The 43,406-nt window shown below is 72.5% G+C and carries 41 protein-coding genes (1 of these 41 cut by a window edge); 9 read left to right on the top strand and 32 right to left on the bottom strand.

Annotation, left to right across the window (positions count from 1 at the left end):
* From ACYQ0U_RS15870 to aat, 3 genes are all read right to left on the bottom strand, one after another.
* Positions 1-451, bottom strand: a 451-nt coding sequence (locus ACYQ0U_RS15870) for a hypothetical protein (protein WP_459974610.1), incomplete at its 3' end; no start/stop codon positions are given.
* A complete protein-coding gene (locus tag ACYQ0U_RS15865; protein ID WP_459974608.1) occupies positions 448-873 on the bottom strand; it encodes a hypothetical protein in 426 nt (141 codons plus the stop codon). The genes ACYQ0U_RS15870 and ACYQ0U_RS15865, both read right to left, overlap by 4 nt.
* A gap of 28 nt (positions 874-901) precedes the next feature.
* On the bottom strand, positions 902-1,582 hold the full coding sequence (gene aat / locus ACYQ0U_RS15860) for a leucyl/phenylalanyl-tRNA--protein transferase (protein ID WP_459974606.1): 681 nt from the start codon (positions 1,580-1,582) through the stop codon (positions 902-904).
* A 31-nt stretch (positions 1,583-1,613) separates the two neighbouring features.
* On the opposite strand from aat, the gene ACYQ0U_RS15855 reads away from it, so the two are divergent.
* The gene (locus ACYQ0U_RS15855) at positions 1,614-2,276 is read left to right on the top strand and encodes an EcsC family protein (RefSeq protein WP_459974604.1); all 663 of its coding nucleotides are present in this window, start codon (positions 1,614-1,616) and stop codon (positions 2,274-2,276) included.
* Here ACYQ0U_RS15855 and ACYQ0U_RS15850 read toward each other — a convergent pair.
* Genes ACYQ0U_RS15850 through ACYQ0U_RS15825 form a run of 6 tightly spaced genes read right to left on the bottom strand, consistent with a single transcriptional unit; the run spans position 2,237 to position 9,808 of the window.
* Complete coding sequence (locus ACYQ0U_RS15850; RefSeq protein ID WP_459974602.1) at positions 2,237-3,451, bottom strand: hypothetical protein; 1,215 nt, start codon at positions 3,449-3,451, stop codon at positions 2,237-2,239. The two genes, ACYQ0U_RS15855 and ACYQ0U_RS15850, sit on opposite strands and share 40 nt — an antisense overlap.
* On the bottom strand, positions 3,448-4,530 hold the full coding sequence (locus tag ACYQ0U_RS15845; protein WP_459974600.1) for a hypothetical protein: 1,083 nt from the start codon (positions 4,528-4,530) through the stop codon (positions 3,448-3,450). Before ACYQ0U_RS15845 ends, ACYQ0U_RS15850 begins: the two co-directional genes overlap by 4 nt.
* The gene (locus ACYQ0U_RS15840; RefSeq protein ID WP_459974598.1) at positions 4,527-5,627 is read right to left on the bottom strand and encodes a hypothetical protein; all 1,101 of its coding nucleotides are present in this window, start codon (positions 5,625-5,627) and stop codon (positions 4,527-4,529) included. The genes ACYQ0U_RS15845 and ACYQ0U_RS15840 overlap by 4 nt, the downstream gene beginning before the upstream one ends.
* The gene (locus ACYQ0U_RS15835; protein WP_459974596.1) at positions 5,624-6,559 is read right to left on the bottom strand and encodes a hydroxymethylglutaryl-CoA lyase; all 936 of its coding nucleotides are present in this window, start codon (positions 6,557-6,559) and stop codon (positions 5,624-5,626) included. The genes ACYQ0U_RS15840 and ACYQ0U_RS15835 overlap by 4 nt, the downstream gene beginning before the upstream one ends.
* Positions 6,552-8,273: an acetyl/propionyl/methylcrotonyl-CoA carboxylase subunit alpha gene (locus ACYQ0U_RS15830; protein ID WP_459974594.1), complete on the bottom strand. Its 1,722-nt coding sequence runs from the start codon at positions 8,271-8,273 to the stop codon at positions 6,552-6,554. The genes ACYQ0U_RS15835 and ACYQ0U_RS15830 overlap by 8 nt, the downstream gene beginning before the upstream one ends.
* 5 nt (positions 8,274-8,278) lie before the next feature.
* Positions 8,279-9,808: an acyl-CoA carboxylase subunit beta gene (locus tag ACYQ0U_RS15825; protein ID WP_459974616.1), complete on the bottom strand. Its 1,530-nt coding sequence runs from the start codon at positions 9,806-9,808 to the stop codon at positions 8,279-8,281.
* 104 nt (positions 9,809-9,912) lie between these two features.
* Here ACYQ0U_RS15825 and trxA point away from each other — a divergent pair, with 104 nt between their 5' ends.
* Both trxA and ACYQ0U_RS15815 read left to right on the top strand, forming a co-directional pair.
* Positions 9,913-10,293 (top strand): thioredoxin, encoded by a 381-nt coding sequence (trxA, locus tag ACYQ0U_RS15820; protein ID WP_459974593.1) that lies wholly within the window; start codon positions 9,913-9,915, stop codon positions 10,291-10,293.
* Positions 10,294-10,365: 72 nt separating this feature from the next.
* Complete coding sequence (locus tag ACYQ0U_RS15815) at positions 10,366-10,911, top strand: SACE_7040 family transcriptional regulator (RefSeq protein ID WP_459974591.1); 546 nt, start codon at positions 10,366-10,368, stop codon at positions 10,909-10,911.
* Here ACYQ0U_RS15815 and ACYQ0U_RS15810 read toward each other — a convergent pair.
* From ACYQ0U_RS15810 to ACYQ0U_RS15800, 3 genes are read right to left on the bottom strand one after another with little or no spacing between them, the layout of a single operon-like run.
* On the bottom strand, positions 10,877-12,169 hold the full coding sequence (locus ACYQ0U_RS15810) for an FUSC family protein (RefSeq protein WP_459974589.1): 1,293 nt from the start codon (positions 12,167-12,169) through the stop codon (positions 10,877-10,879). The two genes, ACYQ0U_RS15815 and ACYQ0U_RS15810, sit on opposite strands and share 35 nt — an antisense overlap.
* Before the next feature lie 28 nt (positions 12,170-12,197).
* Positions 12,198-12,851 carry an SWIM zinc finger family protein gene (locus ACYQ0U_RS15805; RefSeq protein WP_459974587.1) on the bottom strand — a complete coding sequence of 218 codons (654 nt, stop codon included), beginning with the start codon at positions 12,849-12,851 and terminating at the stop codon, positions 12,198-12,200.
* Positions 12,851-15,517, bottom strand: coding sequence for a DEAD/DEAH box helicase (locus ACYQ0U_RS15800; protein ID WP_459974585.1), 2,667 nt, complete (start codon positions 15,515-15,517; stop codon positions 12,851-12,853). The genes ACYQ0U_RS15805 and ACYQ0U_RS15800 overlap by 1 nt, the downstream gene beginning before the upstream one ends.
* A 99-nt stretch (positions 15,518-15,616) precedes the next feature.
* Between ACYQ0U_RS15800 and ACYQ0U_RS15795 the strand changes: the two genes are divergently transcribed.
* Both ACYQ0U_RS15795 and ACYQ0U_RS15790 read left to right on the top strand, forming a co-directional pair.
* The gene (locus ACYQ0U_RS15795; RefSeq protein ID WP_459974583.1) at positions 15,617-15,970 is read left to right on the top strand and encodes a hypothetical protein; all 354 of its coding nucleotides are present in this window, start codon (positions 15,617-15,619) and stop codon (positions 15,968-15,970) included.
* Positions 15,971-15,993: 23 nt separating this feature from the next.
* Entirely contained in the window at positions 15,994-16,482 is a 489-nt protein-coding gene (locus ACYQ0U_RS15790) for a glutathione peroxidase (protein ID WP_459974581.1), read from the top strand.
* A 176-nt stretch (positions 16,483-16,658) separates the two neighbouring features.
* Here the strand turns inward: ACYQ0U_RS15790 and ACYQ0U_RS15785 are convergent, their stop codons facing one another.
* The 16 genes from ACYQ0U_RS15785 to ACYQ0U_RS15710 form a co-directional block, all read right to left on the bottom strand.
* Positions 16,659-17,783: a CDP-glycerol glycerophosphotransferase family protein gene (locus tag ACYQ0U_RS15785; protein ID WP_459974579.1), complete on the bottom strand. Its 1,125-nt coding sequence runs from the start codon at positions 17,781-17,783 to the stop codon at positions 16,659-16,661.
* 9 nt (positions 17,784-17,792) lie between these two features.
* Positions 17,793-18,605 (bottom strand): hypothetical protein, encoded by an 813-nt coding sequence (locus ACYQ0U_RS15780; RefSeq protein ID WP_459974578.1) that lies wholly within the window; start codon positions 18,603-18,605, stop codon positions 17,793-17,795.
* A gap of 110 nt (positions 18,606-18,715) precedes the next feature.
* A complete protein-coding gene (locus tag ACYQ0U_RS15775) occupies positions 18,716-20,797 on the bottom strand; it encodes a RecQ family ATP-dependent DNA helicase (protein ID WP_459974576.1) in 2,082 nt (693 codons plus the stop codon).
* 107 nt (positions 20,798-20,904) lie between these two features.
* Entirely contained in the window at positions 20,905-21,600 is a 696-nt protein-coding gene (locus ACYQ0U_RS15770; RefSeq protein ID WP_459974574.1) for a 2-phosphosulfolactate phosphatase, read from the bottom strand.
* A gap of 10 nt (positions 21,601-21,610) precedes the next feature.
* The gene (locus ACYQ0U_RS15765) at positions 21,611-23,530 is read right to left on the bottom strand and encodes a M13 family metallopeptidase (RefSeq protein ID WP_459974614.1); all 1,920 of its coding nucleotides are present in this window, start codon (positions 23,528-23,530) and stop codon (positions 21,611-21,613) included.
* 100 nt (positions 23,531-23,630) lie between these two features.
* The gene (locus ACYQ0U_RS15760; protein WP_459974572.1) at positions 23,631-24,596 is read right to left on the bottom strand and encodes an NADPH:quinone oxidoreductase family protein; all 966 of its coding nucleotides are present in this window, start codon (positions 24,594-24,596) and stop codon (positions 23,631-23,633) included.
* Positions 24,597-24,619: 23 nt separating this feature from the next.
* Complete coding sequence (locus tag ACYQ0U_RS15755; protein WP_459974570.1) at positions 24,620-25,837, bottom strand: M15 family metallopeptidase; 1,218 nt, start codon at positions 25,835-25,837, stop codon at positions 24,620-24,622.
* A gap of 169 nt (positions 25,838-26,006) precedes the next feature.
* Positions 26,007-26,990, bottom strand: a complete 984-nt coding sequence (locus tag ACYQ0U_RS15750) for an electron transfer flavoprotein subunit alpha/FixB family protein (protein ID WP_459974568.1) — start codon at positions 26,988-26,990, stop codon at positions 26,007-26,009.
* Positions 26,987-27,727 (bottom strand): electron transfer flavoprotein subunit beta/FixA family protein, encoded by a 741-nt coding sequence (locus ACYQ0U_RS15745; protein WP_459974566.1) that lies wholly within the window; start codon positions 27,725-27,727, stop codon positions 26,987-26,989. The genes ACYQ0U_RS15750 and ACYQ0U_RS15745 overlap by 4 nt, the downstream gene beginning before the upstream one ends.
* Positions 27,727-30,231: a GcvT family protein gene (locus ACYQ0U_RS15740; protein ID WP_459974563.1), complete on the bottom strand. Its 2,505-nt coding sequence runs from the start codon at positions 30,229-30,231 to the stop codon at positions 27,727-27,729. The genes ACYQ0U_RS15745 and ACYQ0U_RS15740 overlap by 1 nt, the downstream gene beginning before the upstream one ends.
* A gap of 139 nt (positions 30,232-30,370) precedes the next feature.
* Positions 30,371-31,351 (bottom strand): ABC transporter substrate-binding protein, encoded by a 981-nt coding sequence (locus ACYQ0U_RS15735; RefSeq protein WP_459974561.1) that lies wholly within the window; start codon positions 31,349-31,351, stop codon positions 30,371-30,373.
* Between the two features lie 57 nt (positions 31,352-31,408).
* Positions 31,409-33,451, bottom strand: a complete 2,043-nt coding sequence (locus ACYQ0U_RS15730) for an ABC transporter permease (protein ID WP_459974559.1) — start codon at positions 33,449-33,451, stop codon at positions 31,409-31,411.
* Entirely contained in the window at positions 33,451-34,485 is a 1,035-nt protein-coding gene (locus ACYQ0U_RS15725; RefSeq protein WP_459974557.1) for a quaternary amine ABC transporter ATP-binding protein, read from the bottom strand. Before ACYQ0U_RS15725 ends, ACYQ0U_RS15730 begins: the two co-directional genes overlap by 1 nt.
* A complete protein-coding gene (betA, locus tag ACYQ0U_RS15720) occupies positions 34,482-36,164 on the bottom strand; it encodes a choline dehydrogenase (protein ID WP_459974555.1) in 1,683 nt (560 codons plus the stop codon). The genes ACYQ0U_RS15725 and betA overlap by 4 nt, the downstream gene beginning before the upstream one ends.
* On the bottom strand, positions 36,161-37,630 hold the full coding sequence (locus tag ACYQ0U_RS15715) for an aldehyde dehydrogenase family protein (protein ID WP_459974553.1): 1,470 nt from the start codon (positions 37,628-37,630) through the stop codon (positions 36,161-36,163). Before ACYQ0U_RS15715 ends, betA begins: the two co-directional genes overlap by 4 nt.
* A gap of 128 nt (positions 37,631-37,758) precedes the next feature.
* Positions 37,759-38,523: an IclR family transcriptional regulator gene (locus ACYQ0U_RS15710; RefSeq protein ID WP_459974551.1), complete on the bottom strand. Its 765-nt coding sequence runs from the start codon at positions 38,521-38,523 to the stop codon at positions 37,759-37,761.
* An 80-nt stretch (positions 38,524-38,603) separates the two neighbouring features.
* Here ACYQ0U_RS15710 and purU point away from each other — a divergent pair, with 80 nt between their 5' ends.
* The gene (gene purU, locus ACYQ0U_RS15705) at positions 38,604-39,482 is read left to right on the top strand and encodes a formyltetrahydrofolate deformylase (protein WP_459974549.1); all 879 of its coding nucleotides are present in this window, start codon (positions 38,604-38,606) and stop codon (positions 39,480-39,482) included.
* Positions 39,483-39,485: 3 nt separating this feature from the next.
* On the opposite strand, the gene ACYQ0U_RS15700 is transcribed toward purU, so the two are convergent.
* The 4 genes from ACYQ0U_RS15700 to ACYQ0U_RS15685 form a co-directional block, all read right to left on the bottom strand.
* Complete coding sequence (locus ACYQ0U_RS15700; protein WP_459974547.1) at positions 39,486-39,647, bottom strand: hypothetical protein; 162 nt, start codon at positions 39,645-39,647, stop codon at positions 39,486-39,488.
* Between the two features lie 80 nt (positions 39,648-39,727).
* The gene (locus tag ACYQ0U_RS15695) at positions 39,728-39,913 is read right to left on the bottom strand and encodes a hypothetical protein (RefSeq protein ID WP_459974545.1); all 186 of its coding nucleotides are present in this window, start codon (positions 39,911-39,913) and stop codon (positions 39,728-39,730) included.
* Positions 39,910-40,074, bottom strand: coding sequence for a hypothetical protein (locus ACYQ0U_RS15690; protein ID WP_459974543.1), 165 nt, complete (start codon positions 40,072-40,074; stop codon positions 39,910-39,912). Before ACYQ0U_RS15690 ends, ACYQ0U_RS15695 begins: the two co-directional genes overlap by 4 nt.
* A 28-nt stretch (positions 40,075-40,102) precedes the next feature.
* Positions 40,103-41,542 carry a trimethylamine methyltransferase family protein gene (locus tag ACYQ0U_RS15685; RefSeq protein ID WP_459974541.1) on the bottom strand — a complete coding sequence of 480 codons (1,440 nt, stop codon included), beginning with the start codon at positions 41,540-41,542 and terminating at the stop codon, positions 40,103-40,105.
* A 66-nt stretch (positions 41,543-41,608) separates the two neighbouring features.
* Here ACYQ0U_RS15685 and ACYQ0U_RS15680 point away from each other — a divergent pair, with 66 nt between their 5' ends.
* The 3 genes in view from ACYQ0U_RS15680 to ACYQ0U_RS15670 are tightly spaced (each overlapping or abutting the next) and all read left to right on the top strand, a layout consistent with a single transcriptional unit that may run on beyond the window.
* Positions 41,609-42,376, top strand: a complete 768-nt coding sequence (locus ACYQ0U_RS15680; protein ID WP_459974539.1) for an IclR family transcriptional regulator — start codon at positions 41,609-41,611, stop codon at positions 42,374-42,376.
* Complete coding sequence (locus ACYQ0U_RS15675) at positions 42,373-43,038, top strand: corrinoid protein (RefSeq protein ID WP_459974537.1); 666 nt, start codon at positions 42,373-42,375, stop codon at positions 43,036-43,038. Before ACYQ0U_RS15680 ends, ACYQ0U_RS15675 begins: the two co-directional genes overlap by 4 nt.
* A protein-coding gene (locus ACYQ0U_RS15670) for a dihydropteroate synthase (RefSeq protein ID WP_459974535.1) crosses the window boundary here: on the top strand, positions 43,035-43,406 show its 5' end (the start). Its footprint extends 495 nt past the window's final position; the window shows 372 of its 867 coding nt (coding positions 1-372); the start codon lies at positions 43,035-43,037; its stop codon lies beyond the right edge, outside the window. The genes ACYQ0U_RS15675 and ACYQ0U_RS15670 overlap by 4 nt, the downstream gene beginning before the upstream one ends.

Raw genomic sequence — 43,406 nt, 5'->3', positions numbered from 1 at the left:
TCTCCGAGCCGGGCAGCGCGGGTACGTCGAGCGGGCAGCTGTCCTGGGCCCAGTCGCTGAACGCGTCGCCGTCGGCCTGGTCGGCCTCACTGAGGTCCTCGCTGAGCTTCTCGAGGTCGGTGAGCGAGGCATCCTCCTCGATCTGCTGCGCCTGCTCGACGAACAGGTCGAAGCCGTGCCGAGCGTCGTCGGGGATGTCGCTCGGGGTGCCGACCTCTTCGAGGTCCTTCGCCCAGTCCTTGAGCGCGCGGACCGACGCCGCCTGGTCGCCGGCGACGTCCTCGGACAGCACCCGCTCGAACAGCCCGTTGAACGTCTCGCAGAACTCGTCCAGCGACGCGTCGTCCGGCGCGGCCGAGCCCCCACCACCCTCGCCGTCGCTGCACGCGCCGAGCGCGGCCACCAGCCCGAGGCACCCGAGCGCGGCGAGGCGGCGGACGCCCAGGCTCATCCGATCTCTCCGCACTCCTCGTCGAGGTAGTCGTCGAACGCGTCGGCCTTCTCCTGCTCGGCCTCGCTGAACTGGTCCTCGATGCCGCTGAGGTCCTCCAGCGAGGAGTCCGGGTCGATCCCGTCGATGGCCTCGAGGGTGACCTCGAGGCCCTCGGCCTGCTCGTCGGTGGCGCTCTCGGGCACACCGGTCGCGCGCATCTCCTCCGAGGCGTCCTGCATCTGCGCGATCGCGTCCGCCGGGTCGCTGTCGGCCGTGAACGCGCCCAGGTCCTTCGCCAGCTGCTCGAAGTTCGCGCAGAAGTCCGCCGAGGAGGCGTCCCGCGGGAGCCCTCCGCTCTCGCTGTCCCCGTCGCCCCCGCCGCAGCCGACGAGGCCGCCCATCGTCAGCACGAGGCCGGCCATCACAAGTCCTGTCTTCATGCGCCCACCCTTCCCCACGCCCACCGGTTCATGCCCCGGCCGGGAAGGACGGCTGCGGAAGCGGAAGGGCCTGGTGCAGCGCGCGGAGGTACGCCGCCCGCGAGACCTCCACCGCGCCGAGCGAGGCGAGGTGCGGCGTCAGCCACTGGACGTCGAGCAGCCGCCGCCCGACGTGCTCGTCCGAGAGCAGGTCGACCAGCGCGACGAGCGCGACCTTGGACGCGTCGCGGACCCGGTGGAACATCGACTCCCCCGCGAACAGCCCGCCGATCGCGACCCCGTAGAGCCCGCCGGCGAGCCGGCCGTCCTGCCACGCCTCGACCGAGTGCGCCCAGCCGAGCTCGTGCAGCCGCTGGTACGCCGCCGCGACCTCGCGGTCGATCCAGCCCGACGGCCGGGACGGGTCCGCGCAGCCGGCCACGACGTCCGCGAAGGCCGTGTCGACGCGGATCTCGAAGTCCCGCAGCGACCGCCGCGTGGACCGGGTGACCCGCAGCCGCTCCAGCGGCAGCACGCCGCGGCGCACCGGACAGAACCAGTACATCGGGTCGCGCGGCGTACCCGAGGGCATCGGGAAGACCCCGCGTCGGTAGGCCGCGAGCAGCGTCCCCGGCTCGAGGTCGGCGCCGATCGCCACCAGGTCGTCGAGCTCGTCGAAGCCGGCCGGGTCGCCGAACGTCCAGCGCGACGCGGGCGGCTCGACGGGCATGGCGTCACCGTAACGTCCGTACGATCGCCCCATGGGCAAGGCATCGGCGACGGGACGGCTGGTGGCCCGGCACGTCGGGCCACGGGTGCCGCACCTCGCGCCCGACCTCACCCACACCTTCGTCCGGGAGGCGCTGCACCGCGCCATCGAGGGCGCCGGACCGCTGGCGCCCGCGGCCCGCGCCGCCGAGAAGACCGACGTCCCGGGCCTGATCGAGGACCACGTGCGGTACGCCGGGGCGCAGGGCCTGCTCACCGGCCTCGGCGGCATCGTCACCGCGACGGTCACGATCCCGGCGAACGTCGCCGGCCTGGCGCTGATCCAGTCGCGGATGGTCGCGGGCATCGCCCACCTGCGCGGCTACGACCTCGAGGACCCGCGGGCCCGCAACGCCATCCTCGCCTGCCTGCTCGGCCGCGAGCTCGTCGACCAGAAGATCAGGGAGCGCAAGCTCCCCGGCCCGCCGATGGCCATCGCCACGGCGCCGGTGCACGACCCCGACCTCGACCGGGTGATCTCCGCCGAGGTCGCCTCCGACCTGATCACCCGGGTCGGCGGGAAGCGGCTGGCCATCGCGATCGCGCGGCGTACGCCGATCGTCGGCGGCGCCTTCGGGATGGGCGCCGATGGCCTCGCGACCTGGCGGGTCGGCCGCTACGCCGCGGGCGAGCTGCGTCCGCGCACCAGCCGGTAGCCCTTCAGCAGGCTGCGGCCGGCCCCGCTCGAGCCCAGCCTGCGGACCACCTTCTCGCGCCAGCGGTAGGTCGGGCGGAGGTAGGAGCGCTCGAGCGCGATCCGGGTGTCCTCGAGCTCGCGGCGCATCTGCTCCTCGGACTGGCGCAGGCGCGCGCTCTCCAGCAGCAGCGCCTTGATCGCGTCGACGCCGGCCCGGGCGACCAGCCGCTCCGGCGGGTGGTCGGGGTCGACGTACGACGTCACCGGCGGTGCGCCCCGGAGGTCCGCGAGGTCGCCGACCACGTCGTACCCGCGCCGCTCGATCTCGGCGATCCACGCGGACGTCATCTCCGACACCCACGGGTGGGCGTCCGGCGGCAGGGCCAGCCGGGGCGAGCGGGTACGCCGCGAGAGGGTCTGGTGCGCGAGCAGCTCGCGGACGAGGGGGCGGTAGTCGGCGGGCGGGAGCTCGTGGTTGGCGGCGCGGTTGATCCGCCGTACCAGCGCGGTCTCGGGGACCCCCAGCGACGGGTTTGACCGCTCGGCCTCGAGGTCGAGGTCCATCCCGTCGAGGCCGAAGGCGAGGCTGAACCGCTTCCAGAGCAGCTGCGACGGCCCGCCGGGCGGCGGCACGGTGACCAGGTGGATCTGCTCGGGGGGGAGCTCGTGTCCCCAGCGGTTGAGGATGTCGGGCAGCTCCTGGACGCCCCAGAACCACGTGGCGATGCGCGACTCGCGCTTCGGGTCCTGGATCTTGGCGAGGAAGGAGCCGTAGCTGACCGAGCTGCGGTGCTTGACGTTCTCCTGCCACTCCGCGGGGATCTGGCGGACCAGGTCGCGCACGGAGAGGATCAGGTGCACCTCGGTGCCGGCGCCGTGGCCCAGCGACGCGAGCGCCTTGCCGGCCTGGGCGCGGGAGGCGGTCGCGAGGATCTCGTGGCTGATGATCGCGGTCCCGCGGTGCTCGCGGACCCGCTCGGCGAGCCGGTCCCACGCGCCGACCGCCTCGGACTCGAGCCCGCCCCACGGCAGGCGCATCAGGTCGAGGGCGGCGAGGAAGTGCCCGTCGAAGCGGTCCGCGGGGTAGAGGATGTCGGCCGCCGCGAGCGTGCGCCGGTTCCGGTACAGCACGTCCTGGAGGTAGGACGTGCCGGTCTTCGGCGTGCCGACGTGCAGCAGGACTCGTCTACTCAACTCTTCTCCAGCATCAGGCGCAGGGCCAGCGCCAGGACCGCGGCGTCCGACGGCTCCGGTGCACCGTCGCGAGCGACCGGCAGCAGGCTGTCCGGGTCACCCTGGACAGCGTATCCAGCGCGGAGCAGCCCGTCGCGCATCCGGACCGCCCGGTCGTGCAGCCAGTCGTGGTGCTCCTCGGGCACCACGAGCGGGGCGCCGCCCCTACCGGCGAGCCGGGGCAGCAGCGTCTGCTGCACGAGGGCGCGCTTGCGGTCCGGGACGGCGAGCAGCCCGAGCACCTGCCCGACCCGGCGGGCGAGGTCCGCGGCGTCGGCCGGGAGCTCGTCGGGCACGGGCAGGCGGCGGGCGCCGACCAGCTTCGGCACCAGGGCCGGGTCGAGCACGACCGTCACCCGCTCCCGGCCCACGTGCTCGGTCCACTCCCGCGCGGTGCGCAGCAGGTCGACGCGGCGCGGCAGCGCGCGACCGCGGGTGTACGGCGTCAGCCACTCCCGCCACGTCGAGCCGCCCTCGGCCAGGCTGCGGGCGGTCCAGGCGTGGGCGACCATCGCCCCGACGTCGGTGCCGACCACCAGCACGAGCGAGCCGCTGCCGCCCGGCGGGCGGCCCTGCGCGATCAGGGCGTCCCGCATCGGGTTGGCGATCATCGGGTCGCCGACGAGTCGGTAGCGGGTGCGCCAGAACCGCGGCGGCGGCACCCGGCCGGCGTCCGGCAGGCCGGCCGCGACCACCTCGTCGGCGATCACGCTGGCCGCGACCCGGAGCAGCTCGTCGTCGGGGAGGTCGGCGGGGTCGACCGGCGGCGGCCCGAACTCCAGCCGCTCGACGGCGCCGGCGAGCTCAAGATCCGGGCGGCCCCGGCCGGGGGCGCTGGCGTCGAGCACCCGGGTCGCCAGGTCGGGCGTGGGGCGACCGGCCTCGTTGAGCCGCCGCAGCAGCTCCAGCTGCTGCGCGCCGGGGAGGACCCGGCCCCGGGGCTCGCCCTCGTCGGTCCAGTCGCGCCACGGCGTCGTACCGCCGTCGCGGAGGTGGGCGACCCAGCCCCAGGCGCGGCGTACGCCGGGGGTGTCGTTCATCGGTCGCGGAGCTTCTGGGCCTGGGCGCGGACCCGCTGGCCCAGCTGGCGCTCGGGGTCGGGCCGGCGGGCCGCCTCGCGGGTCATCGCGGCGAGGGCGTCGAGCGCGGTCTTGAGCTGGCGCTTGGCGCGGACCCGGTCGGGGTCCTTCCACGCCTCGTCCGGGTCGGGCCGGACCGGGCGCAGCTCGGCGACGTCGCCGACGACGTCCACGCCGCTGCCCTCGATCCACTCGATCCAGCGCTCGGCCTGCTCCTCGGCCCACGGGTAGTGGTCGGGCGGGAGCGTGACCGCGGCCGACCGGCGGCCCTTCGCGAGCTCGCCCTGGGCGAGCATGTCGCGGATCAGCTCGTCGAAGCTCGACTCGCGGCGGGCCTGGCGGTCCATCCGGCGGTTGAGCTGCCGCACGACCTGGGTCTCGGCGATGCCGAGCGACTGGTTGGAGCGGTCGCTGTCGAGCGGCGCCCACGCCGGGTCGATGCCGAGCACCTCGCACATCCGCAGCCACAGCGGATCGCCGTGCTGCTGGTCGTTGCGGCCGTGCGGGACCGTGACGACGTGGACCCGCTCCGGCGGCAGCCCGGCGCCCCAGGTGCCGAGGACGCGGGGGACGTCGAAGGCGCGGTGGAACCAGGTCCGGCCCTTCTCGAAGCGCTCGACGAAGCGACCGTAGCTCCAGCGGCGGCCCTGCTTGATGCTCTCCTGCCACGCGGCCGGGATCTGCCGGCCCAGGTCGCGGGCGGTGTAGACGACGTGGATCTCACTGCCGGCGAGGTCGCGCAGCGCCTTGGCCACCTGGCCGGGCGTGGCCGGCGCGAGGATCTCGTGGCTGATCACGATGGTGCCGGTACGCCGCCTGACCCGGCGGGCCAGCGCGTCCCAGGCGCCGTCGGCGTGGCCGGGGGCCCCGCCCCAGTCCTGGCCGAGCAGGTCGAGCGCGCCGCGGAACTGGGCGAGCCCGGGGCTCACCAGCGGGGACGTGGTCGGGAAGTGGACGTCGTTCGCGGCGAGCGACTTCGCGTTCACCCCGAGCCGGTCCTGCAGGTAGGTCGTGCCGGTCTTCGGCGCACCGATGTGCAGGTAGACCCTCCGGCTCATGCCGTGGATTCTGCCAGTGCCCTCACGACGGCGGACGGGCTGGGGCGGCCCAGGTGGCCCGCCATCCAGACGCTGGTCGAGACGACCTGCCCGAGGTCGACGCCGTGCTCGATGCCGAGGCCGGTGAGCATCCAGACGAGGTCCTCGGTGGCGAGGTTGCCGGTGGCGCTGCGGGCGTACGGGCAGCCGCCCAGGCCGCCGGCGCTCGCGTCGAACGTGGTGATGCCGGCGTGCAGGGCGGCGAGGGTGTTCGCGAGCGCCTGGCCGTAGGTGTCGTGGAAGTGCATCGCGAGCTGGTCGACGCCCATCCCGGCGCTCGTGAAGGCGTCGACGAGCGCGGTCACGTGGCCCGCCGTACCGACCCCGATGGTGTCGCCGAGGCTGAGCTGGCTGGCGCCGAGGTCGAAGAGCCGCTTGCCGACGTCGACCACCTGCTTGACGGGTACGCCGCCCTCCCAGGGGTCGCCGAAGCACATGCTCACGTAGGCCCGGACGTCGAGGCCGGCGTCGCGGGCGCGGCGCACGGTCGGCTCGAACATCGCGAACTGCTCGTCGAGGCTGCGGTTGAGGTTCTTCCGGGCGAAGGTCTCGGTGGCGGAGCCGAAGATCGCGATGTGCTTCGCGCCCAGCTCGAGGGCGCGGTCGAGGCCGCGCTCGTTGGGCACGAGGACCGGGCAGTCGCGCCCGGGCTCGCCGAGCAGCGTCATCAGGTCGGCGGCGTCGGCGAGCTGGGGCACCCACCTCGGGTGCACGAAGCTGGTGGCCTCGACGACCGGCAGGCCGGCGGCCAGCAGGCGCTCGACGAACTCGGCCTTCACGCCGGTCGGTACCAGCGCCTTCTCGTTCTGGAGTCCGTCGCGCGGGCCGACCTCGTAGACCGTCACGCGCTCCGGGAGTCCCTCGGGTCGGACGACGGTGGGGAGCTCACTCATCGGGCTGCACCTCCAGCAGCGTGTGGCCGAGCGCGACCTGGGCGCCGGTGCTCGCGGCCAGCCCGGAGACGGTGCCGTCGAACGGCGCCTTGAGCGTGAGCTCCATCTTCATCGCCTCGAGCACGACCAGCACCTGGCCGGTCTCGACCCGGTCGCCGGCGGCGACGCGGACGTCGAGCACGGTGCCGGGCATCGGGGCGGTGATCGAGCCGTCGCCCGCCACAGGTCCGTGGTCGGCCGCGGGGTCGGGCCGCTCGAAGACGAACCGCTGGCCGTGGTGGACGACCTCGACGTGGTCGGTGCCGACCTCGGCGACCGGACGGTGGCGCGGCTCGGGTCCGACGAGCGTCACGGGCTCGTCGAGCTCGATGACGACGGGGGCGGGGTCGCCGGCCAGCCGGAACCCGTCGGAGTGGAACGGGCCGACGTCCTCGCGGCGGGCCAGGAAGACCTCCCACGCGGCGGCCTCGCGGGCCGGCGCGGGGTCGGGCGCCGGGACGGTGTGGCGGTCCAGCCACGCGGTGTCGATGGTGGCGTCGCGGAACTCCTCGCTCGCCACCAGCGCCCGCAGGAAGCCGGTGTTGGTGGTCAGGCCGAGGATCGCCGTACCGTCCAGCGCCGCGACCAGGGCGGCCCGGGCCTCCTCGCGGGTGCGGCCGTGGGCGATCACCTTGCCGAGCATCGGGTCGAAGGACGTGCTCACGACCTGGCCGCTCTCGAGCGCGTGGTCGACGCGCACGTCGCGCGGCCACTGCACGGTGGTCGCCCGGCCGGCCTGCGGGAGGAAGCCGTGGAAGGAGTCCTCGGCGTACACCCGGGCCTCGATCGCGTGGCCGGTGACCGTGACGTCGTCCTGGGTCAGCGGGAGCGGATCGCCGGCGGCGACGAGGAGCTGCAGCTCGACGAGGTCGAGCCCCGTGATCGCCTCGGTGACGGGGTGCTCGACCTGGAGGCGGGTGTTCATTTCCAGGAAGTACGGCTCGCCGGTGCTCTCGTCGAGCAGGAACTCGACCGTGCCCGCGTTGCGGTAGCCGACCTGCCGCGCGAGCGCGACGGCGCTGCTGGTGACCAGCGCGCGGACCGCCTCGCTGATCGTCGGGGCGGGCGCCTCCTCCAGCACCTTCTGGTGCCGGCGCTGCGTGGAGCAGTCGCGCTCCCAGAGGTGGATCGCGTTGCCGTGCGCGTCGGCCATCACCTGCACCTCGATGTGGCGGCCGCGCTCGACGTACTTCTCGACGAGCAGGGTGTCGTCGCCGAAGGCGCTCCGGGCCTCGCGGGCCGCGGCGGCCCGGGCCTCCTCGAGGTCGGCCTCGCCGCGCACGACGCGCATGCCCTTGCCGCCACCGCCGGCGGCCGCCTTCACCAGGACCGGGAAGCCTGCGTCCTCGCCGCGCGGCACGACGGGTACGCCGGCGGCGACCGCGATCTCGCGGGCGTGGTCCTTGCGGGCCATCGCCTCCATCGCCTCGGGCGGTGGGCCGATCCAGGCCAGGCCGGCGTCGGTCACGGCGCGGGCGAAGCCGGGGTTCTCCGAGAGGAAGCCGTACCCGGGGTGGACCGCCTCCGCGCCGGCGGCCAGCGCCTGGGCGACCTGGGCCTCGGGGTCGAGGTAGTCGCCGGCGCTCGTGGTGGCGCGCATGCCGAGGCGGTGGCAGGTGCGGGCGATGCGGGCGGCGATCTCCCCGCGGTTCGCGATGAAGACGTGGGTGAACACCGCGGTCACATCCTGAAGACGCCGTACTGCGGCGCCGGGGTCGGTGCGTTGGCGGCGGCCGCCAGGCCCATGCCGAGGACGCGTCGGGTGTCGGCGGGGTCGATGATGCCGTCGTCCCAGAGCCTTGCTGTCGAGTAGTACGGCGAGCCCTGGGTCTCGTACTGCTCGCGGATCGGCGCCTTGAACTCCTCGTCGTCGGCCTTGCCGGCCACGGACGCGAGCACGGACGCGGCCTGCTCGCCGCCCATGACGGAGATGCGGGCGTTGGGCCACATCCACAGGAAGCGGGGGTCGTAGGCGCGGCCGCACATGCCGTAGTTGCCGGCGCCGAAGGAGCCGCCGATGACGACGGTGAACTTCGGGACGACCGAGCAGGCGACCGCGGTGACGAGCTTGGCGCCGTCCTTGGCGATGCCGCCGTTCTCGTACTCGCGGCCGACCATGAAGCCGGTGATGTTCTGGAGGAAGACCAGCGGGATGCCGCGCTGGTTGCACAGCTCGATGAAGTGCGCCCCCTTGAGCGAGGACTCGCTGAAGAGGATGCCGTTGTTGGCGACGATGCCGACCGGGTGGCCCCAGATGTGCGCGAAGCCGGTCACCAGCGTCTCGCCGTAGAGCTTCTTGAACTCGTGGAAGCGGCTGCCGTCGACGATCCGGCGGATCACCTCGCGCACGTCGTACGGCGTGCGGGTGTCCGCGGGGACGACCTCGTAGAGGCTGCCCGGGTCGTCGTGCGGCTCCTCGACCGGCGCGAGCTCGTACGGCGCGCCGGGGCTGCGTCGCTCGAGGGTGCCGACGATGCTGCGCACGATCGCGAGCGCGTGGGCGTCGTCCTCGGCGAGGTGGTCGACGACGCCGGAGGTCCGGGCATGGACGTCGCCGCCGCCGAGCTCCTCGGCCGTGACCACCTCGCCGGTCGCGGCCTTCACCAGCGGCGGGCCGCCGAGGAAGATCGTGCCCTGGTTGCGCACGATCACGGTCTCGTCCGACATCGCCGGGACGTAGGCGCCGCCGGCGGTGCACGAGCCCATCACGCTGGCGATCTGCGGGATGCCGCGCCCGGAGAGGTTGGCCTGGTTGTAGAAGATCCGGCCGAAGTGCTCGCGGTCGGGGAACACCTCGTCCTGCATCGGCAGGAACGCGCCGCCGGAGTCGACGAGGTAGACGCACGGCAGGTGGTTGTCGCTCGCCACGGTCTGCGCCCGCAGGTGCTTCTTGACCGTCATCGGGTAGTACGTGCCGCCCTTGACCGTCGCGTCGTTGGCCACGACCACGACCTCCCGGCCGCTCACCCGGCCGATGCCGGTGACGACGCCGGCGCTGGGCACACTGTTCGGCTCGTCCGGGGCGCCGTACATGCCGTAGGCGGCCAGCGGGCTCAGCTCGAGGAACGGGCTGCCCGGGTCCAGCAGTCGGTCGACCCGGTCGCGCACCAGCAGCTTGCCCCGGTCGGTGTGCTTGCGTCGCGCGGCCTCGCTGCCGCCCTGCCGGGCGACCGCCAGTCGCTCCCGCAGCTCGTCCACCAGCTCCTTCATGTGGCTCACCGTCTCAGGTTAGCGATCGTTAACCTGTGGAACAACTGCCCGGTCGGTATCGCAGCGACCCGGAACAATCCCCAGGCCCGCCTCGTTGTAGGAACATGACCGCCGTAGCGCTGACCGCCGACACCTTCGAGCAGACCGTCGTGGAGAACGACATCGTGCTCGTGGACTTCTGGGCCGCCTGGTGCGGGCCGTGCCGCCAGTTCGCGCCGGTCTTCGAGGCCGCCGCGGAGAAGCACGACGACGTCGTGTTCGGCAAGGTCGACACCGAGGCCGAGCAGTCGCTCGCCGCGGCCGCGCAGATCACCTCGATCCCGACGCTGATGGCCTTCCGCGACGGCATCCTCGTCTTCGCCCAGCCCGGCGCCCTGCCCGCCCCCGCCCTGGAGCAGGTCATCACGGCGGTGAAGGACCTCGACATGGACGACGTCCGCCGGCAGATCGCCGAGCAGGAGAACGGCGGATCGGGCGAGGAGTGAGGGACGGCCGGCGGATTCTCGCTACTGGCCGCCGAAACCCCGCACGGGGTTAGTGACCGCTAACCTTGCGCCATGAGCCGGCGCGCCCAGATCCTCGCGACCGCGGCCGACCTGTTCGCCGCGCGGGGCTTCCACGGGGTCTCGGTCGCCGACCTCGGCGCGGCCTGCGGCATCTCCGGGCCGGCCCTCTACAAGCACTTCCCGTCCAAGCAGGCGATGCTCGCCGAGATGCTGGTCTCGATCAGCGAGGAGCTCCTCGGCGTCGGCCAGGAGCGGGTCGCTGCCGCCGGCGACCCCGACGGCGCACTCGCCGGGCTCGTCGACTGGCACGTGGACTTCGCCCTCCGGCACCGGCCGCTGATCGTGGTCCAGGACCGCGACTGGGAGTCGCTCCCCGCGGACGCCCGCGAGCGGGTCCGCTCCCTCCAGCGGGAGTACGTCGACCTCTGGGCCGCCCAACTGAGGCTGCGCGACGAGGAGCTCGACCTGGCCACCGCCCGCGCGATGGCGCACGCCGCGTTCGGGCTGATCAACTCCACGCCGCACTCGGGCCTGCTGCCCGACGAGCAGATGCGCGACGTGCTCAGCCGGATGGCTCTCGGGGCGCTGGGTCGCTGATCCGCGGCATCGGCTGGGTCTCGGCGTCGGGACTCGTCCCCTGCGCGACCGGGCGGCGGCGGACCCGGGGCCGGGCGAGGGGGCCCGACCGCGGCCGGCCCATCTGCACCTGGCGACGCACCCGCTGCTCGAGATCCAGCTCGCGGAGCACCCGCCGCACGGTCGACAGCGTCACCGCGACCAGCTCGCGCAACCCCGGCGGGGTGTCGCTGGCGAGCAGCTCCTCCAGCCGGGCCCGCGCCTCGTGCACGCCGTCGAGGGCGTCCCGCAGGTGCCGGACGTCCTCCGCCGTCATCGTCGTCGACGGGCCCGCCTCGTTGCGCACCAGCGCGCCGAAGGCGTCGACGCCGGTCGCCAGCTCCCGGAGCGTCTGGGCGCTGCCCAGCACGACGTCGCGCGTGACCTCGTCGTCGAGCCACCCGGGCTCGCTCGCGGCGTCCCCGAGCGCACGGAACAGACCGCGAACGGCCAGTGCGACGTGCTCGAGCGCCTCGAACCCCTGCCGCAGCCCCGGCCCCACGTCCGCCGTGCCGACCGCGCGCACGTTCAGCCGCCGACCCTCTTCGGCGCGGGCGAGTGTCGCGCCGACCCACTGCGCCTCGTCGCGGGTGATCCGGCGGGCCTCGTCGAGCCAGCTGCGGGTGCGGGGACCGAGGTCGCCGGCGTCCTCGACGACCGGGACCAGCTCGTCGGCGGCCCGGTGCAGCAGGGCGCTGACGGCGTCGGCGAGCCCGTCGACCGCCGCCGCCGCGTCCGCGCTCGCGACCTTGGGCGGGAACAGCAGGTTCGCCGCGATCCCCACCCCGGCGCCGACGAGGGTCTCGGTGATCCGCTGCCAGGCCGCGGTGCCGGCACCGAGCGAACCGACCCCGAGCACGAGCATGCCGCTGATCGCGACCTCGATGAGGTTGTCGCGCAGCCGCAGCACCTGGCCGAGGGCGATCGAGACGAAGATCAGCAGCCCGAGGCTCCACCACTCCAACGGCGCCACGGCGGCGAAGCCGATCGCGAGCGTCACGCCGGTCACCACCGCCACCACCCGGTCCAGCCCGCTCGCCAGCAGCGAGACCGGCGTGACCTGGACGACCAGCATCGCGGTCAGCGGGGCCAGCAGCGGCTGGGTCCCGGGGAAGAGCAGCACCGCCACGACGTAGCTCGCGACCGCCGCGGCCGTGATCCGCAGCGCCCAGGCCAGCGAGGCGCTCCCGTCGACCCGGAGGCGCCGGCGCTCGCGACGGAGCCGTTCGCGGAGCTTCACGGTCCTCCGGTGCCCCTTCGGCGCGACCTCAGTCCGTCTCGCCGAGCAGCCGCGCGGCGTAGAGGGCGGCCTCCACGGCGGCGTCGAGGTCGACGTCGTCGTCGTGGTCGTCGTGGTCCGGCGCCGGCTCCGACCGCGCGTGCAGCCGCGACAGCAGCTCGTCGCGGGGCAGCCCCCGCAGCTGGAGCAGCACGAACGGGTCCTCCTCGACCAGCCAGGTCAGCTGCTGGAGGACGGCGAGGGCGTGGACGCACGGGTCGGTCCAGTGGTCGCAGCTGCAGGTGGCACCGAGCTCGCCGCCGTACGGCAGCAGCTCGACGCCGGCCTCCTCCGCGTGCTCGACCAGGCTGTGCGGCAGGTCGCCGGCGAGCAGCGCCGCGATCCGCCCGGACTCCGCCGCCACCGTCTCCACCAGCGCGTCGACGTCGGCGGTGCCCAGGGTCGGCACCGAGCCGGCGACCGTCCAGAGGCCGCGCCGGTCCTCGACCGAGGCGAGGTAGCGCCCTGGCTCGGTGGAGATCTGGCCGACGTGGCCGCCGCGGGCGAGGGTCCGCGCGGCGCGCAGGTCGGCCTCGGCGTACGCCGCCTCCTCGACCGCGCGCACCCACGCCTTGCCCCACCAGGTGCTCGCCCGCGCGGTGGCGCGACGTGGCGGGACGCGCGGATGGAGGACGGCGGTCATCAGTCGTCCCGGCGCAGGGCCACGAAGTCGCGCAGCTCCTCGTTGGTGAGCTCGGTCAGCGCCGCCTCCCCCTGGGACAGCACCGCGTCGGCGAGCGCCCGCTTGCGGGTGAGCAGCTCGGCGATCTTCTCCTCGACCGTGCCGCGCGTGATCATCCGGTGCACCTGCACCGGCCGGGTCTGCCCGATGCGGTAGGCGCGGTCGGTCGCCTGCTCCTCCACCGCGGGGTTCCACCACCGGTCGACGTGCACGACGTGGTCGGCGCGGGTGAGGTTGAGGCCGGTCCCGCCGGCCTTGAGCGACAGCAGGAACACCGGCACCTCGCCGGCCTGGAACCGCTCCACCATCGCCTCGCGCTCGCGCACGGGCGTACCGCCGTGCAGCAGCTGGTGGGGTACGCCGGCGCGGGCCAGGTGTCCCTCGAGCAGGCGGGCCATCGCGACGTACTGGGTGAACACGAGCACCGCGCCGTCCTCGGCGAGCACCGTGCCGACGAGCTCGTCGAGCAGGTCGACCTTCTCCGAGCGGCCCGGCAGGCGGGTGCCGGAGCGCTTGAGGAAGTGGTCGGGGTGGTTGCAGATCTGCTTGAGGCCGGTGAGCAGCATCAGCACCAGGCCGCGGCGGGCGTCCTCGTCGGCGCGCTCGATCCGCGCCATCGTGTCGCGCACGAACGACTCGTAGAGCACGACCTGCTCGCGGGTCAGCCGCAGCGGGTGGTCGGTCTCGGTCTTCGGCGGCAGCTCCGGCGCGATACCGGGGTCGGACTTGCGCCGGCGCAGGAGGAACGGTCCGATCAGGTCCGCGAACTGCCGCGTCTTGCTCGGCTCCAGCCCCGACTCGATCGGCCCGGCCCAGACCTTGCGGAAGGCGTTGCGGCTGCCGAGCAGGCCCGGCGTCGCCCAGTCGAGGATGGCCCAGAGCTCGGTGAGGTCGTTCTCGACGGGCGTGCCGGTGAGCGCCACCCGGGCCCGGCTCGCGATCGAGCGCAGCGCCCGGGCGGTCGAGGTGCGGGGGTTCTTCACGTGCTGCGCCTCGTCGGCGACCACGAGGTCCCAGGCGACGGAGCCGAGCGTCTCGGCGTCGCGCCGCATCGTGCCGTACGTCGTGAGGACGAAGCCGTCCCCGGCCATGGACAGGTCGCGGGCGCTGCCGTGGAACCGGACCACCGGGGTCCCGGGCGCGAACCGGCGCACCTCCGCCTCCCAGTTGCCGAGCAGGCTGGCCGGGCAGACGACCAGCGTCGGCCCGGCGTGCCCGAGCTGGCGCCGGTGCAGGTGCAGCGCGATCAGCGTGACGGTCTTGCCCAGGCCCATGTCGTCGGCGAGGCAGGCGCCGAGCCCGAGCCCGGTCATCTCGGCCAGCCAGGTGAGCCCGTGGCGCTGGTAGTCGCGCAGGGTCGCCTGCAGCGCGGCAGGCGGCTCGACCGGCTCCCGGGTCGCGGCCGTCAGCAGCCGCTCGCGGACCTGCAGCAGCGAGGCACCGACGACGACCTGCTCCTCCTCGTCGTGCACCTGCACGGTGCCGGTGAGCGCCGCGGCGACCGCCTCGGCGGGCTTCACCGTGCGGATCAGCCGCCTCTTGGCCCGGCGCGCGGTCGCCGGGTCGACGACGGTCCAGCTGCCGCGCAGCCGCAGCAGCGGCGAGGCCGACGTCGCGAGCCGGTCCATCTCCTCCTCGGTCAACGGGTCGCCGTGCAGCGCGACCTGCCAGTTGAAGGAGAACAGCGCCTCGGTGCCGAGGACCGGGTCGTTGAGCGGCTCGCTGCGCTGTTCCCCCGACCGGCCGGGCGCCGACGGTGCCCGGTCGAGCACGGCGGTCGTCGTCAGGTCGCGGCCGAGCGCCTTGGGCCACAGCACGTCGACCCCGGCCGCGCGCAGCGCGCCGACGCCCTCGTCGAGCAGGCCGACCAGCTCGTCCGTGTCGAGCGTGAGCTGGTCGGGGACGCGCAGCTCGAGCAGCCGGTCGAGCACCGGCCACGCGTCGGCGGCGGCGCGCAGCGCGATCGTGGCGTGCGTCCGCGCCCGGTCGCCGAACCCGTGCTCGTCGGCCGTCCCCGTCCACAGCAGCGCCAGGTCGCAGAGATGGAGCGGGTTCTGCTCGTCGTGCGCCTGCGGCACGAGGCGTACGGCGCCGGCGACCAGCTCCTCCTCGTCGGCCTCGACCCGCAGCGAGATCGTCACGAGGTGCGGCAGGTCCCGCGGGTCGACGCGCTGGTGCCGCGCCAGCCGGGCCTGGAGGCGCTGCTCGAAGGTCGGCCGGTCGGGGCGGCGTACCGGCCGGGCCGTTGTGGTCGGCGCCCCGCGCGGCATCGCGTCCGCGACCGCGTCGACCAGGTCGCGGACCACCCGCTCCGCGTCCTCGGCGCCCGCGGCGAGCATCGCGATGCGGTCCTCGTCGTCGCGGTCGAGGCCCGCGGCGGCCCAGTGGTCGCCGGCCGGGGCGAACTTCCCGGCCGCCACGATCCGCATGCCGAGCAGCGCCGCGCCGGAGAGCAGGCTCACCGAGGGGTGCAGGTCCTCGCGGGTGCGCGCCCGGGTCAGGACCGGCAGCGCGGCCCGGATCGGCAGGGCCACCGTGCGCTTCTCGTCGGTGAACTCGACGACTCCCTCCCGTGGCGGCTCGGCGGGCCGGAAGGTCGCCGGACCGGTGACGGGGACGAAGGACACGACCTAGAAACTAGCCCGGCGCGCCGACGGAGATTGACTGATATGTGGGTGAACGGGGCAGGCTAGAGGGTCGCACCACCCCCGAACCGGAGAAGGACGATGAGCATCCACGCCCAGAACGATGCCGACCAGAACGACCAGCCCGACTCGACCGACCCGTCCGCGGCCGCCGCGCGCCTGCTCGCGATCACCGCTCGCGACACCGACCAGTGGCGTGCCGAGGCCCGCAGCGAGGCGGACGCGGTCGTCGCCGCCGCCCGGGAGGAGGCCGCCGAGATCGTGCGCGCCGCCCGGGAGGAGGCCGACCGGATGACGAACGACGCGCGCGTCGAGACCTACCGGGAGCGGGAGAAGGCGACCAAGCTCCAGCAGACCGCCGACGAGCACCGCCAGCAGCTGCGCGCCCATCTCACCGAGATGCTCGAGCGCGTCGAGGCCACGCCGGAGCAGTAGCCGTCACCGCCTAGGCTCGGGGCATGAGCATCCTCGACGCCCCGATCGCGCGCCTCGACGGCACCCCGACCACCCTCGGCGAGATCACCGGGGGCCGGCCGGCCCTGCTGGTCAACGTCGCGTCGAGGTGTGGGCTGACGCCGCAGTACCAGGGCCTCGAGGCGCTCCAGGAGAAGTTCGGCGACCAGGGCTTCACCGTCGTCGGCCTGCCCTGCAACCAGTTCCTCGGGCAGGAGCTCGGCTCGGCCGAGGAGATCCAGGAGTTCTGCTCGGCGACGTACGGCGTCACCTTCCCGATGACCGAGAAGATCGAGGTCAACGGCGACGACCGCCACGAGATCTACGCCTCGCTCGTCCAGACCCCGAACGAGGAGGGCGAGGCCGGCGACGTCACCTGGAACTTCGAGAAGTTCCTCGTCGCCGCCGACGGCACCGTCGTCTCCCGCTTCCGCCCCCAGGTCGAGCCCGAGGACCCGCGGATCGTCGACGCCATCGAGCGGATGGTGGGCTGACGCCCGGGATTCGGACGGTGCTCGACGGGCCGCTCGACGGGCTGTGAGGCGGGCTGTGAGGCGGACTTCTCCGCCGAAACCCGCCCGACACGCCGGGTGCTGTCGGCGTGTCGGGCGGGTTTCACCGGGTACCCGGTGAAACCCGCCCCCCGCCGACGCTCTCCCGCACGCCCCCGTCAGGCGGTGATCGCCTGGTCGTCCGGGGTCGCGCCGAGCAGCCGGTCGCGGAGCACGATGAGCTCGCCGACCGCCTCGATGAAGCGGGCGGTGCTGTCGCCGACCTGGTGGTCGTCGAAGTAGTGGTGCCGCATGGCGACCCGGGCGAGGTGATGCTCGTCGTGGTCGAGGCGGGCCGCGACCAGCTCGGCCAGCTCCGCGACGTCGACGTCGGCGAGCACGTCGGCACACCGGCTGACCGGCACCTCCTGACGCAGCCGCTCGGCGTCGTGGTGCCGGTCGGTGATGAAGATCGGCTTCTCGGTGCGCAGGTAGAGCCAGTCCAGGCCGACCGAGGAGACGTCGGTGACCATCGCGTCGCAGTCGGGCATCACCGCGAGGATGTCGCCGCTGGTGACCGCGCAGTGCTCACCGCCGGCGGCGGCGATCAGGCCGAGGATCTCCCGGTGGCCGTCGACGATCGCGGGCGTCTGGCTGGTGGTGACCTTGGGGTGCGGCTTGTAGACCAGCCGCACACCCGGCACGGCCAGCACGGCCCGGACGATGTCGGGCCCGACGGTGTCGACCGAGGTGTAGTCGTTGTACTCCGCGTCGCCCTCCCAGGTCGGCGCGTAGAGGACGGTACGGCGCTCGCTCGGCTCGAGCACGGCCGGCGGCCGCAGGTCGAGCTGCGGGCGCCCGATCCGCACGAGCTTGCTCGTGTCGAGCTCGAGCAGCTCGGCGGCGTACCGCCGCACGGCCGCCTCGCCGGCGACGAAGACGCGGTCGTAGGCCTTGGCGTTGTTGCTGGCCATGCTCTGCTTGTCGCTCTCGCCGTGGTTGATGTGGACGTGCAGCTTGCGCGCGTCGATCAGCGAGTTGAAGTTCAGCGTCGAGTTGTTGCAGTAGAGGACGACCCGCGCCTGCGAGGCCGCGTAGAAGTCGGTGAGCTCGGCGAAGTCGGGGACGCAGGTGATCGGCAGGTCCGAGCGCTCGCGGAGCACCTCGACGGTGCTCTCGTCCCGCGCGACGATGCCGACGCGGTGGTGCTGGTCGAGCTGCTCCAGCACCGGCAGCCACTGGATGAGCTGGTAGCTGCGGGTCGGGTCGTCGGCGAAGTAGGCGAGGACGGGCGCGTGGATCACCGACAAATGCTAGGTCTCTTGTCTCTCGGAAGCGACACCGAATGCCGCCGGTTGCCGCAGCGCGACCAGGAGGGCCACGCCACCCACCCCGCCGAGCACCACGCCCCACCAGGTCGGGTGCTCGACCTGCAGCGCGATCGTGGCCAGCGGCGTCACCGCGACGGCCGTGGCCACCATCAGGATCCGGAAGCCCTGTGCCCCGGTGTAGGCCAGCGTCGTCCAGGTGTCGGAGACCGTCGGCTGCTCCGGATCGGGCACCGGCATCGCGTAGGCGGCCGAGAAGATGCCGGAGATCGCCAGGAGCCCCGTGAGCGACGCCAGTCCCACCGCCGCGATCGTCCCGGCGGTCACGCCACTGACGACCCGGCTCGGCAGCGGCCAGCCGGCCGCGGTGACGGCGACCGCGAACACCACGAGGGCCAGCGCGGCGGGCCAGACGTGCTCGTCGCCGTCCACGCCCACGACGTCCCCGAACGCCTGGGCCGCGACCACGAACAGGCCGAGGATCCCGCTCACGACGAACGGTGACCGCCAGCTCACCAGCCACCCGACGAACGAGAGGACGAGGACGGCCGGGCCGGCGACGTACGCCGTCGCCGCGTGGTCGTCGAGGGCGACGCCGACCATGAGGCCGACCGCCACCACCCCGAACGCGCCGGGCCAGGCCACGGCGTCCGAGGTGGGGCCGGTGCCCGCGGACACCGCGAGCCGGTGGGCCAGGACCGCGATGCCGAGCAGCCCGGCCGTCGCGACGAGCCCGACGACGTAGTTGGACCAGTCGAGCCCGGGCCGGAGCCGGGAGTAGTAGGCCGAGAGCACCACGGCGGTCGCGAGCAGGGCGACGCCGAGCGCGACGAGGGGTCGCTGGCGGTCAGGTGTGGTCCCGAGTCACCTGGCGACCAGAGACGAGCGGGGCGGTCGGGGCCGGTGACTCACGACGTGGTGGCGAGGACGAGGGGGCGGACCTCGGCGGCCCCTGCCTGCCGGATCGCGCGGGCGGCCAGGGTGAGGGTCCACCCGGTCACGACCAGGTCGTCGACCAGCAGCACCCGGCTGCCCGCGGGCACCTCAGCCTGGAGACGGGCGCGCCGGCCGACGGCGGCCACCCGCTGGGCCGAGTTCGCCGCGCCCTGGCCCGGCAGCACGTCGGGGTCGACGACCGCCCAGCGGCCGAGCACCGGCACGCGGAGGTAGCGCGCCAGGCCCGCCGCGAGGTCCTCGGTCAGCGTCGGCCGGCTCACCGACTCCACCACGACCAGACCGTCGACCGGCGGCCGCCAGTCGCCGAGCACCTCGATCACGGCCTTCACCAGCGGCACCGGCACCGGCCCGTCGGGAGTGCCGGGAGCGAACAGGTCGCGCAGGGCGTTGCCGTAGCCGAGGTCGGTGAGACGCGCGACGGCGCGGCCCTCGTCGGCCGCCTCGGCGATCTTGCCCTTGAGGTCGATGCCCAGGTTGGCCAGCGCCGTCGGCCACATCTTGCGCGGCTCGACGACGACACCGGGGCGCGCGAGGCGCGCCTCCGCCTCCTCGACCGCGGCCGCGGACACCTCGCTCGGCAGGTCGAGGCCACCACAGTTGTCGCACCGACCACAGTCGGCGGCGTCGGGGTCGTCGAGCTGCTCGCGCAGGTAGCGCATCCGGCACTCGGTGGTCGCGATGTAGTCGACCATCGCCCGCTGCTCCCGCTCGCGGGCCTCGGTGACGCGGCGGTAGCGCTCCTCGTCGTAGACCCACGGCCGACCGGTCGCCTCCCAGCCGCCGCGGACCCGCCGCACCGCGCCGTCGACGTCGAGGACCTTGAGCATGGTCTCGAGCCGGGTGCGGTTGAGGTCGACGTAGGTCTCCAGCGTGGCGGTGCTCAGCGGCCGGCCCTCCGCGGCGAGCACCTCGAGCGTGCGGCGCACCTGCTCCTCGCGCGGGAAGGCAAGCGAGGCGAAGTAGGCCCAGATGTCCCGGTCCTCGACCGCGGGCAGCAGCACGACCGTGGCCTCGTCGGTGCCGCGACCGGCCCGGCCGACCTGCTGGTAGTAGGCCACCGGGGAGGACGGCGCCCCCATGTTGACCACGAACCCGAGCGTCGCGTCGAACCCCATGCCGAGCGCGCTGGTCGCGACCAGCGCCTTGACCCGGCCCGCGGCCAGGTCCTGCTCGAGCGCGTGCCGCTCGGTGGTCTCGGTCTGGCCGGAGTACGCCGCGACGTCGTGGCCGCGGGAGCGGAGGTAGTCGGCGATCTCCTGGGTGGCGGCCACGGTGAGGCAGTAGACGATGCCCGAGCCGGGCTGCTCGGCGAGGTGGTCGGCCAGCCAGGCCAGCCGCTGCTCGGCGGTCTTCAGCCGCACCACCCCGAGCCGCAGCGACTGGCGGTCGAGCGACCCGCGCAGCACGAGGACGTCGTCCTGGAGGTCGGGGGGAGCCATCTGCTCGGCGACGTCGTCGGTCACCCGCTCGTTGGCGGTCGCCGTCGTCGCGAGCACCGGGATGCCGTCGGGCAGGTCGCCGAGCAGCGTGCGGATGCGGCGGTAGTCGGGGCGGAAGTCGTGGCCCCAGTCGGAGATGCAGTGTGCCTCGTCGACGACCAGCAGGCCGCAGGTCGCCGCGAGCTTGGGCAGCACCTCGTCGCGGAAGCCAGGGTTGTTCAAGCGCTCCGGGCTGACCAGCAGCACGTCGATCTCACCGGCGCGGATCGACTCCTGGATCGGCTCCCAGTCCTCCATGTTGGTGGAGTTGATCGTGACCGCGCGGATGCCGGCCCGCTCCGCGGCGGCGATCTGGTTGCGCATCAGGGCGAGCAGCGGCGAGACGATCACGGTCGGGCCGGCGCCCTGCTCGCGGAGCAGCAGCGTCGCGACGAAGTAGACCGCGGACTTGCCCCACCCCGTGCGCTGCACGACGAGCGCGCGGCGGCGGTCGACCGCGAGCGCCTCGATCGCCGACCACTGGTCCTCGCGCAGCACCGCGTCGTCGGACCCGACGAGGGCGCGGAGGTGGGCTTCGGCGCGCTCGCGGGTCATGGCGCCTGTCTACCAGCCGGCCCCGACAGGCGAGCTCGGCGGCCGCACCTGACGTTCCTGTCGGGTGACTGGCCGGTACACGACGTCTACGTCAGGTGCGTGCGTCCTCAGCCGGCGCGGAACGCCTCGCCCTCCAGCACGGGCACGACGGCGGACGCGTCCACCTCCGCGGCGATCGCGACGTCCTGCGCGAACCCCAGATCGACCAGCTCCTGGCCGCTCGTGCAGGCGACCAGGTCGTCGGGGAGGCGGGCCTCGCGGAAGGCGCGCTCGGCGACCCGCGCCTCCGGGCTGAGGTCGGCCGCGCCGAGGTCGACCAGGCCCGCGACCACCGCACCGGCGCCCCAGAGGTCCTCGACCGCGGGACGGAGCGAGCCGTCCGGCCAGCGCTCACCGGCTGCCACCACCGCGACGTCCTCGCCGCGCGCGTGCGCCCAGCGGGCCACCGCGGTCGCGTTGCGCAGCGAGGCACCGACCACGGTGACCCCGGCCTCGGCGAGCGCGAGGGAGATCGCGGACCCGTTCGGCGACGGCAGCACCAGCCGCTCGACACCCTTCGCGGCCCGCACCGAGGCCGGCGACAGGCTGACGCCGGTCCGCTCGGAGCGGCCCCCAGCCACGACGGCGTCCCGCTCCGCGGCGTACGCCGCCGCGCGCTCGTCCTGCCAGCGGAACGGGTAGACGGTCATCCCGCGCTCGACGGCGACCGTCAGGGTCGTCGTGAAGGACAGCACGTCGACCACGACGGTGACCGGAGCGGCCACCGCGGCCGCCCCGGCGGGGCCCCACTCGAGGCGGACCACCAAGTCCGGACTACCAGATCCGGACCCGGTCGGCCGGGTCGATCCAGAGCCCGTCGCCCTCGGTCGTGGCGAAGACGTCGTGGAACTCGTCGAGGTTGCGCACGATGTTCGCCCGGAACTCCGGCGGGCTGTGCGGGTCGATGGTGAGGTACTGGAGGTCCTGCTCCTTGCGGCGCTTGGTCCGCCAGCAGTAGGCCCAGTTGAGGAACAGCTTCTGCCGGTCCTCGACGCTCGCCTCGCCGCCGCGGGCGATGAGGTACGCCGTGTGGCCGATGGTCAGGCCGCCGAGGTCGCCGATGTTCTCACCGACGGTGAGGGCGCCGTTGACCCGCTCGCCCGGCAGGTTCCGCGGCTCGAAGCCGTCGTACTGCTCGATGAGCGCCTTCGACTTGAGCTCGAAGGCCTTCTTGTCGGCCGCCGTCCACCAGTCGTTGAGGTTGCCGGCGCCGTCGTACTGCGCGCCCTGGTCGTCGAAGCCGTGGCCGATCTCGTGGCCGATGACCGCGCCGATGCCGCCGTAGTTCTCGGCCTCCTCGGCGTCCGGGGAGAAGAACGGCTTCTGGAGGATGCCGGCGGGGAAGCAGATCTCGTTGGTGCCGGGGTTGTAGTAGGCGTTGACCGTCTGCGGCAGCATGAACCACTCGTCGCGGTCGACCGGCGCGCCGATCTTCGCGAGCTGGCGGTCGGTCTCGAACGCCGAGGCCGCGGCGACGTTGCCGAGCAGGTCGTCGCGGCTGACCTGGAGCCGGGAGTAGTCGCGGAACTTCTCCGGGTAGCCGATCTTCGGGCGGAACGTCTCGAGCTTCTCGTAGGCCCGCTGCTTGGTCTCCTCGGTCATCCAGTCGAGCTTCTCGATGGAGACGCGGTACGCCGCGAGCAGGTTCGCGACCAGCTCGTCCATCATCGCCTTGGAGTGCGGCGGGAAGTGCCGCGCGACGTACTCCTTGCCCACCGCCTCGCCCATCGCGCCCTCGACGAGCGCCACGCCGCGCTTCCAGCGGGCGCGCAGCTCGGGGGTGCCGTTGAGGGTGCGGCCGTAGAAGTCGAAGTTGGTCTCGACGAAGTCGTCGGTGAGGTAGGCCGCGGCCGAGCGCAGGACGTGGGCGAGCAGCCACTGCCGCCAGTCGTCGAGCGGGACCTCGTCGAGGACCCCGGAGAGGTGGCTGAAGAACGACGGCTGCCGCACGCACACCTCGGCGAGCGTCTCGTCGCTCCCGCCGAGGTTCGTGACGTAGGCGTCCCAGTCGAAGGACGGGCAGAGCTCGACGAGCTCGGCCCGGGTCATCAGGTTGTAGGTCTTCTGGACGTCGCGGGTCTCGGCGCGCTCCCAGTGGCCGGCGGCGATCGAGGTGTCGATGGCGAGCACGGTCGCGGCCGCGCCGTCGGCGTCGTCGTGGCCGGCCAGCGTGAAGAGGCGGGTCAGGTAGGCGACGTACTTGTCGCGGACCTCGGCGAACTTCTCGTCGCGGTAGTACGACTCGTCGGGCAGGCCGAGCCCGCCCTGGAGCAGGTTGAAGAGGTAGCGGTCGGAGTTCTTGGAGTCGGTGTCGACGTAGGAGCCGAACAGCCCGTGCCCGCCGATCCGCTCGAACTCACCGAGGAAGGCGGCGAGGTCGCGGACGTCGCGGAGCCCCTCGACCGCGTTGACCAGCGGCTGGATCGGCCGGGTGCCCCGGGCGTTGACGGCGTCCTCGTCCATGAACGACGCGAACAGGTCCCCGATCTTGCGGGCGTCGTCGTCGACGTCCTCGCCGGCGGCGACCCTGGAGGCGAGGTCCTCGATGATCTGGTGGACGTGCTCCTCCGCCGCGTCGGCGAGCTGCACGAACGGGCCCCAGCTCGAGCGGTCCGACGGGATCTCGGTCTCGTCGAGCCAGCGACCGTTGACGTGGCCGAAGAGGTCGTCCTGCGGGCGGATCTCGGGGTTCATGCCCTCCCGGGCATCGGCGAGCGTCGTCACCCTGCGACCCTAGCCGCACCCGCCAGCCGCGGACACGGTCCTTTCGCGCAGGGCGAACGGGGCGGATCGCCTACCGCACGCGGACGACGGACTTCCCGAGCGTCGTGCGGGCCTCCATGCCGAGCAGCGCCTGCGCGAACTCGTCGAAGGCGTACGTCGCGCCGATCGGCGGCTTCACGACGCCCGACTCGAGCATCGGCAGCAGCTCGGCCCACTGCTCCTGCATGAAGCCGGGCCGGACCATCGCGTAGGCGCCCCAGCCGACGCCCCGGACGTCGACGTTGTTGAGCAGCAGCCGGTTCACCTTGACCTCCGGGATGCCCTGGCCGGCGGCGAAGCCGACGACGAGCAGCCGGCCCTGCGGCGCGAGGCTGCGGAGGGAGTCGGTGAAGGCGTCGCCGCCGACGACGTCGACGACCACGTCGACGCCCCGCCCGCCGGTCAGGTCCTTCACCGCGTCCTTGAACCCGTCGAGCAGGACGGCCTCGTCGGCGCCCGCGGCCGCGGCGACCTCGGCCTTCTCCGGGGTGCTGACGACGGCGATGGTGCGGGCGCCGTAACCCTTCGCGACCTGGATCGACGCGGTGCCGACGCCGCCGGCCGCGCCGTGCACGAGCACGGTCTCGCCCTTCCGGAGCTGCCCGCGCTCGGCGAGCGCGAACTGCGCGGTCAGGTAGTTCATCGGCAGGGCCGCGCCCTCGTCGAACGACACGTGGTCGGGCAGCGCGAAGGTGAACATGGCCGGGTTCGCGACGAGCTCTCCCGCACCGCCGTACGCTCCGACGCCGGCGACGCGCTGGCCGGGCTCGAAGCCCTCCGGCCCGGAGACGACCACCCCGGCGAAGTCGACGCCGAGCGTGAACGGCGGCTCCGGCTTGAGCTGGTACTCCCCCCTGCTCAGCAGCAGGTCGGGGAACGAGACGCCGACGCTGTGCACCTCCACGAGCACGTCGTCCGCGCCCGGCGTGGGCTCGGGGACGTCGCGGAGGACGACGTCGGCGGGACCGGTGGTGTCGAGGACCTGGGCTGCGCGCATGGGGGTGACGCTATCGGGGTGGGCTACCGGGGCTGCACCAGCTCGTTCATCTCGAAGTGCATCGGGTCGGTCCAAGCCCAGTCGCCTCCCCAGGCGAAGCCCCAGCTCTTGAAGATCGCGACGACGTCGCGGTCGATCTCGCCGACGGTGCCGCGCTGGTTGCCCGCGACGTTGAGGTCGAGCGCGAGGCCGAAGGCGTGGTTGGAGAGCGTGGTCGAGCCGGCGATGAAGCGGGGGTAGTAGCAGCCGGCGTACTGCCCCGGGTCGATCTCCGAGGCGAGGCCGCGGCTGACGACCTCCTCGAGCGCCGCGCGTAGCTGCGGGAACATCAGCTTGTTGCAGGTGATGGTGCCGAGGATCGGCACCGCCTCGGTGCTGATGTGCGTGCGCACCCACGCCGGGTCGGGCGCGATCCGGCCCCCCTCGAGGACGGTGTACCGGTAGACGCCGACCGCGTCGGCGACGGTGCCGACGACGACCGCGGTCTGCACGGCACCGGGGTCGAGCCCCTCGCGGGCGACGACGTCGGTCATCTGCACCGAGGCGTCGGTGCCGCGCAGGATCCGCTCGATCGGCTTGCGCAGCGTGTCGGGTGCTTTGCCGCCCGTGCGGATGAGCAGCGCGTTGCCCTCGGTCATCCCCTCCAGATCAGCGATCCACGTCTCGTTGACGACGGCGTCGACCAGCCAGGACTGCTGGGCGTAGGCGCCGACGTGGATCGCCGGTGCCCCCTGGGCGCTACCGAGCGTGAGGAAGTCCTGGGCGTCGAGCGGGGCGCGCTTCTCGAGCGACGGCCTCAGCGCGACCTCACCGTCCGCGACCCGCGCCCAGACCTCGGTGGCCTCGGCGTGGGTGAGGTCGGTGACCCAGTTGCGGTAGCTGTCGACGTCGACGGCAGCGACGCGCAGTGCCCGGTTCTCGATCGGCACCGTCGCCAGCGAGATCTGCTCGACCCCGTTGACGCCCTCGAGTGCCCGGACCTCCTGCAGCGCGTCCTCGGGGATCGTCTCCGATCCGTTCACCACGATGTCGGCCGGGCCCCACGCGCCCGTGCGCCGACCGGGCGGGTCGACCGCGTGCGCCGGGTCGAGCGCGGGCGCGGCCGTCTGCCCGCTGGAGGCCGGCGTCGTTCCCGGGTCGCCGGGCCCCGGCTCCTCGGCCTGGGGGCTGCCGCTGCACGCGGACGTCAGCAGCACGGCCGTCGCCAGTGCCGCCGTGCCGATCGCGCGCCCCAGTCGCATGGAAAGCCCTCCCCGGCTCAGGGTACGTCTACCCCGGACGCCCCCGGGTCAGGCCTCCCGCTGACCTGTCACTTCTGGTCGCTCCGCCACCCTTGACCTGTCAGTCGTGGTCGCCGGGGGCGACCAGAACTGACAGGTCGACCGCATGACGGGTACCAGAGCTGACAGGTCAGCCGGCGCGCCGGCGCTTGATCTCCGCGTTGATCGCCGGGACGATCTCGTGCAGGTCGCCGATGACGGCGTGGGTGGCACGGGTGACCATCGGCGCCTCGGCGTCGGTGTTGATCGCGAGGATGTTCTTCGCCGTCGAGCAGCCGGCCCAGTGCTGGATGGCGCCGCTGATGCCGCACGGGATGTAGAGGTCGGGCGAGATCCGGGAGCCGGTCTGCCCGACCTGCTCATGGTGCGGCCGCCAGCCGAGCGAGGTGACGACGCGCGAGACGCCGAGCGAGGCGTGCAGGAGCTCGGTCAGCTCCAGCAGGTCCTCGAAGCCGTCGGACGAGCCGGCGCCGCGGCCAGCCCCGACGACGACCTTGGCCGACTTCAGCGAGCCGGACAGGTCGGGCTCCGGCTCCTCCGTGGAGACGACGCGGGCGACCAGGTCGGCCTCGGCCACCTCGGGCGTCTCCACGACGAGCTCGCCAGCTCCGGAGGCGTCGGCGGGCGCCGCCTCGACCGCGTGCCCGGCGACGCTGAACACCGCCGGCCGAGCCGACAGCTGCATCTCCTCGAGCGCCGCGCCCCCCACCACCTGGCGGGTGACGACGAACGGCGAGAGACCGCTGAACGACAGCACGTTCGCCGCCATGGGTACGCCGGCGCGCGCGGCCACGTGGGCCATCACCTCGTTCCCGCGCGGGGTGCCGGCCGCCATCACGACGACCGCGCCGGCCTTCTCGCGGACCGACAGCAGCCCGGACGCCCACGCCGCGCCGGAGAACGCCTCGAAGGCGGAGCCGGTCAGCGCGTGGACCCGGCGCACGCCGTACTCGCTCAGGAGGGCGACGAGCTCGGGGGACGGCGTGCCGAGGACGACCGCGTCGACCGGGACGCCGCCGCCCTCAGCCGAGAGCGTGCGGGCGAAGGTGACCGCCTCGCGCGACACCTCGATGGCCTCGCCGGAGAGCGAGGTCTCCACCAGGACCAGGATCATCGGGACAGCACCCCCAGCTGCTCGAACAGGTCGACCACGGCCGGTGCCGCCTCCGGGCCCTTGCCCAGGATCTGCACCGACGACGGCGCCGGCGGAGGCAGCAGCAGCCGCACCCGCCCGGGACCGGCCGGCGCCGCGGTCGGCTGCCGCTCGTCGATCGGCACCTTCTTGGCCTTCATCCGGCCGGGGACGGTCGGGTAGCGGGGTGCGACCCCGCCCTCGAGCACGGTGACGACGGCGGGCAGCGGCACCCGATAGGTCTCGTGCCCGTCGGGGCCGGCCCCGCTCGCCGTGACCACGCCGTCGGCGACGGAGACGTTCGCGACCCCGTTCACCACGGGCCAGCCCAGCTCGTAGGCGAGCCGGACGCCGACCTGGAAGTCGCCGCTGTCGGCGGCGTCGTTGCCCAGCAGCACCAGGTCGTGGCCCTGGTCGCGGACCACCGCGGCGATCTCGCGCGCCACGTCGGCGGGGCCGAAGGTCTGTGGGTCGGCGACGACGTGCGTGGCCGCCTCACAGCCCACGGCCAGGGCAGCGCGCAGCTGCTCGACCGCGTCCGCGTCGCCGAGGGTCATGACGTGAGCCCCGCCGATCTGCACGGCCAGCTCGACCGCGCACTCCTCGTGCGCGCTCATCGTGAAGCCGGCGTACCGCCCGTCGACGCCCTGGCCGTCCTCGGTCAGGACGACCTCGCTGGACGAGTCGACGACCCGCTTCACGCAGACCAGGACGGACATCAGCGAATCCGCTCGTTGGCCGGGTCGAGCAGCGGCGTCGCGTCGACCGAGGCGACGGTGACCGGGTAGAGCTCCTCCATGTAGGACACGGCGAGCTCGTTGCCGATCGTCGCCTCCTCCGGCGGCAGGTAGGCCAGCAGCAGGTGCTTGCCCAGCGAGGGCGCGGAGCCGGCGGTCGTCACGTAGGGGTGGTGGCCGTGCCCGTCGGTCAGCGTGCCGCCGTCCCGGCGCAGGATCGGCTCGCCGCCGAGCATGTAGCGCTTCACGCCGGACGCGGAGGTGTGGTCCTCGACCACGAGCGTGCAGAGCACCGCCTTCGGGTCGGCCTCGCGCTGCGCGAGGTACGCCTCGCGCCCGACGAAGTCCGCCGCCTTGACCTTGGGCCGCTGCATGCCGGCCTCGACGATCGACCGCTCGGCGTCGAGCTCGTAGCCGAACGCGCGGTAGCCCTTCTCGATCCGGCCGGTCGTGCCGTACACGCCGATGCCCACGGGGACGGCGCCGTGCGCGGCGCCGGCCTCGAGCAGCGTGTCCCAGAGCGTGGCGGCGTCGTCGGCCCCGACGTAGAGCTCCCAGCCGAGCTCGCCGACGTAGGAGATCCGGGACGCCAGCACCGGCGTGCCCTTGACCTGGACCTCGCGGCAGGTGAGGAACCCGAAACCGCCGTCGGAGACGTCCTCGGACGTCAGCCCGGCGAGGATGTCGCGCGCTCGCGGTCCCCAGAGGCCGATGGTCACGACGTCGTCGGTGCGGTCGGTCAGCGAGGTGCCCGCGGGCACGTGGCGCCCGAACCACTGGCGGTCGGCCGGCCCGTGCGCCGCGCCGGTGACCACGCGGAAGTGGTCCTCGCCCAGCCGCATCACGGTCAGGTCGGACTTGAAGCCGCCGGCCGCGTCGAGCACCGGCGTGTAGATCACCTTGCCCACGGGGACGTCGCACTGCGCGACGCACGTGGTCTGCACGGCCTCGAGCGCACCGGGGCCGACGATGTCGAAGATCTCGAACGCCGACAGGTCGATCACCCCCGCGGCCTCGCGCATGCGGAGGTGCTCGGCGTTGATGATCGGGCTCCACCAGCGGGAGTCCCACTCGTGCTCGCGCGGCATCACCGCATCGCCGTACTCCTCGAGGAGGCCGGCGTTGGACTCGTACCAGTGCGGGCGCTCCCAGCCGCCGGTCTCGAAGAAGACCGCGCCGAGCTTCCTCTGCGACTCGTTCATCGGCGAGAGCCGCTGGTCCCGGTCGGACTCGTACTGCTCGGCCGGGTGGACGATCCCGTAGGTCTTGATGAACGACTCGGTGGTGCGCAGGCGGGTGTGCTCGCGGCGCAGCTGGTGCGGGTGGAACCGCGCGATGTCGCTGTGGCTCACGTCGATCTCGGAGTGGCCGCGGACCATCCACTCCGCGACCGCACGCCCGACGCCCGGGCCCTCCTTGATCCAGACCGCGGAGGCGGTCCAGAGGCCCTGGACGTGGCTCTCGCCGAGGATCGGCCAGCCGTCGCAGGTCAGCGAGAGGAGGCCGTTGATCGCGTAGCGCATCTCCGCGCCCTCGGCGCCGAGCAGCTCGGGCATCAGCTCGTAGGCCTGCTCGAGCTGCGGGTCGAAGTCGTCGGAGGTGAACGGCATCTCGGTCGGCGACAGCTTCGCCTGCTCGATCGAGGGGATGTCCTCCGGCTCGTGGAGGATCGCGCGGTGCGCGTAGGAGCCGACCTCCATGTCGGCGCCGTGTTGGCGCTCGTAGCAGAAGGTGTCCATGTCCCGGATGATCGGGAAGGAGATCTCGCCCTCCCTCTCGGCCAGCTGCGGGCACGGCCCGACGCTGATCATCTGGTGCACCGCGGGGGTCAACGGGATGGAGACGCCCGCCATGTCGCCGATCTTGGGGCTCCAGACGCCGCAGGCGATGACGACGTACTCGGCCTCGATGTCGCCGCCGTCGGTGCGGACCCGCCGGATGCGGCCCTCCTCGACGTCGAGGCCGGTCACCTCGACGTTGGGAACGACGGTCAGCGCCCCGGACTCGAGTGCGCTCTCGCGCATGATGGTGCCGGCCCGCAGGGAGTCGACCACGCCCACGCTCGGCGTCCAGAAGGCGCCGATGAACTGGTCCTCCTCGATGAAGGGCACCTTCTCCTTCACGAAGGACGGCTCGACGAGGTGCGCCTCGATGCCCCACGCCTTCGCGCTCGACATGCGCCGGCGCAGCTCCTCCATCCGCGCTGGCGTCCGGGCGATCTCGAAGCCGCCGGACTCGGTGAAGACGCCCATCTCCTTGTACTGGCGCATCGAGTCGAGCGTCAGGTCCGTGATCTCGCGCGAGTGGTCCACGGGGAAGATGAAGTTGGAGGCGTGCCCGGTGGAGCCGCCCGGGTTGGGGAGCGGGCCCTTGTCCAACTGCACGATGTCGCGCCAGCCGAGCTGCGCCAGGTGGTGGACGAGGCTGTTGCCGACGATGCCGGCGCCGATGACGACGACCTTGGCCGAGGTGGGGACGGTGGCCATGCGAGCTCTCCGGTCTATCTCCGATGGTTGCGTGATACGCAACGCAATGCGTCATACGAAACTAGGTCAAGGATCACCCGAGCCCGGCCGAGAGGTCAACCCCTCGGCCGGGTTCAGGCGATCGTCGGGAGCGGGCGGCTCAGCCGAGCCAGGCGTCGACCTTGTCCTGGTTGTCGGCGATCCACTTGGCCGCCGCCTCTTCGGGCGACATCTTGTCGCTGGTGATGTAGGCCGCGACCTGGTTCTGGTCGTCGTTGGTCCAGGTGAAGTTCTTGACCAGGTCGACACCGGGGCCGCCCTCGTCGACCCACGAGGTCGACACGATCTTCTTCAGCGGCGTCTCCGGGTAGTCGCAGTCGGCCTTGGCCGGGTCGTTCTGGCAGCCGTCCTCGTACGGCGGCAGCGCGACCTTCTCCATCGGCACCTCGGCGTGGATGTACTGCGGCTCCCAGAAGTAGCCGATCAGCCACTCCTTGTTCTCCTGCGCCTTCTCGAAGGCGCCGATCGTGGCCGCCTCGCCGCCCGAGAACACGACCTGGAAGTCGAGCCCGAGGTTGCTGATGATCGCCTCGTCGAACTGGACGTACGACGGGTCGGAGCCGAGGAACTGGCCCTGGCCGCCGGACTCGGAGGTGGCGAACTCGCTGGCGAACTGGTTGAGGCCCTCCCACTCGAGGACCTCCGGGTGCTCCTCGGCCAGCCAGCCGGGGACGTACCAGCCGATGATGCCGACGTTGCCGTTCTCGCCGAAGTCCATCGCGCTGCCGTCACCGGAGCCCTCGAAGAACTTCTTCTCCAGGTCCGGGTGGCCCCAGTCCTCGATCACGACGTCGACCTCGCCGGTGCCGAAGCCCTGCCAGGAGACGTCCTCCTTGAGGTCCTTGTAGTTGACGGTGCAGCCGATCGACTCCGCGACCGTGCCGACGACGTAGGCACTGGCCTCGTAGCCGACCCACGGGTTGACCGCCATGTTGAGCTCGCCGCAGTCGCCACCCGCCTCGGAGGCGGCCGCCTCGTTGGCCTCGGTCTCCTCCTCGATCGAGCCGCTGTCGCCGCAGCCCGCCAGGACGAGCGTCGCGCACGCCGCGACGGCCGCCAGCCTTCCGATCCTCTTCCGCATTGCATCTCCTCCGTCGTCGCGTGTGCGATCTCTTGTTGTTGTCCGAGACGTCGGCCCTCAGCCCGCGGCGCGCCACCGGGGACGCTTGGTGGGGTCGCGGGTGACGGCCTGCTGGCTCGCGGCGGCCCGGCAGATGCGGTCGACCATGATGCCGAGCAGCACGATGCTGATGCCCGCCGCGGCGCCCTTGCCCCACTCCTCCGAGCGGGAGAAGCCGAGGACGACGTCGTAGCCCAGCGCGCCCGCGCCGACCATGCCGCCGATGACCGCCATCGACAGCACGTAGAGCAGGCCCTGGTTGGCCGCGAGCACCAGGGAGCCGCGGGCCATCGGCAGCTGCACCTTGGTGATCTCCTGCCAGGAGGTCGCGCCCGTGGAGCGAGAGGCCTCGATCGTGCTGGCGGAGACGCCCTTCACCCCATCGGCGACGAGCTTGATGGCCACCGGGGCCGCGTAGATGATGCCGGCGGCGATCGCGGTGAAGCGGGTGACGTCGAAGAGCGCCAGCATCGGGATCAGGTAGACGAACGGCGGGATCGTCTGGCCGGTGTCCAGCAGCGGCCGCAGGACGAGGTCGACGCGCCGCCGGCGGGCCATCCACACGCCGAAGACCACCGCGAGGACCATGACCAGGACGGTGCCGACCAGCGTCATCGAGAGCGTGACCATCGCATCGTGCCACAGGCCGAAGAAGCGCAGGCCGGCCAGGCAGATGACGGTGGGCACGACCGCGCGCAGCCCGCCGAGGACCGCGGCGAGCAGGAGGATCGCGATCGCCGTGACGTACCACGGCGACTCCGCGAGCAGTTCCTGGAACGGGTTCAGCAGCCCGGCGGAGACCACGTCCTTGAACCACTCCGTCGCGCCCGAGACCGCGTCGGTGAACCGCTCGCTGAAGTCGTCGACCCAGCCCGCGAGCGTCGGGCCCCAATCGGTCTCCGGGAACTCCGCGAGCTTGATGTAGGTCCGCGAGACGTAGACGCAGACCAGCGCGACGACGCCGGTGACCACCAGGACGATCCGGCGCAGCCGCAGGTCGACCTGGCCGCGGGCCGCCTTCTCCGAGGCCTCGCTGGCGGCGGTCGTGGAGCGGTCGAGCATGACCGCCATGACGACGATGAGCATGCCGGGCACGAAGGCACCGCCCACATCACTCCGCTCCAGCGCATTGAGGACCGGCTGGCCGAGGCCCGGCCCGTCGACGATCGCCGCCAGCGTGGCCATCGAGAGTGCCGCCATGATCGTCTGGTTGAGCCCCACCACGATGGTCTTGCGGGCCATCGGCAGCTGCACCTTGCGCAGCCGCTGGAACGGCGTCTGGCCGGCGGCGTTCGTCGCCTCGATCGTCGTGGTCGACACGTTGCGGATGCCGAAGCCGGCGATCCGGATGAGCGGCGGGAGCGCATAGACGAAGGTGCACACGACGGCCGCCGAGGCGCCGATGCCGAAGAACAGCACGATCGGCAGCAGGTACACGAACGTCGGCATCGTCTGGAGGATGTCGAGGACCGTGTTGATCGTGCCGACGACCCACGGCCGGCGCGTGGTGCCCAGCCACACCGCGAGCGGGAGTCCGATCAGCACGACGACCGCCACCGCGACGAACGTGACGATGAGCAGGTCCATCGAGTCCGACCAGAAGCCGAAGAGCCCGAAGGAGAGGAACGACGCGGCGACGAGGACCGCGATCCGCCAGCCCGCGGCCGCCAGGCCGACCCAGGTCGCGATCGCGACCACGCCGAGCCAGCCGATCTGCGGGACCGGCCGCGGCAGGTCGGCGATCGAGATCAGCCGCTGCACCCGGCCGACGACGTCGGTGAACCAGGCGCCGAGGTCGTAGGTGAACTGGATGATCGGGTTGGTGTCGCGGCTCGCGAGCACCGCGTCGCGGAAGTCGGTCAGCTGCTGCTGGACGTCGGTGTGCTCTCGCACCGGGATCTCGAGGGTGTCGGTCCCCTTGGTGAACGCCCAGACCACGATCCAGCCACCGACGACGACCAGCGCCCATCCCCACCTCGGGAGCGAGAACGGCTCGCCGGCGGCCGGCTGCTCCGGCCTCTCCTGCTCCGGTGGCCGTTCCGGGGCGAGCGTCGCGGCCATCAGACGTGCGCCTCTTCCTCGGCGACCACCACGCGGAGGATGGCGTCGTCGTCGACGATGCCGACCAGCTCCCCGTCGTCGACCACCCGCACCGGGTGCTCGGAGGCGAGCGCCGCCTGGGCGGCCTTGCGCACGATCGTGTCGGAGCTCATCACCGGCCCCTCGGACGAGTCGTCCGGGCGCGGCTCGCGCATCACCCACTTGAGCGTGAGCACGTGCGAGCGCGGAACGTCGGAGGTGAAGTCCTTGACGTAGTCGTCGGCCGGTGCGCCGACCACGTCATCCGGCGTACCGATCTGGACGAGCGCGCCGTCGCGCATGATGAGGATCCGGTCCCCGAGCTTCAACGCCTCCTGGAGGTCGTGGGTGATGAAGACCATGGTCTTGCCGAGCTCGTGGTGCAGGCGGATGACCTCGTTCTGCATGTCCCGGCGGATCAGCGGGTCCAGCGCGGAGAACGGCTCGTCGAAGAGCAGCAGCGACGGGTCGTTGGCCAGAGCGCGGGCCAGGCCGACGCGCTGCTGCATGCCGCCGGAGAGCTGGTCGGGGTACGACGTCTCGTAGCCGGACAGGCCGACCAGGTCCACGATCTCCGCGGCCTTGGCGCGACGCTCCTTGCGTCCGACCCCGCGGACCTCGAGCCCGTAGGCCACGTTGTCGATCACCTGGCGATGCGGCAGCAGGCCGAAGTGCTGGAACACCATCGAGGCATGGGAGCGCCGCAGCTCGCGCAGCTCGCTCTCGCTCGCCTTGGTGATGTCGTGGCCGTCGATGACCACCTCACCGGCGGTCGGCTCGATCAACCGGGTGAGGCAGCGCACCAGGGTCGACTTGCCCGAGCCGGACAGGCCCATGACCACGAACACCTCGCCGGGGGCGACGTCGAAGGACACGTCGCGGACGCCGACGACGCAGCCGGTCTTCTCCTTCAGGTCCGCGCGCGACAGCTCCGCGTCCGGCGTACCGACGATCCTCTCGGCCCCGCGGCCGAAGATCTTCCAGAGGTTCTTCACGGAGAGGGCGGCGTCACTCATGAGGACTCCTCGGGATAGAGCGGCATGCCGTCGCGGTACCGGTAGTACGGCACGTCGGCGGGCGGGAGCGGCGTGTTGCCGGCGATGAGGTCCGCGGCCTTCTCGGCGACCATCATCACGGGGGCATAGATGTTGCCGTTGGTGACGTAGGGGAAGACCGAGGCGTCGACGACGCGCAGTCCCTCGACGCCGTGCACCCTCATCGAGCCGGGGTCGACGACGGACGTCTCGTCGATGCCCATCTTCGCCGTGCAGGAGGGGTGCAGCGCGGTCTCGGCGTCGGCGCGGACCCAGCCGAGGATCTGCTCGTCGGTCTCGACGTCCTTGCCGGGCGAGAGCTCGCCGTCGTTGTACGGCGCGAACGCGGGCTGGTTGAGGATGCCGCGCGCGACCCGGACCGCCTCGACCCACTCGCGGCGGTCGTTCGGGGTCGAGAGGTAGTTGAAGAGGATCGACGGGTGCTGCTTCGGGTCGCGGCTGCGGATCTTCACGTGGCCGCGGGTGTCGGCGTACATCGGCCCGATGTGCACCTGGTAGCCGTGACCCTCCGTCGGCGCGGAGCCGTCGTACCGGATCGCGACCGGCAGGAAGTGGAACATCAGGTTCGGGTAGTCGACGTCCTCGTTGCTCCGGCAGAAGCCGCCGCCCTCGAAGTGGTTGGTCGCGCCGAGCCCGCGGCGGTGGACCAGCCACTGGTAGCCGATGCCCGGGCGCTTGCGCCACCGCAGGCCCGGCGCGATCGAGACCGGCTGCTTGGAGGCGTACTGGATGTAGACCTCGAGGTGGTCCTGTGCGTTGGCGCCGACGCCGGGGAGGTGGTGCACGAGGGGGATGCCGTGCTGCTTCAGCAGCGCCTCGTCGCCGACCCCGGAGAGCTGGAGCAGCTGCGGGCTGTTGATCGCGCCGCCGCAGAGGATCACCTCGCCGGCGCGGGCGGTACGCCGCCGACCGGCCCGGGTGTAGTCGACCCCGGTCGCGCGCTTGCCCTCGAAGGTGACGCCGGTGACGAAGGCCAGCGTCTCCACCCGGAGGTTCTTCCGGTCCCTGACCGGGTGGAGGTAGGCCCGGGCGGCGGAGAGGCGGCGGCCGCGGTGCAGGTTGCGGTCGAACCTCGCGAAGCCCTCCTGGCGGTAGCCGTTGACGTCGTCGGTCAGCGGGTAGCCCGCCTCCTGGACGGCCTCGAAGAACGCGGTGAACAGCGGGTTGTCGGCCGGCCCTCGCTCGAGGACGAGCGGCCCGTCGCCCCCGCGCCAGGCGTCGGCTCCGGCGAGGCAGGTCTCCATCTTCTTGAAGTAGGGCAGGCAGTGGAGGTAGTCCCACTCCTTCATCCCCGGGTCGGCGGCCCACCGCTCGTAGTCCATCGGGTTACCGCGCTGGAAGATCATCCCGTTGATCGAGGAGGAGCCACCGAGGACCTTGCCGCGGGCGTGGAACACGCGCCGGCCGCCCAGGTTGGGCTCGGGATCGGTCTCGTACTTCCAGTCATAGAGCCGGTTCCCGATCGGGAAGGGCAGGGCCGCCGGCATGTGGATGAACGGGTCGATCCGGAAGTCCGAGCGACCGGCCTCGAGCACCAGGACCGAGGTGCCGGGGTCGGCGGAGAGCCGGTTCGCGAGCGCGCACCCCGCCGAGCCGCCACCCACGATGACGTAGTCGTACCGGTCCGCGCGTGCGCTCACCCCTGGAACCACCTCTGCTCGGCGGGACGGACGTTGTGCCAGACGTGCTTGGTCTCGCGGTACTCCTCGAGGCCCGCTTGCCCGAGCTCGCGGCCGATCCCGGACTGCTTGTAGCCGCCCCACTCGGCCTGCGGCACGTACGGGTGGTAGTCGTTGATCCAGACCGTCCCCATCCGCAGCCGGCCCGCGACCCGCTGGCCCTTGCCCGCGTCCTGGGTCCACACGGCACCGGCCAGGCCGTAGATCGAGTCGTTGGCGATCCGCACCGCGTCGTCCTCGTCGCGGAAGGTCTCGACGGTCAGCACCGGGCCGAACGACTCGTCCTGCACGATCGACATGTCACTGCGACAGCCGTCGAGGATCGTCGGCAGGTAGTAGAAGCCGTCGGCGAGCGTGGGGTCGTCCGGGCGGCGGCCGCCGCTGCGCAGGACGGCGCCCTCGGCGAGCCCGCGGGCGACGTACGCCTCGACCTTGTCGCGGTGGGCGGCGCTGGTGAGCGGGCCGGTCTCGGCCTTGTCGTCGAACGGCCCGCCGAGGCGGATCAGCTCGGCGCGCGCGACCAGCCGGTCGACGAACGCGTCGTGGATCTCGTCCTGGACGAGCAGCCGCGCGCCGGCCGAGCAGACCTGGCCGGAGTGCAGGAAGACCGCGGTGAGCGCGAAGTCCAGGGCGACGTCGAGGTCGGCGTCGGCGAACACGATGTTGGGGTTCTTGCCGCCGAGCTCGAGCGCGACCCGCTTCACGGTGGCCGACGCCGCCGCCATCAGGGCGCGGCCGGTGGCCAGGCCTCCGGTGAAGGACACCAGGTCGACGCGGGGGTCGGTCGCCAGCGGCGCGCCCGCGGTCGGGCCGGCGCCGAGCACGAGGTTGCCGACGCCCGCGGGCAGCCCGGCCTCCTCGAGCAGCCGCATCAGGTGGATCGCGGTGTGCGGCGTGAGCTCGCTCGGCTTGAGCACGAACGTGTTGCCGGCGGCCAGGCACGGCGCGACCTTCCACGAGGTCTGGAGGAGCGGGTAGTTCCACGGGGTGATCAGGCCGCAGACGCCGACGGGGTCGTGCACGATCCGGCTGACGACGTCGGCGTTGCCGGTGTCGACCATCCGGCCGGCCTCCTCGGCGGCGACCCGGCCGTAGTGGCGGAACACTGCGGCGACGTCGGCCATGTCGTACTGGCTCTCGACGAAGCGCTTGCCGGTGTCGAGCGACTCGAGCCGGGCGAGCACGTCGGCGTCGCGGTCGATCAGGTCGGCGACCGTCAGCAGCAGGTCGCCCCGGTCGCGTGCCGGCCGCAGCGGCCAGGAGCCCTGGTGGAACGCGCGGTGCGCCGCGGAGATCGCCCGCTCGGTGTCCTCGGCGGTGGCCTCGTCGACCTCGGCGACGAGCGAGCCGTCGGCCGGGCATCGGATCTCGCGGCGCGCTCCACCCAGCGCGCTCGTCCACGCGCCATCGAGGTAGAGCTCTGCCACCTGACCCACTCCCTGCGCGGGTCCGTCGTTGCGTATGACGCAACATGCTTCTCTCCGCGCAACTGGTTGTCAGTGCTGAGAATGCTGCGGGGTGCTCCGGTCGTCAAGCAGAACGCCCGAGTTGTGACTCAGCGGTGACCCCAGCCGAGGCGGTGCGAGACCTCGGCGGCGGCCTCGACGAGGAGGTCGAGCACCTCGGCGACCCGGCCCTCGGGCAGCCGGAACGTCGGACCGGAGACGCTCATCGAGGCGACCACGTCGCCGTGCGCGTTGCGGATCGGCGCCGCCACGGCGGTCAGCCCCTCCTCCAGCTCGTCGACCGCGACGGCGTACCCCTGCTCGCGGACGACCGCGAGCTCCTCGCGCAGCTTCGCCCTGGTCGTGATGGTCAGGGCGGTGTAGCGCGACAGCGTGCCGAGCACCTCGGTCACCCGCTTGTCGTCCAGGCCACTGAGCAGGACCTTGCCGTTGCTGGTCGCGTGCAGCGGGATGTGCTGGCCGACCCAGTTGTGCGGCTGGAGCGCCGAGGAGCCGGCGACCTGGTCCAGGTAGAGCGCCGAGCTCTCGGAGAGGACGGCGATGTTGACGGTCTCGCCCGTGTCGGCGGCCAGCTGCCGGCAGACCGGGCGCGCCTCCTGCACCAGGTCGAGCCGCGCGGTGGTCGCGCCGGCGAGGCGCAGCACGCCGACGCCGAGCCGGTAGCGGCCGCGCTCGGTGGTCTGCTCGACCAGGCGGTGCGACTCCAGCGTGCTGACCAGCCGGAACGCCGTACTCTTGTGGACGTCGAGCTCGCCGGCGATCTCGGTGACCCCGGCCTCACCGAGGCGCGCGAGCACCTCCAGGATGGTCAGCGCCCGGTCGACCGACTGGACGCTGGCGCTCGCGTCGTTCACGATGGCGACAGTAGCGGAGAATTGTTGCGTATCGCAGTGTCGAGTTTCGGCTTGCGCAACGCCCGACCCGAAGGTGAACCGTGCCCTCTCTCGCCCCACCCACCATCGCGGCGGGTGACTTCGTGCTCATCCTGTCCTGTCCCGACCGGCCCGGCATCGTGCACTCCGTGTCCGGCTTCCTGGTGGCGCAGGGCGGCAACATCCTCGAGAGCCAGCAGTTCGGCGACCGGCTCAGCGGCCAGTTCTTCATGCGCATCGACTTCACGGTCCCCGGCGAGGCGACCGCGGAGGGCCTGCGCGCCGCCTTCGCCGACGTGGCCGCCGAGTTCGAGATGCGCTTCGAGCTGTGGGACGCGCGGTCGCCGTACCGGACCCTGATCATGGTGTCCAAGCACCTGCACTGCCTCAACGACCTGCTGTTCCGCGCCAGCACCGGCTCGCTCCAGATCGACGTGCCCGTCGTGGTGTCGAACCACCCGGACGCCGGCGAGATGGTGCGGTCCTACGGCGTCCCGTTCGAGCACGTGCCGGTCACGCCCGACACCAAGCCGCAGGCCGAGGCGCGGCTGCTCGAGCTGGTCAAGGAGCACGACGTCCACCTCGTCGTGCTGGCCCGCTACATGCAGGTGCTGTCCGACGACCTGTGCCGTGCGCTGTCCGGGCGCGCCATCAACATCCACCACTCGTTCCTGCCGAGCTTCAAGGGCGCCAAGCCGTACCACCAGGCCTTCGACCGCGGCGTGAAGCTCGTCGGCGCCACCGCCCACTACGTCACCGCCGACCTCGACGAGGGCCCGATCATCGAGCAGGACGTGATGCGCGTCGACCACACCTACGACCAGGACGCGATGGTCGGCGCCGGCCGCGACGTCGAGGCCCAGGTGCTCTCCCGTGCGGTCCGGTGGCACTCGCAGTCGCGGGTGCTGCTCAACGGGTCGCGGACGGTGGTCTTCCGCTAGGGGTCAGACCGACCAGAGGATCGCGTCGGTGACGATCGTCGCCGGCGTGCCGAGGTCGCGCAGCTCCGGATGCCGGCCCATCAGCTCGGCGTAGGCGACGGACCGCGCCGCACGGGACGTGGCTGCCTGTGCCACCTCGATCGGCCGGTCCTGCAGGAGCGTCATGCGCACCGGTTCCCAAAAGTCCGAATCACGAACCCGGCGAAGCTGATCCTGTCTGGACCGCCCCGGTCGCCGAGTCGGCGTCAGGCGGACCAGAGCACGAACTCGGCCGCCACGTCGGCCGGGGAGTGGACGCCCCAGAGGTCGGGGCGGCGGTCCAGCAGCTCGGCGAGGACCTGGGCCCGGTGGACGGCCCGGCGCTGACGGATCCGGTCGAGCTGATCGAGGTCGTCGAGCCGGTCGGTGCGGTCGTTCTGCGGTGCGGTCATCTCCGGCCTCCCGATCTCGTCGCGTGTCGTTCGAGGACGAGTACCCGACCGGCCCCGGCGTAGGCGGCGAACACGGCCGGGAGCAGCACGAAGCTCTCGGTCAGCGCCAGCGCGCCGACGAGGAGCGCCCCGCTCCACAGCAGGACCCGCGTGCTGCCCACGCGGTAAGTCTTAGCGACCTACTCCACTTCAGTCACCCAGCTCGGCGCGCCGGCGCACGACGTAGGCCTCGAGCTCCTCGCGGATCGCGTCGTCGAGCGGCGGCTGCTCGTACTCCTCGAGTTTCTGCCGGTAGATCTCGCCCGCCCGGGCGGCGGTGTCCTTGGCGCCGCCCCGCATCCAGCGCTCGTAGTTCTCCGACGAGGAGAGGAACGGGCGGTAGAAGCAGGTCCGGAACCGCTCCATCGTGTGCATCGCGCCGAGGAAGTGCCCGCCGTGGCCGACCTCCTGGTGCGCGTCGAAGGCCAGCGAGGCCTCGTCGATCTCCAGCGGCGTGAACTCATGCTGGAGCATCTGCACGAGCTCGCAGTCGATGACGAACTTCTCGTAGCCCGACACCAGGCCGCCCTCGAGCCAGCCGGCGGAGTGCATCACCCAGTTGGCGCCGGCGAGGAACGTCGGCAGCAGCGTCATCATCGCCTCGTAGCCGGCCTGCGCGTCCGGCACCTGCGAGGACGTGAGCCCGCCGCCGGTGCGGAACGGCAGCCCGAAGTGCCGCGCGATCTGGCCGGTGCAGAGCAGGCCGATCCCGGACTCCGGCGTACCGAACGTCGGCGAGCCCGACTGCATGTCGATGTTGGACAGGAACGACCCGAACACGACGGGGCAGCCCGGCCGGATGAGCTGGGAGAGCGCGATGCCCGACAGCGCCTCGGCCATCTGCTGCACCAGCGCGGCCGGGATCGTCACCGGCGACATCGCGCCCATGAGGATGAACGGGGTCAGGACGACGGGCTGGTTGGCCGCGGAGTACTCGAACTGCGCCTCCAGCATCCGGTCGTCCCACCGCAGCGGGCTGTTGCAGTTGATCAGCGAGATCAGCGCGGGCGTCTCCTCGATCGCCTCACGGGAGCCGAAGAGGATCTCGGTCATCGCGATGGTGTCGCGCGCGTTGACGCCGGACACGACGTTGCCCATGTAGATCTTGTCGGTCAGCGTCTGGAGCGCGTAGGTCATGTCGAGGTGCCGGCTGTCCAGCGGGGTGTCGTTCGGCTCGGTGACCACGCCACCGGCGGAGTCGAGCACGCCGAAGGACTGCGCCAGCTTCGCGAAGTTCCGGAAGTCCTCCATGGTGCCGTCGCGGCGGACCGCGCCGTCGCGGACGAACGGCGGGCCGTAGACCGCGCCGAAGGCCATCGCGTCACCGCCGATGTGCACCGAGTTGTCGGGGTTGCGCGCCTGGAGGTCGAACTCCCGGGGCGCCTTCGCGACCTGCTCGAGCACGAAGTCCGGGTCCAGGAAGACCTTCTCGTCCTCCACCCGTTGCCCCGCCGCGGCGAACAGGTCCCGGGCCCGGGGGTCCATGAACTCCACGCCGATCTCGCTGACCAGCCGGCGCCAGCCGCCGTCGAGCGTCGCCATCGCCTCCTCGGACAGCACCTCGTATCGCGGCATCCGGTTGCGGAACATCGGCCCTCCTGCCTAACCTCATCATGTGGGACCAGCGTTCCATAACATGGAACAGGACGGAAGGTCATGGCAGAACCCAGCACCGGCACCCAGGCGGTCGACCGAGCGGCCCAGCTCGTGGCGACGGTCGTGCACGCCAGCGAGCCGTTGACCTTCGCGGACCTCCAGGAGGCCAGCGGCCTCGCGAAGTCGACGACCTCGCGGATGCTGGCCGCCCTCGAGCGCGCCGACCTGCTCGAGCGCGACCGCGACGGGTCGTACGTCGCCGGCAGCCTGTTCTGGCTGTACGCCGCCCGGCACGACCCCTGGGAGGAGCTGGTCCGCCTCGCCCGACCGGCGATGGAGCGCATCGGCGAGGAGACCGGCGAGACCGTCCACCTCTCGGTGACCCGCGGGGAGAAGGTCGTGCAGGTCGCGCAGGTCGACAGCCGCTACCTGCTCGGCACCCGCGACTGGACCGAGATCGAGGTCCCCGCGCACACCTCCGCGCTGGGCAAGGTGTTCTTCGCGTGGGGCGCGCTGCCGCTCCCGGACGGCCCGTTGGAGGCCCTCACCCCGCAGACGATCACCGACGCCGACGCCCTCCGCAGCGACGGTGCCCGCACCCGCAAGCGCGGCTGGGCGATCACCGACGGCGAGCTGGAGATCGGCCTCACCGGCGTAGCCGTCCCCGTGCACGGCTCCCGCGGCGACGTGGTCGCCGCCCTGGGCATCTCCGGCCCCACCCCTCGACTCGAGGACCGCCTCGACCAGCTCGGCACCAACCTGTCGTCCCATGCCGCGCAGCTGTCCACGCTGCTGCGCGGCCGAGCACCCAAGGAGGGTGTGGCATGACCCCAGAGGAGATCCTGCAAGGGCTCTACGACGAGACCCTGGTCGGCAACGCACCGCGCGTGCTGGAGCTGACCGAGGAGGGGCTGACGCTCGACATGGAGCCCCAGACCCTGCTCTTCGACGCGCTCATCCCCTCGCTCGAGGAGGTCGGCGCCCGCTTCGAGCGCGGCGACTTCTTCGTGCCCGAGATGCTCATCGCCGGCCGCGCGATGGCCGGCGCGATGGAGCGGCTGCGCCCGCTGCTCGCCGAGACCGGCGTCGAGACCGTCGGCAAGTTCCTCATGGGCACGGTCAAGGGCGACGTCCACGACATCGGCAAGAACCTCGTCAACATCATGCTCGAGGGCGCCGGCTTCGAGGTGATCGACCTCGGCGTGCAGGTCGCGCCGGAGAAGTTCGTCGCCGCGATCGAGGAGCACCAGCCCGACATCGTCGGCTTCTCGGCGTTCCTCACCACGACGATGCCGATGTTCAAGGCCAACATCAACGCGCTCGAGAAGGCCGGCCTGCGCAACCAGGTCGTCGTCATGGTCGGCGGGGCCCCGGTCACGCAGGAGTACGCCGACGCGGTCGGCGCCGACGGGTACGCCGCCGACGCCTCCGCCACCGTCAAGAAGGCCAAGGCCCTCCTCGACGAGCGCCGGGCCAAGGTGCCTGCATGACCCTCCACACCGTCCTCCGCTCGGCGACCAAGGAGGTCGTGCTCGGGCACGACCAGCGGTTCTGCCTGATCGGCGAGCGGATCAACCCGACCGGCCGGCGGATCTTCCAGGAGCAGCTCCGCGCCGGCGACATGTCCGCGATCGAGAAGGACGTCATCGCCCAGGTCGAGGGGGGCGCCGACGTCCTCGACGTCAACATGGGCGTCCCGCTCACCGACGAGCCCGAGCTGCTGGCGAAGGCGATCCAGCTCGTCCAGTCGCTGACCGACCTGCCGATCTGCATCGACTCCTCAGTGGTCGAGGCGCTCGAGGCCGGCCTGTCGGTCTACCAGGGCCGGGCGCTGGTCAACTCGGTCACCGCCGAGGAC

Source organism: Nocardioides pyridinolyticus (assembly GCF_054653575.1).
Note: the sequence above shows the minus strand (reverse complement) of the source record. Positions and strands in the feature narration are given on the sequence as shown.

Excerpts from the sequence above, each read along its gene's own strand:
- ACYQ0U_RS15760 (WP_459974572.1), bottom strand. The coding sequence starts at position 24,596 with ATGCGCGCAGCCCAGGTCCTCGACACCACCGGTCCCGCCGACGTCGTC.
- ACYQ0U_RS15745 (WP_459974566.1), bottom strand. The coding sequence starts at position 27,727 with ATGTCCGTCCTGGTCTGCGTGAAGCGGGTCGTCGACTCGTCCAGCGAG.
- ACYQ0U_RS15675 (WP_459974537.1), top strand. The coding sequence starts at position 42,373 with ATGACCCCAGAGGAGATCCTGCAAGGGCTCTACGACGAGACCCTGGTC.
- ACYQ0U_RS15680 (WP_459974539.1), top strand. The coding sequence starts at position 41,609 with ATGGCAGAACCCAGCACCGGCACCCAGGCGGTCGACCGAGCGGCCCAG.
- ACYQ0U_RS15695 (WP_459974545.1), bottom strand. The coding sequence starts at position 39,913 with ATGACCGCACCGCAGAACGACCGCACCGACCGGCTCGACGACCTCGAT.
- ACYQ0U_RS15755 (WP_459974570.1), bottom strand. The coding sequence starts at position 25,837 with ATGCGACTGGGGCGCGCGATCGGCACGGCGGCACTGGCGACGGCCGTG.
- ACYQ0U_RS15700 (WP_459974547.1), bottom strand. The coding sequence starts at position 39,647 with ATGACGCTCCTGCAGGACCGGCCGATCGAGGTGGCACAGGCAGCCACG.
- ACYQ0U_RS15750 (WP_459974568.1), bottom strand. The coding sequence starts at position 26,990 with ATGATCCTGGTCCTGGTGGAGACCTCGCTCTCCGGCGAGGCCATCGAG.
- ACYQ0U_RS15775 (WP_459974576.1), bottom strand. The coding sequence starts at position 20,797 with ATGACCCGCGAGCGCGCCGAAGCCCACCTCCGCGCCCTCGTCGGGTCC.
- ACYQ0U_RS15855 (WP_459974604.1), top strand. The coding sequence starts at position 1,614 with ATGGGCAAGGCATCGGCGACGGGACGGCTGGTGGCCCGGCACGTCGGG.
- ACYQ0U_RS15790 (WP_459974581.1), top strand. The coding sequence starts at position 15,994 with ATGAGCATCCTCGACGCCCCGATCGCGCGCCTCGACGGCACCCCGACC.
- ACYQ0U_RS15825 (WP_459974616.1), bottom strand. The coding sequence starts at position 9,808 with ATGAAGGAGCTGGTGGACGAGCTGCGGGAGCGACTGGCGGTCGCCCGG.
- ACYQ0U_RS15740 (WP_459974563.1), bottom strand. The coding sequence starts at position 30,231 with ATGGCCACCGTCCCCACCTCGGCCAAGGTCGTCGTCATCGGCGCCGGC.
- ACYQ0U_RS15815 (WP_459974591.1), top strand. The coding sequence starts at position 10,366 with ATGAGCCGGCGCGCCCAGATCCTCGCGACCGCGGCCGACCTGTTCGCC.
- ACYQ0U_RS15765 (WP_459974614.1), bottom strand. The coding sequence starts at position 23,530 with ATGAACCCCGAGATCCGCCCGCAGGACGACCTCTTCGGCCACGTCAAC.
- ACYQ0U_RS15795 (WP_459974583.1), top strand. The coding sequence starts at position 15,617 with ATGAGCATCCACGCCCAGAACGATGCCGACCAGAACGACCAGCCCGAC.
- ACYQ0U_RS15725 (WP_459974557.1), bottom strand. The coding sequence starts at position 34,485 with ATGAGTGACGCCGCCCTCTCCGTGAAGAACCTCTGGAAGATCTTCGGC.
- ACYQ0U_RS15835 (WP_459974596.1), bottom strand. The coding sequence starts at position 6,559 with ATGAGTGAGCTCCCCACCGTCGTCCGACCCGAGGGACTCCCGGAGCGC.
- trxA (WP_459974593.1), top strand. The coding sequence starts at position 9,913 with ATGACCGCCGTAGCGCTGACCGCCGACACCTTCGAGCAGACCGTCGTG.
- ACYQ0U_RS15845 (WP_459974600.1), bottom strand. The coding sequence starts at position 4,530 with ATGAACGACACCCCCGGCGTACGCCGCGCCTGGGGCTGGGTCGCCCAC.
- ACYQ0U_RS15685 (WP_459974541.1), bottom strand. The coding sequence starts at position 41,542 with ATGTTCCGCAACCGGATGCCGCGATACGAGGTGCTGTCCGAGGAGGCG.
- ACYQ0U_RS15805 (WP_459974587.1), bottom strand. The coding sequence starts at position 12,851 with ATGACCGCCGTCCTCCATCCGCGCGTCCCGCCACGTCGCGCCACCGCG.
- aat (WP_459974606.1), bottom strand. The coding sequence starts at position 1,582 with ATGCCCGTCGAGCCGCCCGCGTCGCGCTGGACGTTCGGCGACCCGGCC.
- ACYQ0U_RS15730 (WP_459974559.1), bottom strand. The coding sequence starts at position 33,451 with ATGGCCGCGACGCTCGCCCCGGAACGGCCACCGGAGCAGGAGAGGCCG.
- ACYQ0U_RS15865 (WP_459974608.1), bottom strand. The coding sequence starts at position 873 with ATGAAGACAGGACTTGTGATGGCCGGCCTCGTGCTGACGATGGGCGGC.
- ACYQ0U_RS15735 (WP_459974561.1), bottom strand. The coding sequence starts at position 31,351 with ATGCGGAAGAGGATCGGAAGGCTGGCGGCCGTCGCGGCGTGCGCGACG.
- ACYQ0U_RS15840 (WP_459974598.1), bottom strand. The coding sequence starts at position 5,627 with ATGAGCCGGAGGGTCTACCTGCACATCGGTGCGCCGAAGACCGGCACG.